The sequence below is a fragment of the Nitratireductor sp. B36 genome (genome assembly GCF_020833685.1).
Classification (GTDB): Bacteria; Pseudomonadota; Alphaproteobacteria; order Rhizobiales; family Rhizobiaceae; genus Nitratireductor.
In genome coordinates this window covers 881930-922770 of sequence record NZ_JACKZY010000003.1, presented here as the reverse complement: position 1 = coordinate 922770, position 40841 = coordinate 881930, and the positions used below count along the sequence as shown (strand labels likewise).

At 59.2% G+C, this 40841-nt stretch carries 38 protein-coding genes; 11 read left to right on the top strand and 27 right to left on the bottom strand.

What is annotated here, in order from left to right; genetic code table 11:
- Nucleotides 1–470 precede the first annotated feature (470 nt).
- Nucleotides 471–2408, top strand: a complete 1938-nt coding sequence (locus H7H48_RS16230; protein WP_229450063.1) for a M23 family metallopeptidase — start codon at nucleotides 471–473, stop codon at nucleotides 2406–2408.
- A gap of 144 nt (nucleotides 2409–2552) precedes the next feature.
- On the opposite strand, the gene H7H48_RS16225 is transcribed toward H7H48_RS16230, so the two are convergent.
- From H7H48_RS16225 to H7H48_RS16190, 8 genes are all read right to left on the bottom strand, one after another.
- Nucleotides 2553–4043, bottom strand: a complete 1491-nt coding sequence (locus H7H48_RS16225) for a L,D-transpeptidase (protein ID WP_229450062.1) — start codon at nucleotides 4041–4043, stop codon at nucleotides 2553–2555.
- 130 nt (nucleotides 4044–4173) lie between these two features.
- Nucleotides 4174–4539, bottom strand: a complete 366-nt coding sequence (locus H7H48_RS16220; protein ID WP_229450061.1) for an MmcQ/YjbR family DNA-binding protein — start codon at nucleotides 4537–4539, stop codon at nucleotides 4174–4176.
- A 24-nt stretch (nucleotides 4540–4563) separates the two neighbouring features.
- Complete coding sequence (gene clpB / locus H7H48_RS16215; RefSeq protein ID WP_229450060.1) at nucleotides 4564–7185, bottom strand: ATP-dependent chaperone ClpB; 2622 nt, start codon at nucleotides 7183–7185, stop codon at nucleotides 4564–4566.
- Nucleotides 7186–7398: 213 nt separating this feature from the next.
- Nucleotides 7399–8100: a DUF4167 domain-containing protein gene (locus H7H48_RS16210; RefSeq protein ID WP_229450059.1), complete on the bottom strand. Its 702-nt coding sequence runs from the start codon at nucleotides 8098–8100 to the stop codon at nucleotides 7399–7401.
- Nucleotides 8101–8419: 319 nt separating this feature from the next.
- Complete coding sequence (gene prmC, locus H7H48_RS16205; RefSeq protein WP_229450058.1) at nucleotides 8420–9304, bottom strand: peptide chain release factor N(5)-glutamine methyltransferase; 885 nt, start codon at nucleotides 9302–9304, stop codon at nucleotides 8420–8422.
- The gene (gene prfA / locus H7H48_RS16200) at nucleotides 9297–10376 is read right to left on the bottom strand and encodes a peptide chain release factor 1 (protein WP_229450057.1); all 1080 of its coding nucleotides are present in this window, start codon (nucleotides 10374–10376) and stop codon (nucleotides 9297–9299) included. Before prfA ends, prmC begins: the two co-directional genes overlap by 8 nt.
- A gap of 21 nt (nucleotides 10377–10397) precedes the next feature.
- Nucleotides 10398–12668: a phosphoenolpyruvate--protein phosphotransferase gene (gene ptsP / locus H7H48_RS16195; RefSeq protein ID WP_229450056.1), complete on the bottom strand. Its 2271-nt coding sequence runs from the start codon at nucleotides 12666–12668 to the stop codon at nucleotides 10398–10400.
- A 74-nt stretch (nucleotides 12669–12742) separates the two neighbouring features.
- A complete protein-coding gene (locus tag H7H48_RS16190) occupies nucleotides 12743–14017 on the bottom strand; it encodes an aspartate kinase (RefSeq protein ID WP_229450055.1) in 1275 nt (424 codons plus the stop codon).
- 290 nt (nucleotides 14018–14307) lie between these two features.
- Here H7H48_RS16190 and ubiG point away from each other — a divergent pair, with 290 nt between their 5' ends.
- Nucleotides 14308–15057, top strand: coding sequence for a bifunctional 2-polyprenyl-6-hydroxyphenol methylase/3-demethylubiquinol 3-O-methyltransferase UbiG (gene ubiG / locus H7H48_RS16185; RefSeq protein WP_229450054.1), 750 nt, complete (start codon nucleotides 14308–14310; stop codon nucleotides 15055–15057).
- 6 nt (nucleotides 15058–15063) lie between these two features.
- Here the strand turns inward: ubiG and H7H48_RS16180 are convergent, their stop codons facing one another.
- Genes H7H48_RS16180 through H7H48_RS16165 form a run of 4 tightly spaced genes read right to left on the bottom strand, consistent with a single transcriptional unit; the run spans nucleotide 15064 to nucleotide 17382 of the window.
- Entirely contained in the window at nucleotides 15064–15489 is a 426-nt protein-coding gene (locus H7H48_RS16180; protein WP_229450053.1) for a DUF1178 family protein, read from the bottom strand.
- A complete protein-coding gene (locus tag H7H48_RS16175) occupies nucleotides 15486–16349 on the bottom strand; it encodes a carbon-nitrogen hydrolase family protein (protein ID WP_229450052.1) in 864 nt (287 codons plus the stop codon). The genes H7H48_RS16180 and H7H48_RS16175 overlap by 4 nt, the downstream gene beginning before the upstream one ends.
- Nucleotides 16346–16612 carry a glutaredoxin 3 gene (gene grxC, locus H7H48_RS16170; protein ID WP_229450051.1) on the bottom strand — a complete coding sequence of 89 codons (267 nt, stop codon included), beginning with the start codon at nucleotides 16610–16612 and terminating at the stop codon, nucleotides 16346–16348. The genes H7H48_RS16175 and grxC overlap by 4 nt, the downstream gene beginning before the upstream one ends.
- A 26-nt stretch (nucleotides 16613–16638) precedes the next feature.
- On the bottom strand, nucleotides 16639–17382 hold the full coding sequence (locus H7H48_RS16165; protein ID WP_229450104.1) for a ComF family protein: 744 nt from the start codon (nucleotides 17380–17382) through the stop codon (nucleotides 16639–16641).
- 127 nt (nucleotides 17383–17509) lie between these two features.
- Here H7H48_RS16165 and H7H48_RS16160 point away from each other — a divergent pair, with 127 nt between their 5' ends.
- Nucleotides 17510–18379: a methyltransferase domain-containing protein gene (locus H7H48_RS16160; RefSeq protein ID WP_229450050.1), complete on the top strand. Its 870-nt coding sequence runs from the start codon at nucleotides 17510–17512 to the stop codon at nucleotides 18377–18379.
- 26 nt (nucleotides 18380–18405) lie between these two features.
- Here H7H48_RS16160 and H7H48_RS16155 read toward each other — a convergent pair whose 3' ends face one another.
- The 6 genes from H7H48_RS16155 to H7H48_RS16130 form a co-directional block, all read right to left on the bottom strand.
- On the bottom strand, nucleotides 18406–18570 hold the full coding sequence (locus tag H7H48_RS16155; protein WP_229450049.1) for a Flp family type IVb pilin: 165 nt from the start codon (nucleotides 18568–18570) through the stop codon (nucleotides 18406–18408).
- 76 nt (nucleotides 18571–18646) lie between these two features.
- On the bottom strand, nucleotides 18647–18967 hold the full coding sequence (locus H7H48_RS16150; RefSeq protein WP_229450048.1) for a hypothetical protein: 321 nt from the start codon (nucleotides 18965–18967) through the stop codon (nucleotides 18647–18649).
- A gap of 121 nt (nucleotides 18968–19088) precedes the next feature.
- Nucleotides 19089–19502: an 8-oxo-dGTP diphosphatase MutT gene (gene mutT / locus H7H48_RS16145; RefSeq protein WP_229450047.1), complete on the bottom strand. Its 414-nt coding sequence runs from the start codon at nucleotides 19500–19502 to the stop codon at nucleotides 19089–19091.
- A 32-nt stretch (nucleotides 19503–19534) separates the two neighbouring features.
- Nucleotides 19535–20314, bottom strand: a complete 780-nt coding sequence (locus H7H48_RS16140; protein WP_229450046.1) for a GNAT family N-acetyltransferase — start codon at nucleotides 20312–20314, stop codon at nucleotides 19535–19537.
- 3 nt (nucleotides 20315–20317) lie between these two features.
- Nucleotides 20318–21559 carry a bifunctional glutamate N-acetyltransferase/amino-acid acetyltransferase ArgJ gene (gene argJ / locus H7H48_RS16135; protein WP_229450045.1) on the bottom strand — a complete coding sequence of 414 codons (1242 nt, stop codon included), beginning with the start codon at nucleotides 21557–21559 and terminating at the stop codon, nucleotides 20318–20320.
- A gap of 173 nt (nucleotides 21560–21732) precedes the next feature.
- On the bottom strand, nucleotides 21733–22644 hold the full coding sequence (locus H7H48_RS16130; protein WP_229450044.1) for a peptidylprolyl isomerase: 912 nt from the start codon (nucleotides 22642–22644) through the stop codon (nucleotides 21733–21735).
- A 243-nt stretch (nucleotides 22645–22887) separates the two neighbouring features.
- Here H7H48_RS16130 and secA point away from each other — a divergent pair, with 243 nt between their 5' ends.
- The 4 genes from secA to H7H48_RS16110 all read left to right on the top strand — a co-directional run bounded on the left by secA (nucleotide 22888) and on the right by H7H48_RS16110 (nucleotide 30818).
- Complete coding sequence (secA, locus tag H7H48_RS16125; RefSeq protein WP_229450043.1) at nucleotides 22888–25617, top strand: preprotein translocase subunit SecA; 2730 nt, start codon at nucleotides 22888–22890, stop codon at nucleotides 25615–25617.
- A 152-nt stretch (nucleotides 25618–25769) separates the two neighbouring features.
- Nucleotides 25770–27182 carry a lipopolysaccharide biosynthesis protein gene (locus tag H7H48_RS16120; protein WP_229450042.1) on the top strand — a complete coding sequence of 471 codons (1413 nt, stop codon included), beginning with the start codon at nucleotides 25770–25772 and terminating at the stop codon, nucleotides 27180–27182.
- Nucleotides 27179–28444 carry a GNAT family N-acetyltransferase gene (locus tag H7H48_RS16115; RefSeq protein WP_229450041.1) on the top strand — a complete coding sequence of 422 codons (1266 nt, stop codon included), beginning with the start codon at nucleotides 27179–27181 and terminating at the stop codon, nucleotides 28442–28444. Before H7H48_RS16120 ends, H7H48_RS16115 begins: the two co-directional genes overlap by 4 nt.
- A gap of 88 nt (nucleotides 28445–28532) precedes the next feature.
- Nucleotides 28533–30818, top strand: coding sequence for an acyl-CoA dehydrogenase (locus H7H48_RS16110; protein ID WP_229450040.1), 2286 nt, complete (start codon nucleotides 28533–28535; stop codon nucleotides 30816–30818).
- Nucleotides 30819–30835: 17 nt separating this feature from the next.
- Here the strand turns inward: H7H48_RS16110 and H7H48_RS16105 are convergent, their stop codons facing one another.
- From H7H48_RS16105 to H7H48_RS16075, 7 genes are all read right to left on the bottom strand, one after another.
- A complete protein-coding gene (locus tag H7H48_RS16105) occupies nucleotides 30836–31717 on the bottom strand; it encodes a 3-hydroxybutyryl-CoA dehydrogenase (protein ID WP_229450039.1) in 882 nt (293 codons plus the stop codon).
- Nucleotides 31718–31920: 203 nt separating this feature from the next.
- Nucleotides 31921–32850, bottom strand: coding sequence for an electron transfer flavoprotein subunit alpha/FixB family protein (locus H7H48_RS16100; protein ID WP_229450038.1), 930 nt, complete (start codon nucleotides 32848–32850; stop codon nucleotides 31921–31923).
- A gap of 18 nt (nucleotides 32851–32868) precedes the next feature.
- Complete coding sequence (locus H7H48_RS16095; RefSeq protein WP_229450037.1) at nucleotides 32869–33618, bottom strand: electron transfer flavoprotein subunit beta/FixA family protein; 750 nt, start codon at nucleotides 33616–33618, stop codon at nucleotides 32869–32871.
- A gap of 189 nt (nucleotides 33619–33807) precedes the next feature.
- Complete coding sequence (locus H7H48_RS16090; RefSeq protein WP_229450036.1) at nucleotides 33808–34575, bottom strand: rhomboid family intramembrane serine protease; 768 nt, start codon at nucleotides 34573–34575, stop codon at nucleotides 33808–33810.
- Nucleotides 34576–34615: 40 nt separating this feature from the next.
- Complete coding sequence (locus H7H48_RS16085) at nucleotides 34616–35197, bottom strand: cob(I)yrinic acid a,c-diamide adenosyltransferase (RefSeq protein ID WP_229450035.1); 582 nt, start codon at nucleotides 35195–35197, stop codon at nucleotides 34616–34618.
- Nucleotides 35198–35205: 8 nt separating this feature from the next.
- Complete coding sequence (locus H7H48_RS16080; RefSeq protein WP_007008808.1) at nucleotides 35206–35406, bottom strand: twin transmembrane helix small protein; 201 nt, start codon at nucleotides 35404–35406, stop codon at nucleotides 35206–35208.
- Between the two features lie 18 nt (nucleotides 35407–35424).
- Nucleotides 35425–36258, bottom strand: coding sequence for an SDR family oxidoreductase (locus H7H48_RS16075; protein WP_229450034.1), 834 nt, complete (start codon nucleotides 36256–36258; stop codon nucleotides 35425–35427).
- A gap of 72 nt (nucleotides 36259–36330) precedes the next feature.
- Between H7H48_RS16075 and H7H48_RS16070 the strand changes: the two genes are divergently transcribed.
- Entirely contained in the window at nucleotides 36331–37212 is an 882-nt protein-coding gene (locus H7H48_RS16070) for a YihY/virulence factor BrkB family protein (protein ID WP_229450033.1), read from the top strand.
- Here H7H48_RS16070 and H7H48_RS16065 read toward each other — a convergent pair.
- Nucleotides 37176–38081: a DMT family transporter gene (locus H7H48_RS16065; protein ID WP_229450032.1), complete on the bottom strand. Its 906-nt coding sequence runs from the start codon at nucleotides 38079–38081 to the stop codon at nucleotides 37176–37178. The two genes, H7H48_RS16070 and H7H48_RS16065, sit on opposite strands and share 37 nt — an antisense overlap.
- A 130-nt stretch (nucleotides 38082–38211) precedes the next feature.
- Between H7H48_RS16065 and H7H48_RS16060 the strand changes: the two genes are divergently transcribed.
- Nucleotides 38212–38502 (top strand): hypothetical protein, encoded by a 291-nt coding sequence (locus H7H48_RS16060; RefSeq protein ID WP_229450031.1) that lies wholly within the window; start codon nucleotides 38212–38214, stop codon nucleotides 38500–38502.
- Here H7H48_RS16060 and gluQRS read toward each other — a convergent pair.
- Entirely contained in the window at nucleotides 38486–39376 is an 891-nt protein-coding gene (gluQRS, locus tag H7H48_RS16055; RefSeq protein ID WP_229450030.1) for a tRNA glutamyl-Q(34) synthetase GluQRS, read from the bottom strand. The two genes, H7H48_RS16060 and gluQRS, sit on opposite strands and share 17 nt — an antisense overlap.
- Nucleotides 39377–39464: 88 nt before the next feature.
- Between gluQRS and H7H48_RS16050 the strand changes: the two genes are divergently transcribed.
- Nucleotides 39465–40112 (top strand): DNA-3-methyladenine glycosylase, encoded by a 648-nt coding sequence (locus tag H7H48_RS16050; RefSeq protein ID WP_229450029.1) that lies wholly within the window; start codon nucleotides 39465–39467, stop codon nucleotides 40110–40112.
- 129 nt (nucleotides 40113–40241) lie between these two features.
- A complete protein-coding gene (locus H7H48_RS16045; RefSeq protein ID WP_223021645.1) occupies nucleotides 40242–40799 on the top strand; it encodes an HNH endonuclease in 558 nt (185 codons plus the stop codon).
- Nucleotides 40800–40841: the final 42 nt, after the last annotated feature.

The window sequence follows — 40841 nt, the reverse complement described above, 5'->3', positions numbered from 1 at the left end:
GATTTCTCCAACAAGGCCGAACCTCAGCGCCGCCAGCGGCGTGCCGCCCTCGTTGGTGAGGCGTATATAGGCCGGACAGCCGCAGAGTGTCAACGCCCGATTCCAACTTTTTTGAATTTTTTACGACACGCATTTCCCCGCCCGGAAATTCTCGTGACGCGGGCAGTTTCCGCTAACTGTTGCCATTCATCGCATCGTCACATTAGAGTCGAATTTGATAAATAGATGCGGGATGTGATTTCACTGAGCGGAAGCGTCCCGATCACGCATTTGGACGCTCATTATATTGATCAGGTATTCATGACTGAGAGGGTTGGGGAAGAGCCTCTTTCATCATCGTTCTCCGGCGCAGCGATGCGACGCAGTGTTTGCTTGTTCACCGAACCAGGGCGCGCCTTTTGTGTGTTTCGCACCGCTCCATGGGCACAAGACCATAAGAACAATGCCATGACATCAGGACGCTATCGGTAATGAGCAGCAACAGCCCGTTGGAACAGATCATCGGCGATGACGCCCCTTTGATAGCGGATGGACGCAGCGGTCCTCCCGATCGGCGCGAAATCTCCGCACGCTGGCTGATCGGCACATTCCTGACCGGTGTCACCTCAACGGTTCTCATGGGGGTTGCCCTGTCTGCCGCGCTCGACGGAAGGCAGCAACTTGCCACGCCTCCCGAGATCGCCCTGCTCGGCGAGATGTCTGATCCCGAGGGCGAAGCCGCCAAAACCGCCCGGCTTGTCACCCCACATACCATCAGCCGCGGCGAAGACCGCCGCATGATGGAAGTCTCCACGGTCATGCGCAGCGGTGACACCGATGTGATCCGCACACTGCCTTTCGTTTATGCCAAGATGGCACTCACGGCCAATCATCCGACGGAAAAGGATTACCCGCCTTTCGACCCGCTTGCGGTGTTCGCCGAGGATGGCGCAGCAAGCACCGCCCGGACCGGATTGATCTACGGCGCCAAGGTGGAAAGCGAAGTCAGCCTCAAAAGCCATGATTTCCCATTGCATTCTTCCGACTTCAGCACCGCCCGCAGCCTGAGCACGGAGGAGGTTGAGGTGGCAGTCCGCAACACGGGCGCGATCCTGACGGACGGCGACGTGCAGGTCGCAGCGCTGCATTACGTGGATCCGCAGCGTTTTGGAGACACGCTCTCAACGCAGGCGCTGGCAGCTTTCAGCGCCCGGATCATTCCAGAGAATGTATCGATTGCAGCCCGAACCGCACGTGAAACCGCACCCGAGTTCGCCGAGGACCTGATCCCGTTTCGAACCGAACGGGCGATCGCCGATGTTTTCGCCCAGTCCGGTTACAAGGGCACGGATGTGGACGGGATGGTCGAGGCGATCACCAAGCTTCTCAATGCTCCCGACCTGAAGGCGGGCACCTTGCTGCGTGTGGGCGTCGAGATGCGCGGAGAGAAAAGCCGGGTGGTTCGCACCAGCGTTTATGAAGGCCGCAAGCACATTGTCACCATCGCCCTGGATGACCGCGAACAATATGTGCCGGCGGAAGAACCGGAAATGAATCCGGTTTTGCTGGCAGCGCTTGACCACCCGACCGCGCCGCGCCGCATGCCACGATCCGATCTTCCGAGAGTGTATGACGGGATCTACCGCGCAGCTTACGCTTATGGATTGACGCCGGACATGACGAAGCGCCTGGTGAAACTCCTGTCAGCAGATGTGGATTTCCAGTCGCGCCTTGCGCCCACCGACAAGCTGGAGGTCTTCTTCTCCGCCCCTGACGCGGACAAGAATGCCACAGATCAGTCCGAGTTGCTTTATGTGAAGGCGAGTTTTGGCGGCACCACGCGCACCTTCTACCGCTTCCAGTTTGACGACGGGACCGTCGACTATTTCGACAAGGATGGCCGCAGCGCAAAGCGCTTCATGCTGAGAAATCCCGTCCCGAACGGTCGTTTCACATCAGGGTTTGGAATGCGGCGTCACCCGGTTCTTGGCTACAGCAAGATGCATACGGGTGTCGACTGGGCCGCGCCACGCGGCACTCCGATCATCGCTGCCGGCGATGGCGTGGTGGAAAAGGCAGGATGGGCCGGCGGATATGGTCGCCAGACCATTATTCGACACAATAACGGGTTCAAGACCTCCTACAACCACCAGAGCGGCATTGCCAAAGGTGTGACGGCGGGCGCGCGCGTGCGCCAGGGCCAGGTCATTGGCTATGTCGGCGCGACCGGCCTCGTGACAGGAAACCATCTTCACTACGAAATGATCGTCAACGGCACCAAGGTCGATCCGATGCGTGTGCGCCTGCCCGACAATCGCGGCCTCAAGGGTGAAGATCTGCTGGCTTTCGAACGCGAGCGCAGCCGCATTGATGAATTGTTGAAAGAGAACGAGGACGCCCCGCTTTCGGTGGCATCGAGCGGCAGTTAATTACAACGCCAGGCCTCGTCGAGCTTGAGCCGTCAGGCGAATGGACGATTATCTGCTGGATAAAGCGGGCGTCATGGAGCCAAGCAGGAGCCCTCGCGCTTGAGAGCTCCCTACGAACACAGCCCCTGACCGGCGGCTCCGTCATCATTCAACGAATGTGACGGTCACCCCTGGCTTGACGCGCTTTGCAAGCTCTTCGGCATCCCAATTGGTCAATCGGATACATCCATGGGAAGCAGTCTTGCCGATCTTTGATGGATCCGGTGTGCCGTGAATACCGTAAGTCGGCTTCGACAAGGCGATCCAGACAGACCCCACTGGCCCATTGGGACCCGGCGGAATGGTCAGCACCTTGTCATTGTTGCCCTGTTTGAAATTGATCTTCGGATTGTAAGTGTATTCCGGATTGAGCGCGATCCGGGTTACCGTGTGCGTACCCGTTGGTGAAGGCGTATCAGATGAACCGATGGTAGCGGGATAGGCGGCCACAAGCTGACCGTCCTCATTATAGGCCCGCAATTGCTTCGCACTTTTGTCTGCCACAATGCGGGTGACATTCGCTTTCATGGGCTTCCCGACATTGACCACTTTGACGATCGTGCCTGGCCGATTGAAATTGGCATCGGGATTGAGCGCGATGAGATACTTCTCATCCATGTGAAAGCGCTCTGCGAGCATCTCGGTGACGGACGTATAGGACAAGGCATCAAGCTGCGCCTTGTGGGCATAGTCTGCGGGAACGGACGCAATGTAAGGCCCGGCGGCGTCCTCGGCGGTGATGGTGTATTCCTCAAAGGCCGGGCCGCCTGTGCGTTCCAGCTCGGCCTCGATCCATTCCTTGTCGTAAGTTCTGAGCGTCTGTCCCGTGATCTCACGATAAGCCCGGATCGCCTTGTTTACATTGTCACCCGTGTGCCCATCGATCACGCCGGGTGAAGCACCGACCCGGTCGAGCAGCACCTGGAAGCGGGTCACATCTTCACTGACCCCGCGCGGCATTACCACCGCGTTGTCTTTTGGCAGAACCGGCGCACCGGAAGCATCACCCGATCCGGAATTATTGACCCCGGAACGCTCGTCGGGGATTGCAGCCATGTTGTCACGCGGGCTTGGCGCATCAAGCGGAGACCGCTCGATGGGTTCACGACCGTAGTTCGGGTTCTCCGGATAAACATCACGATCGTCATACCGAGGCGCGTTCGCATAGGGGTCCGAATAGCGATTGTCGGGTGCATTGCGCGCCCGGCCGCGGTCACGCCGATATCGATCGACCTCACGGGGATCAGAGAAATCATAAACCTGGCCGTCGAACTCGCGAGGGCGCGAGGGTCGACGATCATACTGCCTCCGGTCCGGCGCCGGTGGGCGGATTTCCACCACCTCGCCGGTAAAGGCGTCCACGATGATTTCACGACCATACTGATCTATATAGACGTCGAAATCGTAATTCTGAACGAGCTGGACGGGGGTTTCCAACGGCTCGGCATCAAGAATAGCCTGGCCGCCTGCACGCCCGTTGTTCGAGTGAAATGCCGCGCCATCGCGCCACAACTCGACTTCCGGCATCACGGCCCATGCTGAGGACGGCGCGGCAACCAGATACAAAGCGGTCAGCAAATTCAGTTTCACGTTCATCGCCCCTCGACTCATCCCACACGGACAGGCTGTTCGCCTCGCGAGCGATTCGCCCATTTGACGAATGATTTACCATAGGAGATGAACCGGACGTGAAGATGGCGAGGGTTGTGGCAATTTCGCGGCGCCGTCAAACCGGGTCCAATCCCAACTCCCGCCTGACCTTACGCGTCAGCCCCGACGCCACGATCCGATGGCTTTCAGCCAGATAATCCGCAAGGGCATCATCATCCATTGCTTCAACAGACTGTCTCTGGATCCATTTCATTCCACGCGAAGCCAGATAAGGTGCAGGACGCAGGCCCGGCTGTTCCCTCAAAACATCGAATGCGATTTCAGAACATTTGAAGGAGACAGCAAGCGTTCCATCGCCGGCATGGCTACCAATGGCAAACACTTTTCCGCCCACCTTCCAGACATGCGCGCCGCCCCACTGAACGACATGGGTCGTGTGAGGGAGGGCACCGCAAACCGCGTTGTATTGTTCGATCTGCATGGGCCGCCCTCCCCTACATTGTGCTTATGCAGCCTGACCGGCCTGCTCATCGACAGAGGCCTTGCCAGGCCGGAAAATAAGCCGGTCGGACCCTGCCGTGACCTTCACCGTGGTCCCGTCGAATATCTCTCCCTGCAGGATCTTTTCTGCCAGCGGGTCCTGAAGCTCCTTCTGGATCACGCGCTTTAGAGGGCGCGCGCCATAGGCAGGATCGTAGCCTTTGTTGGCCAGCCACTCGATTGCTTCGCTATCGAGATCGAGCGTGATCTTGCGATCCGCAAGCAGGCTTTCCAAACGCTGCAACTGGATCTCAACGATCTGTCCCATGTCCTGACGACGCAAACGATGGAAGAGAATTACCTCATCGATCCGGTTCAGGAATTCCGGCCGGAACGAGGCCTTGACCACATCCATCACCTCGCTGCGCACCTTGTCGACATCGTCGCCTTCACCAAGATTGACGAGGTACTCGGCACCAAGGTTGGATGTCATCACGATGAGGGCGTTGCGGAAATCCACCGTGCGGCCCTGGCCATCCGTGAGGCGTCCGTCGTCGAGCACCTGCAACAGCACGTTGAACACGTCTTGATGCGCCTTCTCGATCTCGTCGAAAAGGATGACCTGATAAGGCCGGCGTCTGACCGCCTCTGTCAGGACACCGCCTTCCTCATAGCCGACATAGCCGGGGGGAGCGCCGATAAGCCGGGCCACGGAGTGCTTCTCCATAAACTCCGACATGTCGATACGCACCATGGCCTGCTCGTCATCGAAGAGGAAACTGGCCAGCGCCTTTGTCAGCTCCGTCTTGCCGACGCCTGTCGGGCCGAGGAACATGAATGAGCCGATCGGCCGGTTGGGATCCTGAAGACCTGCACGGGCACGGCGGACAGCCTTGGAAACAGCCTGTACGGCCTCTCCCTGGCCAACGACGCGCCTGGCGAGTTCATCTTCCATGCGGAGAAGTTTTTCGCGTTCTCCTTCAAGCATCTTGTCAACAGGGATGCCGGTCCAGCGAGAAACGATGTGGGCGACGTGATCCGGTTTGACGGTCTCTTCGACCATGCCGGCGGCGCCTTCTTCCTCGCCCTGAGCCTCAGCCTCGGCCAGTTTCTTCTCGAGCTCCGGAATCTGTCCATAGGCCAGTTCACCGGCGCGCTGGAATTCACCCTTGCGCTGGGCAATGGCCAGTTCATTGCGCGCTTCATCGAGTTGCTTCTTCAGATCTGCAGCAAGGCCGAGCTTATCCTTTTCGGCAGCCCAACGGCTGGTCAGGCGCGCCGATTCTTCCTCCAGATCGGTCAGCTCGGTTTCGAGCTTGGCGAGGCGATCGCGCGAGGCCTCGTCCTTCTCCGCCTTCAGCGCTTCACGCTCGATCTTCAGCTGCATGATGCGCCGGTCAATCTCATCAAGCTCCTCCGGTTTTGAATCCACCTGCATGCGCAGTCGGGACGCTGCCTCGTCCACCAGATCGATGGCCTTATCGGGCAGAAACCTGTCGGTGATATAACGGTTGGAAAGCGTAGCGGCGGCAACCAAGGCAGAATCGGAAACCCGCACCTTGTGGTGCTGCTCATATTTCTCCTTCAAACCACGCAGGATCGAAACCGTGTCCTCAACAGTCGGCTCTTTCACGAAAACCGGCTGAAAACGGCGCGCAAGTGCTGCGTCCTTCTCTACATGCTTGCGATACTCATCGAGCGTCGTGGCGCCCACGCAATGCAGCTCACCCCGCGCAAGCGCAGGCTTGAGCAGGTTCGAAGCGTCCATGGCGCCATCGGCCTTGCCGGCACCGACAAGCGTGTGCATTTCGTCGATAAAGAGAATGATGTTGCCGTCGGCCGCCGTCACCTCCGAGAGAACGGCCTTCAGCCGCTCCTCAAATTCGCCGCGATATTTCGCGCCGGCAATGAGAGCGCCCATATCAAGCGCCATCAACTGCTTGTCCTTGAGAGATTCAGGCACATCGCCGTTCACGATACGCAAGGCGAGCCCTTCGGCAATGGCCGTCTTGCCAACGCCTGGCTCTCCGATCAGAACCGGGTTGTTCTTGGTACGACGGGAGAGAACCTGGATCGTGCGCCGAATTTCGTCATCGCGGCCAATGACAGGGTCGAGCCGACCGGCACGGGCGTCCGCAGTCAAATCACGCGCGTATTTCTTGAGCGCATCATATCCCTGTTCGGCGCTCGCCGAATCGGCAGTGCGGCCCTTGCGAATATCGTTGATAGCCTGATTGAGTGCCGTCGGGGTCACCCCTGCCCGTGCAAGGATATCAGCGGTCTTCGCTGATTTTTCGACCGCCAACGCGGTCAGCAAACGCTCGACCGTGACAAAGCTGTCACCGGCCTTCTTGGCCAGCTCCTCGGCAGTCGAAAAAACTTTCGCAAGCGGCTGAGCCATATAAAGCTGGCCGTTGCCGCCCTCCACCTGAGGCATAGCTTTCAGCGCCGCTTCGACGCCGAGGCGCACATCCTCAGCCCGCCCACCTGCACGCTCGATCAGCGATGCCGCAAGGCCTTCTTCATCATCAACAAGCACCTTGAGCAGGTGCTCCGGGGTAAATTGCTGATGGTTGCTGGTGAGCGCAAAGGTTTGTGCAGCCTGAACAAATCCGCGCACGCGCTCTGAGTATTTTTCAAAGTTCATAAGTGTCTCCATTTCCCTGCCAGCCTGCTTTGCAGCACCGGCAACGATTAATGCGACGGGCTCCCATAAACCGTGATGCGGTCAGATTATCACGGTCCGGTGTGGCAAGCCCAACTGATTGAGATATGGGAACATATCCCTATCGGCACAAGATGGAGACCAAATGAAAACGGCGGGGAAGCCCCGCCGTCATTATTTCAAAGAACGCTTTGTTCAGCCCTGAGCTGCAATCTCTTCCGGCACAGCGGCGGAAGGCGCTGTTTCATTGCCATCACCGCTGCCATCACCGCCGTCTGCATCCTCGCTCTTGCGGGCACGGGTCCGACGGGGGCGTTTGGCGGGCTTTTCGCCTTCCTGCGCCTCATCGCCATCTTCCGACTTGGCGGCTGCGGGTTTCCGGCTGCGACGCGCAGGCTTCGGCTTTTCATCGTCTGCGCTACCGTTCATGCCGCCAGACGCGTGACCATTGCCAGCGCCGCTCTCCTCGCCGTTCAGGGCCAGCTCGGCCGGCACACCCTGGATATCGGGCTGCGGGCCGGAACCGTCGTCGACGCGTTTCTGGCGCTGAGGCTTGTGGCCACCATTGTTGGCTTCGGCAGCATCCTGCTCGTCGCCATCATCAGCATCGTCACGATTTTCACGCGTCTGCTGCTGTTGCTGCAACTGTGCCTGGGCAGCGGCAATGATACGATTGTAGTGTTCCGCATGCTGCAGATAATTCTCGGCCATCACACGATCACCGGAACTTTGCGCATCGCGCGCCAGAGCAGCATACTTATCTGCCACCTGTTGTGCCGTTCCGCGGATTTTCACGTCCGGGCCATTGCTCTCATAGCTGCGCGCTAAAGGGTTTGGGCCTTTGCGGTTGTTGTTGCCGCGACCGCGCATGCGCCTGTTCTGCTGTTGTGGCCTCATTCGACTCTCTTGGTTTTTGAGACTGCTTGTTCGAGACAGATTTTTGAAACGATACTCTTTTCAGATGGCGGACGATGGCGGGAAGCCAGCAGTCTCACATCTCCCCTTGGCTCTATGCCGCACCGCATTCTGCGGGCGCCAACGCCATTGCTGTTCCGCTTCAAATCAGTTGCCGGACAATCCCCGCAAAGAAGCAGAGGCGATAAACGCCCTTCACGACAGCTGGTCCTCGGGAACCGAATCGATAACGGTGCTGTCTGCTTCGTCCCATCCGGTAGGCGGAACCTAGCGGCATTCTTTTGCAATGCCAAGCTTTTTTTCAACCTTGTTCACGAGGTGTTTCCTGAGCGAAAACCAGCACCCGGTCATGCCCGGCGAGGTCTTGACCGTGCGTTTTCAAACGGAAGCCGTGTTCCGTGAAAAGGCCAGCCACACTCTCCTTTTGGTTGTACCCGATCTCCACGGCGAGGAAGCCACCTGACGACAGAAATGCCGAGCTCTCGGCAGCAAGCCGCCTGTATGCATCCAGACCATCCCGACCGGCAACCAGCGCGCGTCGCGGATCATGTTCTCGGACCTCTATGGCAAGGTCGCACCAATCATCTTCACGAATATAGGGCGGATTTGAGACGATGATATCATACCGACCGTCAATATTGCCGAACCAGTCCGACAATCGCGCTTCAAACCGGTGCCCGAAACCATTCATATCGGCATTGGCTTGTGCAGTTGCAAGCGCACCGGCAGAAATATCTGCGCCTATAGCGCGGGCTTCAGGCAAGACACTGAGCAGAGCAAGGGCAATCGCCCCCGTGCCGGTCCCCAAATCGAGAATGCGCCACGGATGATCCTCACCGCCGAGACGGCGTACTTCTTCCAGCACCAGTTCAACGAGCGTTTCTGTGTCGGGACGAGGCTCCAGCGTTTCGTCGGAAAGCTTGAAATTGAGCCCGTAAAACTCCCTGAAGCCAAGGATCCGGTGCACGGGTTTGCCGGCGATGCGCTGATCGATGAGTTTTTGCGCGAGATCGCGCTCTGCCTCGCTGACCGGGCTCTCGGGGCGCGCGATGGCATCGAGCCGTGTGGTCTGCGTGACATGCTCGACCAGAAGACGCGCATCGAGTGCTGCCTCGGGAATACCGGCACGCGCCAGCTCACTTCGCGCCCATGACAGAAGCGCGCCAAGCGTCTCCGCGTCAGCCATCTGCCCCGGTTTCCGCGAGCAGCTTTGCCTGATGATCCGAGATCAGAGCATCAATCACTTCATCGAGATCGCCTTCGATCACCCGATCCAGCTTGTAGAGCGTGAGGTTGATACGATGATCCGTAAGCCGCCCCTGCGGAAAATTATAGGTGCGTATGCGCTCGGAACGATCGCCGGTACCAACCTGTAGACGTCGTGCCTCAGAGCGCTCGTCAGCCGCTTTCATGCGCTGCATGTCAAACAGCCGCGCGCGCAGGATCTGCATGGCCCGGGCCCGGTTCTGATGCTGAGACTTCTCTGCCTGCAACACGACGATCCCGGTCGGGATGTGTGTGATACGCACCGCCGAATCGGTGGTGTTGACGTGCTGGCCGCCGGCACCCGAGGCGCGCATCGTGTCAATGCGGATGTCGTCCGGCTTGATGTCCACGTCGATCTCTTCGGCCTCCGGCAATACGGCCACGGTGGCCGCGGACGTGTGGATACGCCCCTGCGCTTCCGTGGCCGGAACGCGCTGCACCCGGTGAACGCCGGATTCGAACTTCAGGCGGGAAAACACGCCGCGCCCCGAGACGGTGGCGATGATTTCCTTGTAACCACCCGCCTCTCCTTCGCTGGCGGACACCACCTCGACCCGCCAGCCCTTTTCCGAGGCATAACGTTCATACATGCGGAAGAGATCACCTGCGAAGAGCGCGGCCTCATCGCCGCCCGTGCCCGCTCGAATTTCCAGAATGGCGTTCTTGTCGTCGGCTTCGTCCTTCGGCAGGAGAAGGATCTGCATCTCTTCTTGCAACGCCTCGATGCGCTGCTCGACATCCTCGAGATCGGCTTCAGCGAGCTCGCGCATCTCCTTGTCGGTGGCCGGATCGGCGAGCATTGACTTGAGATCGTCGAGTTCTGATTCTGCCTGACGCAACTCCCGGATCTTGCCCGCAACCTCCTGCAGTTCCGAATACTCGGATGCGAGCTTCACATACACATCAGGCTCCGGGCCGGCCGCCATTTGCGTTTCGATAAGCTCGAAACGTTTCAATACCTGGTCCATGCGGTCGCGCGGCAAGTCGGTCATCGACGGGAAAGCCTGTCAGTTCTAGAGAGCAATTGAGTGCTTGTTCGCAAAATCGCGCAGCAACGCGCGAATATCTGTCGACGCGCTATGATTGGCAAGCGCTTCCTCCATGACGACCGAGAGGTCCGACAGGGGAAGTTCGCAAAGCATTGCCTTTACCGGGCCGATGGCCGCCGGCGCCATGGAGATGGAGCGGAAACCCACTCCGAGCAAGGCCATTGCCGAAATCGGCCGTCCCGCCAGTTCACCGCACAGTGTCACCGGCGTTCCCGATTTATCGCCAGCGCGCACGATCTGGCGCAGAATGCGCAGGAAGGGCACACTCAGAGGATCGAACCGGTCGGCGATGCGTGTGTTGCCACGGTCTGTTGCCGTAACGAATTGGAACAGATCGTTCGAGCCCACGGAAACGAAATCCACAGCCTGCATCAGCTCTTCAAGCTGCCACAGAAGCGAGGGCACCTCGATCATGGCACCGATCTTGAGCCGCGTCGGCAGGAGATAGCCGAAGCGTGAAAGATGGCGCACCTCCCGGTCAATGATGTCGCGGGCCTGACGCACTTCGCTCACTTCGGTGACCATCGGCAACATCATGCGCAGCTCACGCCCGCCTGCCGCTTTGAGAAGCGCACGGATCTGCGTACGCAGCAATCCGGGACGGTCCAGCGTCAGTCGGATGGCGCGCCAGCCCAGCGCCGGGTTTTCCTCATGCTGCGCGCCCTTGAAATAAGGAAGCACCTTGTCGCCGCCAATGTCGATGGTGCGGAACGTGACGGGCTTGCCATCGGCCGCTTCCAGCACTTCCCGGTAAAGTCGCTCCTGCGCCTCGACCCTTGGAAAAGCTGCCGCCACCATGAACTGAAGTTCAGTGCGAAAAAGCCCGATGCCGGCAGCGCCCGACTGTGCCAGTTGCGGCAGATCGACGGCGAGCCCTGCATTCATCATCAAGTCGACAGGAACTCCATCCTTCGTTTCTGTCGGGCGGTCGCGCAGCTCCTGATAAAGCTTTTGACGCCGGGCACGGAAACGCACTTTTTCGGCATAGGCTTCCTCGACGTCCGCCTGCGGGCGCAGATGCACCTGCCCGTCCTCGCCATCGACGATAATCGCATCACCATTCTCCGACATGGAGACGGCACCCTTTACCTGACCGACAGTCGGCAGGCCGATGGCGCGGGCAACGATAACAATGTGACTTGTGGGGGCGCCCTCTTCCAGAACGAGCCCGCGCAGCTTCTGACGGGGATAATCCAGCAGTTCGGCTGCCCCCATGGAACGAGCAACGATTATGGCGTCCTTTGGCAATATTTCCGCCAGCGCATCCGGACCCCGCCCCATGAGCTGGCGCAACAGGCGATTGGCGAGATCGTCGAAATCGCTCATTCGCTCGCGCAGATAGGGGTCGGTCATGTGCATCATGCGCGCGCGCATGTCACTCTGCACCTTTTCGACCGCGGCTTCCGCAGTAAGACCGTTGTTGATCGCCTCCTGCAGCCGCCGCACCCAGCCACGGTCATTGGCAAACATCCGGTAGGCTTCGAGAACCGCACGATGCTCGCCTTCGAAGGCAACATCGCGCCGAGAAAGCATGTCGTCGATGGAAAGTCTGAGCGAATCGAGTGCGGTTTCGAGCCTGCCAAGCTCGACGTCGCTGTCTTCATTGAACAGCGCAGTGACGACGATGCGTGGCTCGTGCAACACCACATGCCCCAGTCCGACCCCTTCATTGAAGGGCAGGCCAGTCATGCTCACGGGACGACTGAGATCCAATTCTATGCCGGGACGCGTCAGTCTTGCCAGATCGCCGGTCGCGATCATTTCGGCAATGACCATTGCCACCGTTTCCAGAGCCTCGATCTCGTCCTCGCGGTAATGCCGCATGGTGCGGTTCTGCACCACGAGAACACCAAGTGTGCGGCCAGCCCTGAGTACGGGCACCCCGAGGAACGAGTGATAAACCTCTTCACCCGTTTCCGGCAGATAGGTAAAAGCCGGGTGTTTTTGCGCGTCGGAGAGATTGAGCGGGCGTGCGCTGGCGGCGATCGTGCCGACAAGGCCCTGGCCCAGACGAAGCTGTGCCAAATGAACAGCGCCCGGGTTTAGACCCTCCGTCGCATAGAGCTCCAGCATCGAATCGGCGCGTAGCACATAGAGCGAGCACACCTCGGCGACCATGTTCTGTGCAATTTCGCGAACGATATGGTCGAGCCGCTCTTGTGGATCGAGCGCCTCGGCCATCAATTCCCGCAATCGCCTTAACAGCACCCTCGGGCCGCCGGCAGAATCTCGCATCGAACCCCTCTCCCTTGGCCAATGCCAGCCGCTTGCAGGAGCCAGGCAGAAGCCGGTTTTCGGGTTGTTGTTTTCTACTGCTTATCGAGACCGTAGACAGAATGCAAAGTGCGGACGGCCAATTCTGCATAAGGACCGTCAATCAGGATCGAAATCTTGATCTCGGACGTGGTGATCGCACGAATGTTGATACCCTTCTCGGCCAGGGCCTTGAAGGCGATTGCCGCGACGCCGGCATGGCTGCGCATCCCGATGCCTATCACTGAAACCTTGACCAGTCCCGCTTCCGACTGGATCGCGTCAAAGCCGATCGTTTCACGGACCTTGTCCAGAACAGCGACAGCCTTCTCCAGATCCCCTGAGGGTACAGTGAAGGTCATGTCCGTGCGCGAACCATCCTCGGAAATGTTCTGCACGATCATGTCGACATTGATATTGGCCTCGGCCAGCGGGCCAAAAATGCCGGCAGACACGCCTGGGCGATCCGCAACGCGACGAAGCGATATCTGCGCCTCGTCCTTGGCGTAGGCGATGCCGGTGACGACTTGCTGTTCCACGATTTCATCCTCATCGCAAATGAGCGTACCGGGCGGGTTGTCGAAATCACCCATACCCGGCGCATCCGGATCCTCGAAAGACGATCTGACAAAGGTTCTGACCTTGTGCACCATCGCCAGTTCCACCGACCGCACCTGCAGCACCTTGGCTCCAAGCGATGCCATTTCGAGCATTTCTTCAAACGAAATTTTCGGCAGGCGGCGCGCCTTTGGCTCGATGCGCGGATCAGTGGTGTAAACACCATCAACATCGGTATAGATATCGCATCGGTCAGCTTTCACCGCAGCAGCGACAGCAACGGCGCTGGTGTCGGAACCGCCCCGCCCAAGCGTTGCGATGCGATTGTCAGGACCGATGCCCTGGAAACCAGCGACGACGGCAACCTGGCCCATTCCCATGCGACGAACGATCTCGCTGCCGTCAATATCCTCGATGCGCGCTGCACCATGTGCGTTGTCGGTACGGATCGGAATCTGCCAACCCTGCCAGGAACGGGCGTCAACCCCCATGGACTGGAGAGCGATCGCCAGCAAGCCGCTGGTGACCTGCTCTCCCGATGCAACGATAGCGTCGTACTCGCGCGCGTCGAAAAATGGAGATTCAGCACCCGTCGCCTTGGGCATAGCCTGCGCCCAGCCAACCAGTTCATTGGTCTTGCCGGACATCGCCGAGACGACAACGGCGACCTCGTGCCCGGCATCCGTTTCGCGTTTGACATGGCGCGCCACATTATGGATGCGGTCGATATCGGCGACGGAGGTTCCGCCGAACTTCATCACGATGCGCGCCATGGGAACGGAGTGCCTTTGCTCGGAAATTCCAACCACCCAGAAGAAGTGGCCACAACACGACGCAGCAGCGGAGCCCCACCCTGCGCCGCGCACTCCATACCCAAAAGATCCATTATCTGCAAGCAATGTGAAACGGCGTTCGAAAGCCCGAAAAACCACGCGGTCGTGAACGGTGCCATTCTCGCAAACAGACCCACCGAGGATCGTGTGACAATTCCCGACTTGACAATCCGTCGCCACATCCCGACTTCATGGTCCAGGCTAGAGCAACACCCAGCGAGGGGCTTTCCATGTCCGAAGCGCAGCACACGACAATCGACAAACGAGAGATCGAGCATTTTTCGTCGCTTGCGGCTGAATGGTGGAATCCGGCCGGCAAGATGGGGGTCCTGCACAAGTTCAATCCTGTTCGCCTTGCTTACATACGCGACCATGTAGCGGCTCATTTCGGCCGCGATCCCCACGCGGCAAAGCCCTTTGCTGGCCTTCGCATGCTCGACATCGGGTGTGGCGGCGGGCTCTTGTGCGAACCCATGGCGCGTCTCGGTGCAGAGGTGGTCGGTGCAGACGCCTCCGAAACCAACATCGAAGTCGCAAAGATTCATGCCGAGCAGAGCAAGCTTTCCATAGATTATCGCGCCACCACCGCAGAGGCCCTGGCCGACGCCGGTGAAAGCTTCGATATCATTCTCAACATGGAAGTGGTCGAGCACGTTGCCGACGTGGATCTGTTCCTGGCCAAGTGCGGCGCCATGCTGAAGCCCGGCGGCTTGATGTTCGTTGCCACCATCAATCGCACGCTGAAAGCCTGGGGACTGGCAATCATAGGCGCGGAATACGTGCTCGGATGGCTGCCCCGCGGCACACACCAATACGAGAAGCTTGTACGTCCGAAGGAACTGGAAGAGGGTCTCGCCGGAGCGGGTATCAAGATCGTCGACCGCACCGGCGTTGTCTACAATCCGCTCGGCGACCGCTGGCAGCGGTCGCGCGATATGGATGTCAACTACATGGTCGCCGCGACAAAACCCCTCGCTTGAACGGCATCAGTTTTGATCGTCGGGGAACAGCGGCAACGGCATGAACTCGACGCCGTCTTCCAGTAGAGAAGCAGCTTCTTCGGATGTCGCCTCACCATAGATGCCACGCGCTTCGGTTTCGCCGAAGTGAATCTTGCGCGCTTCCTCGGCGAACCGGTCGCCGACATAATCCGCATTTTCACGCACCTTCTTCGACAGTTCCTTAAGCTGGGCAAGCGCTTTCTTCTGCTGCTCGCCCATGGCGAGCGCGATCTGCTCGCGTCGCTTGCCGGTCGAAACCGCCGGGGCCATCAGAGCTTTCTGCACACTGGAAGTGCCGCAATGCGGGCATGAAACGAGACCGCGTTCATTCTGCGCATCGAAATCCGCATTGTTGCGAAACCATGCTTCGAATGCGTGGTCGTGCTCGCAGATCAGGTTAAAACTGATCATGAAGCCTTCCTCTCAGTCGAAGCGCCGCCCGAAATACGCGCCACCGAGAAATCACGCGCGTTTTTCAAGTTTGGAATCTTCGCGCGCGCCGCGGCCACCCGATCGAGGTCCAGTTCGGCAATCGCAACACCCGGTGCGTCTCCACTCACCTCGGCCAGGATCCGTCCCCAGGGATCGACGATCAATGAATGGCCGTAGGTCTCGCGTCCGTCCTCGTGCAACCCGCCTTGAGCAGCACTGATCATGAAGGCACCATTCTCGATGGCACGAGATCGCACCAGAACATGCCAGTGCGCTTCACCAGTCTGGCGCGTGAAGGCGGCCGGTGCGGTCAGCACCTGGGCCTCAGCCCGTGCCAACGCCCGGAAAAGTTGCGGGAAGCGCAAATCGTAACAGATGGCAAAGCCAAGCCGACCGAAGGGAAGATCGGCCACAACAGCCCGATCCCCCGGGGCATAAGTGGCAGATTCGCGCCAGCTCTCGCCATTGTCGAGATCCACATCGAACATATGGAGCTTGTCGTAGGTGGTGATCAATCGACCTTCTGGTCCGAATAAAAAGGCTCGGTTAGCCACACGTCCATTATCGAGAGCTACGGCTGTGGAGCCAAGGTGCACATAGATCGACAATTCCTGCGCGAGAGCCTGTGCCCGATCGATCACCAGCGTCCCGCGCGGGCCGGCAATCCGCGACTTCAGATCTTCCCTGCTGCGCACAAGAACGCCCGTCATTTCAGGGCTTTGTACATATTCAGCGCCCTGCCCCGCCGCCTCCCGCACCAGAGCCTCGAATGCATCGGCATTCGCCTCCGGCTCCGTGCCGGAACGCATTTGAAGAGCTGCAGCGATGAGCTTGCTCATGCTTGTCCCTCCGCAAGCAAGGCATCGAGTTTTCCATCGCGCTCAAGCGCATGAAGTTCGTCGCAGCCGCCCACATGGGTATTGCCGATAAAAATCTGCGGAAAAGTCGAGCGACCATTCGCACGCTGGATCATCTCTTGCCGCAGTTCATCGGAAAAACTGGCATCGTGCTCCGTATAGGCAACCCCCTTGCTGTCGAGCAAGCGCTTGGCCGCACTACAGAAGCCACACATCATCCGGGTATAGATCGTCACATTAGCCATAGTCGGTCCCATACTCTTCACGGGGCTTATATAGGGCCTTGATCCTCGGCCCGGAAGTCCCCAGGCAGAACACGCGCAAAGGTCAACACATCGACCTGCCCGGCACCGGCCCTTTTCAATATGCGCGCTGCAGCCGCCACCGTCGCACCGGTCGTGTAGACATCGTCCACCAGAAGGATGCGTCGTGATTTGACGTGAGGCAGAGCCGCATCAGGAACATGAAAGGCGCCGCGCACATTCGCTTCGCGCTCTCGAGCGCCCAATCCGACCTGCTGGCGCGTTCGGCGTTTTCGGATCAGCGCTTCAGGTGCGTAGGAAAGCCCCGCACCACGCGCAACTGCACGCGCCAGTTCTGCCGATTGATTGAACCGTCGAGACAGGAAACGGGCACGATGCAAAGGAACCGGGACCACCAGATCGCACTCCGGCGTGAGTTCAGCACCGGCGCGGAGCATCCATCGTGCCATCCAGGGAGCGAGATCCGTTCGATCCCGAAACTTCAGCGCCTGCACCAGCCCCCGCGCCACTCCCTCATACACCACGGCTGATCGCGCCCGTGCGAAGGGTGGCGGAGATGCGATCGCTTCGGCAGAAAGTATGGCATAGCCGAGATCAAGAGAAAATGGCGTCCCCATCACCGGGCACCATGGTCTCTCCAGAAAACGCAACCGTCCCCAGCAGGACGGGCAAAGCGTCCCTGGTTCCGTGACCAGGCTCGAGCAACCAACGCACACAGGCGGGAAAAGCGCCCGTTGCAGCCAACCCGTCATCAAAACCGATAATCGCGAAACACCCGCAGCCACCACGATCCCCCCAAGTCAGCACGTCCCCGAGGCTTTGCGCTTTGCGAGCATAGCAATTTTATGCGATGGCGCATCCTCAAACGGAGAATGATCGATGGAACTACTCTTCGACAGCGAATTGGCCCTTCTGCGCAAGAAGCGCGCCTTGAAACAGGGCGACCCGGGCGCGCGCTTCCTGATGAACCGGGTCGCAGACGATCTGGAAGAGCGGCTATCGACCGTGGACCGGCAGTTCGATCAAGCCGCTGCCGTATTCTGCCTTACGAATGATGCGGCGCGCGCAATGCTTTCAGGCGGCAAGACAAAAATCGTCACCCGCATCGAAGCGGATCCCGCGTTTCTCGATGGCGACGGGCGGATCGCAAATGCTGAAACATTGCCAATGGAGCCAGCCAGTCTTGACCTCATCGTCTCGCTTCTTAATCTGCACGAGGTCAACGACGTCCCTGGCATGCTTGCGCAAATCCGGCGCGCGCTGAAACCGGACGGGCTGTTTCTGGGAGCCATGGCCGGCGCCGGCACACTCCAGGAATTGCGTGAGGTTTTGCTGGCTGCGGAGACCGAACTTTCTGCAGGCGCAGCACCGCGCGTGAGCCCCTTCGCGGATGTTCGTGATGTGGGCGGCCTTCTTCAACGGGCGGGCTTCGCGCTACCAGTGGCCGATCTGGAAACCGTCACGGTGCGCTATGCGACCATGTTCGATCTGATGCGCGATCTGCGATCCATGGGCGCGACCAGTATCCTCACTGCCCGATCCCGCAAGCCGGCGACACGCGCGCTTTTCATGCGCGCGGCGCAGCTTTATGCGGAGCGTTTCTCCGATCCCGACGGACGCATCAGGGCAAGCTTCAACATTGTCTGGATGTCCGGCTGGGCCCCGCATGAATCCCAGCAGAAGCCACTGGCTCCCGGAAGCGCCAAGATGTCTTTGAAGGACGCCTTGGAAAACAGCCAAAAGAAATAGCCCCGTTTCGGGAGGCCGGGACGGTGCTAGTCAGCGGGCTTAACCTGATCCGCTACGTGTTGATAGGTGGCCGAAAGCTGCTTGCCCGTCTGGGTTGCGCCGACAACAATAGCGAGCGAAATCAAACCCGCGATCAACGCATATTCAATCGCAGTCGCGCCTGATCTGTCCTTGAAAAACTGACATCCCATTTCCGGGTCTCCCCCTGAATAAAGGACGACATTAAGCGGAAAGACTTAAGAAACCCTGAGACCTCCAGGTGCCTCGTCAGCAGTCCCCGCTATGCAAGCCATCCTGATGGATAACGCATACAGAATTGCGGGATGGCTGCAGCACGCTTCTTCGGATCGTGTAGTTTCGGCCGTCACGTTTGGTGGAGGCGGTGGTGATCGGATCTATGCCGAACGGCGCTCCGATCTGCGCCACATGCGAACGGGTACGCTTTTCGGCGATCGGTGTCAGGATAAGCGCAAGCGCAACGCCTGCGGTGCCAAACAGCAATGCGACCCGAAGGGCACCCATCCCCATATGACCAGCCCGCGCGGTCCAGTCCGCGCGTTCCACATCACTTGCATCGCTGAATGTCATAACAACCCCTCACCGCAAGGTTAAACCCAGCCGCGAATGCGGCGCGCGCCCACAATCAACTTGTCACTGTTGCGTAAACGAAGGCTTAACCCTGACCGGGCGGAGAAACAGGCTGGACGATTTAGAGTAGATCGATGAGGAAAGGTATCAGCGGCGCATCCGCCGGCGGCATCGGATAATCGCGCATGTCGCGGGGCCGCACCCATTTCAGCTCCTGCCCCTCCTGGGCCCGTGGCGTGCCCCAGAAACGGCGGCAGACATAAAGAGGCATCAGCAGGTGGAAATCCTCATAGGTGTGACTGGCAAAGGTGAGCGGCGCCAGGCAGGCCACCTTGGTCTCAATCCCGAGTTCCTCCTGGAGCTCCCGAACGAGCGTGTTCTCCGGCGTCTCTCCTGCTTCAACTTTTCCGCCCGGAAACTCCCACAGCCCCGCCAGAGCCTTCCCTTCCGGCCGTTTGGCAAGAAGCACCCGCCCGTCGGGATCAACCAAAGCGCAGGCCGCCACAAGAAGAATACGTTTAGACTGGTCGTTCATGGAGTGCGTTTCCTCTCAGCCGGCGGCGACGGTCAGGTCCGGGGCTGACGATAATGGTACGAATAGATTTCCCGGAAACCGAGCGCGCGATAGAGACGCACAGCCACGTCATTTCCAGCTTCCACTTGTAGCCACGCGCGCTCAGCACCGTGCGTTTGCGCCCATTTAAGCGCTGAAAGCAGAACACGGCGCCCATAACCCTTCCTACGCCAGGAAGGTCTCGTCGCGATCTCGAACAGACCGGCCAGGTCGCTGTCATGCACGCAAATCGCGGTGGCCACCGGCTCCTCGCCTTTTTCCAGAACGAAAAGCCCGGTCTCAGGCCGGATCGCACCGATGACCCGGGAAAGACCGGCTCGGTGAAGCTCTTCATAGCCGTGCACCTTAAGCGTCGCGTTGACAAAACGCCGGCGGTCCTTGAGCGGAATCTGATCCATGGCTTCGGACAAGTCGGCATCCTGGAGATCGAGTGCCATCACAAGCGAATGCCCAAGGGTGTTCCACCCCTGTTGATCGAGATAGCTGGAGATCTCCGGAGCTGCGAGTGGAGATAGCCGAAAAGTCACCGGTCGCCCATAGGCGCTGAACTGCTCCCTCGCCCGTTCGATGCGTGTTTCGAGATTCCGATAATCCCCCGGATCAAGCGGATTGATGGAATTCAGACGCTTCGCGGGATGACCCGCCGTCAATCGCAGAACCCAGGTCCCGTCATAGGCTACGGTTTCTGCGGGCCATGCACGCAAACCTGCCGCTTCAAAGCGGCGAATGACGGCGAAATCCTTTTTGACGTCCTGCCTCACCTGGCCTGGCACACCCTAGCTCCGATAGTCGCCATTGATGGCAACGTATTCCTTGGTCAGGTCGCAGGTCCAGACGGTGGCCTTGCCGCGCCCGATGCCGAGATCCACGCGCAGCGCAATCTCATCCTTTTTCATATAGGCAGAGGTTGCCTCTTCGGAATAGTCGGGATCGCGTTCGCCCTCATGAGCCACACGAATATCCCCAAACCAGATCGACAAAAGATCACGTTCGGCTGGTTCGCCAGCCTTTCCAACGGCCATGACCACCCGCCCCCAATTCGCATCCTCACCAGCCACAGCTGTTTTCACCAGCGGCGAATTGGCGATGGATAGAGCGATCTTCTTAGCCGAACGAGATGATTTCGCGCCGGTAACCGTGATCTCGAGCTGCTTGCGTGCGCCCTCGCCATCGCGCACGACCTGGAGGGCAAGGGTCTTCAGAATGCGATTCAGCGCTCGGCGGAACCCCACAAGATTGGGATCCTTCGCATCCGTGATAGTCGGCGCACCGCGCCTGGCCGCGGCCCCCGTTGCAAACATCATCAATGTATCGCTGGTGGAGGTGTCGCTGTCGACCGTAACGGCATTGAACGTCTTGCCCGTTCCCTTTGAGAGAAGCTCCTGCAGCACAGGCGCTGCGATCGGCGCGTCAGTGGCCACAAAAGAAAGCATGGTCGCCATGTCCGGCGCGATCATGCCAGCACCCTTGGCGATACCGTTGATGACCACATCCACCTCGCCCATCCGAACAGTGGCGGTGGCGACTTTTGGATAGGTGTCCGTGGTCATAATGGCCTTAGCAGCCGCCAGCCAGCCCTCCGGCTTCGCATCGGCCACCATCGCGTTCAGGAATCCGGTAACACGCTCGGCAGGAAGCGGTTCTCCGATCACGCCGGTGGACGCCATGAACACCGTGTCTTTTCCCGCGCCGACCGCCTTGGCCGCAGCTTCTCCAACAGCCGCCGTCGTGGCACGGCCCTTTTTCCCGGTAAAAGCATTGGCGTTGCCAGAGTTTACCACCAGGATACGCGCGGTCCCGCCCGCCAGGTTATCACGACAGAATTCGACGGGAGCGGAGGGGCATTTGGAGCGGGTGAACACTCCGGCCACCGTTGTGCCCTCCTCGAAGACCATCGTCAGGAGGTCCGTTCGTCCCTTGTATTTCACACCGGCTTCGGCCGTTGCGATACGCACGCCTTCCACAACAGGCATGGTCGGATATTTTTTTGGAGCGAGGGGAGAAACTGCAGCGGACATGGCCAGACTTACCAAATTTGCGATTTGTGGTGCATGTCGGTCTGCCCGAGTTTTTTTTCCGACGCAAGCCGAATCCAGATCCGCGCTGGTGTGGCGGAGCGCCCACTATCGTAAATAGAAAAAGCGGCGGACGTCTAACGCCCGCCGCTTTCAGATTGCGCTATCGTCAGTCCCTATTCGGACTTCGCCGGCTCAGCAGCATCGCCATTCCCGGAGGCCGCCCCTTCACGCTGTTTCTCGATCCCGTCAATGAACTCCTTGAGAGCCGGATCCTTGACATCAACCTCGGCAGCATCACGAAGAGCAGAAACTTCTTCGACATATTTCTCACGCACCAGCAAAGACCGCACCCGATCCTTCACAGCATCGAATGCCGGCGGTTGCTTGGCGCGCTTGTCCTCGACCTTGATGACGTGGAAGCCAAATTGAGTTTCGACCGGTTCCTTCGAATGTTCACCCGGATTGAGCGCAAAGGCGGCCTTTTCAAACTCCGGCACCATTTGCCCAGAAGTGAAATAGCCGAGATCCCCGCCATTGGCCGCCGCACCGTCGGTGGACTTTTCCTTGGCGATTTCTTCGAAATTGCCGCCCTCTTCGAGCTGCTTGATGATCGCCTCGGCTTCTTCCTTGGTTTTTACGAGAATGTGGCGGGCCCGCACCTCGTTGACAGCCGGGGCTTCCGCGATCTGCTTGTCATAGCTGGCGCGCACCTGTTCCTCGGTTACCGCGCCATCGACAACCTTCTCAATAAAGGCTGCATGCAGCGCCTGCTGACGCAGGAACTCAAGACGCTTGGCAAAGGCCTCGCTATCCGCCAGACCTTTTTCCTCGGCTTGAGAGGCCAGAAGCCTGATCTCGATCAATGCGGAGAGCAGTGCTGCGCGACGCTGCGGTTCAGGCAGATTTCCGAACTGCGCGCCGTACTCCTCACCAGCGACGGCCAAATCGCCCTCCGTTATCTCCATACCGTTGACTGTGGCGACGACGTCGGCATCGGCAGCATAGGCAGGCATGAAGCCTACGGCGGCCAGCGTCAGACCGGCCCCAACCTGAACGGCCAGGAAACGGCGAAACGATTTCAGCATGAAACTCTCCGTTCGTGATTCAGAATTTGCCCAAACCGCCCAGGAATATGGCGGAATTTTGCGCAAGAGCGCATGTTTAACGCGGCGTTGACATCACTCTTGGCCCCTCTTATCTGTCCTGATGTCCTGCGTCCAGAACCGTTTTCCGGGCGCTGATCGTAAAATAATTGCTCTCGCTCGGCACGATCGGGGTTGATCCCTGCTTCACCTGTGCCGTCTGTCAGGAAGTGAAAGGACCACTGGATGGTCAGTCTCGGCGGTCTCGCCCGCAAGGTTTTCGGCTCCTCCAATGATCGTCGCGTCAAGGGTTTCCGCCCGCGTGTCGCCGCAATCAACGCGCTCGAAGACGAAATGAAGGCGCTGTCCGACGAGGCATTGCGCGGAAAAACGGAAGAGTTCCGCAAGGAGCTGGCCGCAGGCAAGTCGCTCGACGATATTCTTGTTCCGGCATTCGCCGTGGCCCGTGAAGCTTCGCGGCGGGCCCTCGGCATGCGGCCATTCGACGTGCAGCTCATTGGCGGCATGGTGCTGCATGAAGGCTGCATCGCCGAGATGAAGACTGGTGAAGGCAAGACGCTTGTCGCCACTCTTCCTGTCTACCTCAATGCTCTTTCGGGCAAGGGTGTGCATGTGGTCACGGTCAACGACTATCTGGCCACGCGCGACTCCGAGTGGATGTCCAGGCTCTATGGCTTCCTAGGCCTGACGACCGGCGTCATCGTACATGGCATGTCGGATGAGGAACGCCGCGCGGCCTACGCGTGTGACGTGACCTACGGCACCAACAACGAACTCGGCTTCGACTATCTGCGCGACAACATGAAATATGAGCGCGATCAGATGGTGCAGCGCGGGCATTCCTTCGCGATCGTGGATGAGGTCGATTCGATTCTTATCGACGAGGCTCGTACCCCGCTTATCATCTCTGGTCCGCTGGACGACCGCTCGGAACTCTATAACAAGATCGACACCTTCATTCCGCATCTGGTGGAAGAGGATTATGAAGTCGACGAGAAGCAGCGCACCGCGACCTTCACGGAAGAAGGTACGGAAAAAATAGAGAACATGCTGCGCGAAGCGGGCTTGTTCAAAGGTGATTCGCTTTACGACATCGAGAATGTCGCCATCGTTCACCACCTCAACAATGCCTTGAAAGCGCACAAGCTTTTCCAACGCGACAAGGATTACATCGTTCGCAACGGCGAAATCGTCATCATTGACGAGTTTACCGGGCGCATGATGCCGGGCCGCCGCTTCTCCGAAGGGCTCCACCAGTCTCTGGAAGCCAAAGAGAAGGTGGCAATCCAGCCTGAAAACCAGACGCTCGCCTCAATCACCTTCCAGAATTATTTCCGCATGTATGACAAGCTCGCCGGCATGACCGGCACGGCATCGACGGAAGCGGAGGAGTTTGGCAATATTTATGGTCTCGAAGTCATTGAGATCCCGACCAATCTGCCGATCCAGCGCCTTGACGAAGATGACGAGGTATACCGGACCGTCGAAGAGAAATACAAAGCCATTGTCCGGGAGATCAAGGAAGCCAGCGCCAAGGGGCAGCCAATCCTCGTCGGCACGACCTCGATTGAAAAATCCGAGTTTCTTGCTGAACGACTCCGGCAGGAAGGCATCAAGGATTTCGAAGTTCTGAACGCCCGCCACCATGAGCGCGAGGCCTTTATTGTCGCGCAGGCAGGCAAGCCCGGCGCCATCACGATCGCCACGAACATGGCTGGTCGCGGCACGGACATCCAGCTCGGTGGCAACCCGGAGATGCGAATTGCAGAAGAGCTGGGCGACATGGAACCCGGCCCCGAGCGCGATGCCAAGGAGCAGGCCATCCGCGAGGATGTGAAACGGCTGAAAGAGCAGGCGCTTGCTGCCGGCGGCCTCTACGTTCTGGCGACGGAGCGTCACGAAAGCCGGCGCATCGACAACCAGCTGCGCGGACGTTCCGGACGCCAGGGCGATCCCGGCCGCTCGAAGTTCTTCCTGTCGCTTCAGGACGATCTGATGCGCATCTTCGGTTCCGATCGGATGGACGGGATGCTGCAGAAGCTCGGCCTCAAGGAAGACGAAGCCATTGTCCATCCCTGGATCAACAAGGCGCTTGAAAAAGCGCAGAAGAAGGTCGAGGCCCGCAACTTCGACATCCGCAAGAATCTGCTCAAGTTCGACGATGTGATGAACGACCAGCGCAAGGTCGTTTTCGAACAACGTCTCGAACTCATGGACGGAGAAAATCTGTCAGAGACAGTCGCCGAAATGCGCCAGGACACGATCGACGATCTGGTTGCACGGCATATACCCGAGAAAGCCTATGCTGAGCAGTGGGAAACGAAGGAACTGCGCGAAGCAGTAAAAGCGTCGCTCAATCTGGATCTCCCCATCGATGAGTGGGCTCAGGAAGAAGGCATTGCCGAAGACGACATCCGCGAGCGGATCAGCGAGGCGACAGAGGCCGCGGCCAAGGACCGGGCCGAGCGCTTCGGCCCCGAGATCATGACCTATGTGGAGAAGTCCATTCTTCTGCAGACGCTCGACAGCCTGTGGCGCGAGCATCTGGTCAATCTCGATCATCTTCGCTCGGTTATCGGCTTCCGCGGCTACGCGCAGCGCGATCCGCTCAACGAGTACAAATCCGAGGCATTCGAGCTTTTTCAGGCGATGCTCAGCAATCTGCGCCAGGTGGTCACCTCGCAGCTCATGCGTGTGGAGTTGGTCAGGGAGGCTGCGGAGGCACCGCCACCGGAAACACCGGATATGCAGGCTCATCACATTGACGGCTCGACCGGAGAGGACGAGTTTGCAGATAGCGAGACGATAGCGCTCGCGCGCAGCGAAAACAGCGTCGTCCCTGCGGAGGAGCGCGACCCCAACGACCCCGCGACCTGGGGCAAGGTGGGCCGAAACGAAGCGTGCCCATGCGGCTCCGGAAAAAAGTACAAGCATTGCCACGGCGCTTTCGCCTGAGGCGTCTGCCCAGACCTGCATATAAAAGCCGGGGTAAACCCGGCTTTTTTGTTGGCTTTCCATCACCGGATCCGGTGCTGACCACCGCCTTTCATGATTCTTAAGCAGTTTGCACTAAAGCGTTGTGCACATGTCTTGAGAGGAGTGGGGTGGTGCGTTTTTCAGCCACGGGAACAGGTGATCGCTTGCTGCCGGCGCAGCTTGCTGAGCGCGTACGCCCGTGGCTCACCAAGGTCGACGGCCTGATCAACGCCCGAGACGCCCGCGGGGAGGCAGGCCGCAATGCACTCATCGCCTTCGCCATCCGCATCATCAACGCAGTGATCGCCTTTTTCAGCCAGGTTTTCCTTGCGCGTTGGATGGGCAGTTTCGAATACGGAATCTACGTGCTCGTCTGGGTGACAATGATCATCCTCGGCAACATTTCATGCCTCGGCTTTCATACGGCAATTATCCGCTTCATCCCGGAATACCGAACGAAAGGCGCGTTTGGGGAGCTGCGCGGCGTCAACATCGCCGGCCGGCTTTTCGTGCTGGCAACATCGACGATCTTCATGCTCGCGGGACTGTTGGGACTGTATTTTCTAACGCCGGTCATCGAGTCCTACTACATCGTTCCGTTCTACCTCGGCCTGATCTGCCTGCCGATGCTGGCGCTAAGTGACCTGCTGCAGGGTGTTTCTCGAGCCAATGCATGGGTGATCTGGGCCCTGCTTCCGGCCTATTTCATTCGCCCGTTGCTCATCCTGCTGTTCATGGCCGTCGCTGTGCTGAGCGGCTACGCACCTGACGCGACAACGGCGATCGTCACAGCCATCATTGCCACCTATGTGACGACACTGCTGCAGTTTGCGAGCATCACCACCCGCGTGGATCGCAACATGCCTTCCGGAAGGCCCCGCTATGAAATGAAGCACTGGGTCAGCGTCTCGCTGCCCATCTTTCTCGTCGAAAGTTTCTACTTTCTGCTCACCAACGCGGACGTGCTGATGGTGGGACGGTATATGGCTCCAACCGACGTCGCTGTCTATTTTGCCACCGTCAAGACGCTGGCCCTTGTGCATTTCGTCTATTTTGCGGTGAAGGCAAGCGTTGCTCAACGCTACTCCGCCTACATGCATGGCGGAGACCGGTCGGGGCTGGCAAGCTTTGCTGCGGAAACCGTCAGCTGGACCTTCTGGCCATCCCTCGCCATGGGCGTGATCGTGCTGATTATCGGCAAGCCGATGCTGATGCTTTTCGGCAGTGGTTTTACTGCCGGCTATCCTCTTCTGTTCCTGCTTGTCTCGTGTGTGGTCGCCCGAGCCGCCGTCGGACCTGCGGAAAGTCTGCTTACGATGAGCGGGTTTCAAAAAATCTGCGCCGCAATCTACGCCGTTACGCTCGGCATCAACATCGGTCTCAACATGATCCTGATACCACTCTACGGGCTGTGGGGAGCAGCGATCGCGACAGGTATTGCCATTCTCTTCGAGGCAGGCTCGCTATCCTTTATCGCTTGGCGGAAGCTTGGGATCCGCATGCTGGTCTTTCTCCCCCGCTTTCGAAAGGAGGCCAATCCGTGAGCATCCCCCCTCTCCTTGAAGAGACGAGCGGCGGCACGGGAGGGTCCGACAGTGATCTGGCCCGCGATGCCACGCTGGAACCCGATACCGATCGCCTCGCCTCGGTGACCACGGGCGACCAAAAGCGCAAACTCGCGGTTTATCCGGCGTCAGCCGGTTTCGAGCTGGTCGATGAACTGGATTATCTGGCAGCCCGTTCCATCGAGACAAACATATTTTTCAATCCGCGCTTTCTGGCTCCGGCCATGCCTCGATTGGAAGACCGGGAAGTGCGGTTGGCCGTGATCCGCGACGGAACGGAAGACCGCAGCCGATTGCGCCTTCTTGTTCCTTTTACGGTTGAACGTTCGCTCCTGCCCTTCAGCGTTCCGGTACTGCGAACCTGGGCAAATCCCTTCGGTCCGCTCGGCACCCCTCTAGTCGACTATGACGACCCGGCTGGCGTGATCGAGGATTTCTTCGCCATGCTCGCCCGGCCGCACCTTGATCTCCCGAAGGTTTTCGTCTTGCCGGATGTCGGCCTGGACGGCGCATTTGCCGCCATCCTGCGTACGGTGGTGGACGCGCGCAACCTGCCGTTCCAGATCACCAATCGGGTTGAGCGGCCGACACTCGAGAGCGCCCTGGATGGGGATACATATCTGCGAGATTCCTTGCGCTCACATCACTACCGCGAGTTCCGGCGCCTAAGAAGGCGCCTGGGAGAACTGGGCAACCTCGAATACCGCATTGCCCGCCACCCCGATGAAGTCAGGCACGGCGTCGAAGCCTTCCTCACCCTTGAAGCGTCCGGCTGGAAAGGACGGGAAAGAACCGCCATGGCGATCGATCGTTACCGTGCAGCCTTCGCACGGGAAGCGGTTCATCGCCTCTGCGAACGCGACATGTGCCGCATTCACATGCTGACGCTCGATGATGTGGTTATCGCCTGCCTAATTGTCTTCATTGAGAACGGCACGGCCTATACATGGAAAACGGCTTACGACGAAAGCTTCGCCACCTATTCTCCAGGCACGCTTCTCATGATCGAGGTCACGAAAACCCATCTCGATGACCCAAACATCATCATGACGGATTCCTGTGCGGTGCCAGATCACCCGGTGATGAGCCGCCTGTGGAGCGAGCGTCGTCCCCTGGGAACGATGGTCGTCGGGCTTACGCCCGATGCAGACCGCCACGTGCGTAAGGCAGCGGCCCAGCTTGGCCTGGCACGGCGTGTGCGCAATCGTCTGCGCATCATGCGCAATCGTCTGCGCGGCTGAGCACACGAGCGGGAACCATCCCTCCGCGAAGCCCGTTCGCCTCCCAGAGGCAAGCCTGTTATATTGGCGCAACACTGGAGGCCCGGTCATGCGTTTCAAAACCTTTCGCCGAGACCGCATCTCAAAGCCCATCTTCAACTGGGCCCGCAAGATCATGCCACCGATTTCCGAGACGGAACGGGAAGCGATCGATGCGGGGACGGTCTGGTGGGACGGCGAACTTTTCACCGGGGATCCTGACTGGGAACAGTTCCTGGCCATGCCGCCGGCGCGCCTTTCCGAAGAGGAGCAGGCCTTCATGGACGGCCCCGTGCGCGAGCTCTGCGCCATGGTCGATGATTGGACGCTCAAATGGCGCGATCGCGATCTCTCCCCCGCCGTTTGGAATTTCATGCGCAGGAACAAATTCTTCGGAATGATCATCCCGAAGGAGTTTGGTGGGCTCGGCTTCTCAAACACCGCCCATTCGGAGGTGGTGCGCACGCTCTCCTCTGCAAGCGTCGTCGCCGGCGTCACCGTAATGGTGCCCAACTCGCTTGGACCTGGCGAATTGCTCATGCATTTCGGCACCGACGAGCAGCGCAAATACTGGCTGCCGCGCTTGGCCGATGGGCGCGAAATACCGTGTTTCGGCCTTACCTCCCCGCACGCAGGCTCTGACGCCGCGGCGATGACGGACACGGGTGTGGTTGAATATGGGACCTGGAAGGGCAAGAAGGTCCTGGGCCTGCGGCTCAATTTTCACAAGCGTTATATCACGCTTGGGCCCGTAGCCACCGTAATGGGCCTCGCCTTCAAGATGCGAGACCCGGAAAATCACCTCGGCCGCAGAGAGGATCTGGGCATCACCGTCGCGCTGCTGCCGACCAGCACAAAGGGTGTGCGCCACGGCGACCGGCATATTCCGCAGTTCACCTTCTTCCAGAACGGACCGCTCTATGGGGAGGATGTCTTCGTGCCGCTCGACCACATTCTCGGTGGCGAGAATCAGATCGGTCAGGGCTGGACCATGCTGATGACGGCGCTCGCTGCCGGGCGCAGCATCTCGCTTCCCTCGCAGTCGGCCGCATCCGCCGCAATGTGCGCACGCGCCACCGGCGCCTATGCGCGGGTGCGCACGCAGTTCAACGTGCCAATCGGCTATTTCGAGGGCATTCAGGAGCCGCTGGCCGAGCTCTGCGGCAACGCCTATCTGATCGATGCGGCGCGGCGGGCAACACTTGCGGCGCTCGATGAAGGGCACAAGCCTTCGGTTATTTCCGCCATCATGAAATATCACGCCACAGAGCGCATGCGCCGTTCCGTCGAGCACGCGATGGATATTCACGGCGGCAAGGCAATCATAGACGGCCCGAGCAACTACATGGGAGCGGCCTATCGGGCGGTGCCGGTCGGCATCACCGTGGAGGGCGCCAACATCCTCACCCGAAATCTGATGATTTTCGGCCAGGGTGCCATTCGCTCCCACCCCTATATGCTCGAAGAATTGCTGGCGCTATCGCACGAGAACAGGGAGGAAGGGCTCGATCTTTTCGACAAGGCCTTCTGGAAGCATGTCGGCCATGCTTTCAAGACCGCCGGTCGCGCCTTCCTGCGTGGCTGGACCGGTGGCTTTCTGAGCCCTGCTCCGAAGGGAGCGGCAATGCCGCGTCACTGGAAAACCCTTTCGCGTCATTCCGCAGCCTTCGCTCTCCTGTCCGATTTCGCATTGCTCACACTCGGCGGATCGCTCAAACGCCGGGAGATGATTTCAGCCCGTCTGGGAGACATCCTTGCAGAACTCTATCTGCTGGGTGCCGTTCTGAAACGCTACGAAAGCGAAGGACGCTTCGCCGAAGACAAGCCAATCGTCGACTATCTCATGCAAGCGGGCGAGGCGCGGATGGGCATTGCTTTCCGTGGCGTTCTCGACAATTTGCCATCGCGGCCCGCCGCTTGGCTGGTGCGTTTGATCGCTTTCCCGTGGGGCGTTCCCAACCCGGTTCCTTCGGATCGTCTCATCACCAAGCTTGCCGAAATCCTTCTGAAACCCTCTCAGCAGCGGGACAGGCTGACGCCCGACCTGTATCTCGGTCAGGGGCACGATGCGCATCCCCTCAAGGATCTGGAACGTGCGTTCCGGCTCGTCGTCGATGCGGCCCCCATCGAGAAAAAGATGCGTGCCAAAAAGATCAGCGACGCACAGGAGGCCCACGATATGGATCTCATCAGCGATGCCGAATTCACGCAGCTGCGCGAAGCGCGGGACGCTGTCGAGAAGGTTATCGCTGTCGACGCCTTCCCCATGGAAGAGATTTCGGCAACAGCTGCACAGCATAAGACGAAAAAGCCCGCCGCCCGGCGCAAAACGCCGCAGCGGCAGGCTGCTGAATAGAGAGCTGCGAGCCGGAATTATCGTGTCGGGACCGGTGTCTCACCGCGGTAGTCATAAAAGCCGCGGCCGGTCTTGCGGCCAAGCCAGCCGGCTTCAACGTATTTTACCAGCAGCGGGCATGGACGGTATTTGGAATCGGCCAATCCCTCGTAAAGCACCTGCATGATCGACAGGCAGGTGTCGAGGCCAATGAAATCGGCAAGTTGCAATGGGCCCATCGGATGGTTGGCGCCGAGTTTCATCGCCGTGTCGATGGCTTCAACCGTCCCCACGCCTTCGTAGAGCGTGTAAATTGCTTCATTGATCATCGGCAACAGGATGCGGTTCACGATGAACGCGGGGAAATCCTCCGCCACCGTAATCGTCTTCTCGAGGCTTTCGACAAAGCCGCGTGCCTTCTCAAACGTGTCATCTTCCGTGGCGATGCCGCGCACGAGTTCCACCAGCTTCATCACCGGAACGGGATTCATGAAGTGAATGCCGATGAAGCGCTCGGCCCGATCAGTCTGTGCGGCAAGGCGCGTGATGGAGATCGATGAGGTGTTGGTGGCGACGATGGCCTCCGGATTCAGCACAGGGCAAAGCTGCGCGAAAATCTTGCGCTTGACGGTTTCATCTTCGGTCGCCGCCTCGATCACGAGGTCCATATCGGCGAGTGCTTCCATGGTGGTGGCCGGAGCAATGCGCGCCAAGGCGTCCTGACGAACCTTGTCTTCGAGTTTTCCCGATGAAACCTGCCGCGCCATATTGCCGGAAATCGTCGCTATACCCGCCTCGATCCGCTCGGCGGAAAGATCGTAGAGCTTCACGTTATAGCCCGCCAGCGCGGCGACATGGGCAATACCGCTACCCATTTGGCCCGCGCCAATCACACCCACTTTCTCAATCTTTCCAGTCATGTCGAAAACCCCGTGAGATGCGACCTGCACCCTTCGTCAGTGTTGTTGCGCTGCAAACTAAATGGGAGGCGCAATGGCGTCTACCCCCGCGCGGAAAATCCTTCCGTGATGTCCGTGCGGTGTTCGCTTTGGTGCCGCAAACAAAAAAGACCCCGCTCGAAAGCGGGGCCGTTGCCTGAGATTCCGGTGTTCTTGTTACAGGCTCAGAGCGCCTTCTCGAGCTCCGGCAGCACATCGAAAAGGTCTGCAACCAGGCCATAATCGGCGACCTGGAAGATCGGGGCTTCTTCATCCTTGTTGATCGCTACGATCACCTTGGAATCCTTCATACCGGCCAGATGCTGGATCGCACCGGAAATGCCGCAGGCGATGTAGAGATCGGGCGCAACCACCTTACCCGTCTGCCCCACCTGCCAGTCGTTCGGGGCATAGCCCGCATCGACAGCTGCGCGCGAAGCGCCAACAGCAGCTCCCAGCTTGTCCGCAACAGGCAGGATGACTTCGTTGAACTTCTCTTCCGAGCCCAGCGCACGACCGCCCGAAATGATGATCTTGGCAGAAGTCAGTTCAGGCCGGTCGCTTTCTGCGATGCGGTTTTCCACGAATGCCGAAAGGCCGGCATCAGCCGGCGCGTCAACGCTGTCCACCGCGGCAGAGCCCCCTTCGCCTGCCGCCTGGAAGGACGATGTGCGCACCGTAAGCACCCGCTTGGCGTCGGTTGCCTCGACGGTCTGGATCGCGTTGCCGGCATAAATGGGGCGCTTGAACGTCTTGGCATCCACCACTTCGATTACGTCGGACACCTGCATGACATCGAGCAGGGCCGCGACACGCGGCATGACATTCTTGCCCGTTGTCGTCGCCGGCGCGACAAGCGTGTCGTATCCGTCAGCCAGAGAAATCACGAGGTCGGCGAGCGGCTCGGCAAGTCGCTCCGCAAGCGCATCGCTTTCTGCGAGCAGAACCTTGCGCACACCCGAAAGCTTCGCCGCTGCGTCGGCGGCGGCCTTCGCGTCTTTGCCAGCTACAAGCACATCCACATCAGAGCCGATCTGGCTCGCTGCGGCGAGCGCCTTGGCGGTCTGATCGGAAAGGGTTTCGTTATCGTGTTCGGCAATCAGAAGAATAGCCATTTTGTCTCTCCCTCTCCGTTAAAGCACGCCGGCTTCGTTTTTCAGCTTGTCGACAAGCTCGGCCACCGAGCCCACCTTGATGCCCGCCTTGCGGCCGGCCGGTTCCTCGGTCTTGAGCACCTTCAGGCGCGCCTTCACCTCGACGCCGAAATCGCCGGGCTCCTTGGTGTCGAGCGGCTTCTTTTTGGCTTTCATGATGTTCGGCAGAGAAGCATAGCGCGGCTCGTTCAGGCGCAGGTCCGTTGTCACGATGGCCGGCAGTTTGAGCTCGACCACCTGGAGACCGCCATCCACCTCACGCGTCACCTTGGCCTTGCCGTCTGAAAGCTCCACATCCGAAGCAAATGTTCCCTGGCTCCAGCCAAGCAGCGCGGCCAACATCTGGCCGGTCTGGTTGGAATCGTCATCGATGGCCTGTTTGCCGAGGATCACGATTTCCGGCTTCTCCTCCTCGACAACGCCCTTGAGGATCTTCGCCACGTCAAGCGGCTCGACCGCCTCGTCGGTCTTGACGAGGATCGCGCGGTCAGCGCCCATGGCGAGCGCGGTGCGCAGCGTTTCCTGAGCTTTCTCCGGGCCAATCGAAACGGCGACAATTTCCTCAACCTTGCCGGCTTCCTTCATGCGGATCGCTTCTTCAACCGCGATTTCACAAAACGGGTTCATCGCCATTTTGACATTCGTCAGCTCGACACCGGAGCCATCCGCCTTCACGCGGGGCTTCACATTGGCGTCAATGACCCGCTTGACCGGAACAAGGACTTTCATGCGCAATCACCTTCCATGGTGGACTTCGGTTCTGATGCTGGATACCAGCAGATGGACGCGCCGGATGGCTGAATGCCGACATGTGCAGGGAAATTCAGAACACTCCTCCTCCCCCCTTCATGCGGCATGCCGCCGGAGTTGGCGGGACCGTAGAGAGGCCTGACGTTCACGTCAATATGCAGAAATGTCCTATTGCCGCCCCCAGCGCGGCTGCTCGGTTTCCAGAGGGCGCGCAACATCCGGCTTTTCAAGCTCCACCGCCCGCGGTTTCTCCAAACGCTTGTCAAACAGGGGCACATCCCTGCGCCGCAGGATGACCACGAGGGCCGCCCCGGCGAGAATGCCTCCCGCATGAGCCGCCCAGGAAATCTGGTTTTCCGTATCAATCATCAACATCAAGAACTGGAAACCGATCCACAACGCGAGAAGGATGAAGGCCGGAACGCGAATGGGAATGCGCGCGAAAGCCAGCACCCAGACTTTCACCCGAGGATGCAGGATCAGATAGGCAGCGACAATACCGGCAATGGAACCGGAAGCGCCAATGAGCGGCGCATTGGAATCCGGCGCTATGAAGCCGTGCATATAAGCTCCCGCAACCGCACAGGCGAGGTAGAAAATCAGATACCGGAAATGCCCCAGCGCATCCTCGACATTGTCGCCAAACACCCACAAAAACAGCATATTGCCGCCCAGATGCAGCAAGTCGCCATGCAGGAATGAATAGGTGATGTAGGTGAGCGGTTCCGGAACCAGATCAAGCTCTGGCGGAAGGATCGCCAGATCATTGGAAACGGACGGGATATAGCCCAGCCCAAGCGCAGCGGCAAAGGCGAAATCCGTGCCTCCCACCGCCGTCACCAGATAGGCGATCACGTTGACCGCTATGATTGCCAGCGTGACATATTGCCGTTTGATGTGCCGCAGGCTGTTGGCATCGTGCAACGGTATGAACATCGGAGCCCTCTTTGCGGGCCCCGATCCCGGCCCGAATATCTCAGCGGTTTTGCCCGGGCACCCATAGCACGTCTAGCGCACCATTGTCATTGACGGCGCGTGAAGCAACGAACAGGAAATCGGAGAGGCGGTTGATGTAGCGCATGGCCGCATCACTGACGATCTCACCTTCGACTGTGCGCAACTCCACCATCAGCCTCTCGGCACGTCGCGAGACAGTGCGCGCGAGATGGAGTGCAGCAGCAGCGGGCTTGCCACCGGGCAGCACGAAAGAGCGCAACGGCGCCAGCTCGGCATTCAGGGCATCAATATCGGCTTCCAGCCGGTCCACCTGGCTCTGCACGATCCGCAAAGGCTCGTATTCCAGCGCCTCGCCGGTATCGGGCGTCGAAAGATCAGCTCCCAGATCGAAGAGATCATTCTGGATGCGCGCCAGCATCGCGTCGATGCGCGGCTCCGATTCTGCCAGATGGACACGTGCCATGCCGATACAGGCATTTGCCTCATCGACGGTGCCATAGGACGCAACCCTGAGATCGGATTTCAGGCGGCGCTCACGCGAGCCGAGACCCGTTGTCCCGTCATCGCCCGTGCGCGTGTAAATCTTGTTCAGCTTGACCACGGAGCGCCTCAGCCACCCTTGGAACGCGCGTAGTAAAGCGCAAGTACGACAAAGACGATGGCAACAGCCTGCAGGATAACGCGAGCCTGCATAAGCTTGTTCGACGTGTTGGCCGAGCCGCCGCGCATCATGTTCATGAGACCGCGAATGAGGACGATAACGACCGCCATCATCACAAGGATGGAGAGAATATTGAAGACTGTGGACATCGCGGCTTTCTTTTTGTTTCAGCCCTGGTTCGACAGGAAGCGATACAACATGCGCGCCGGAAGCAGCCGTTTCAATGCGACACCGATACGCGCCGGCGTGGTTACCACATAGTGCGGCCTTGGGCGCGGGGAAAGGAGCGCGTGAGAAAGTCGCGCATAGACCGCGTCGGGCCCGAGCTTGAACCGCGACTTCACCCCGCCTTGTCTCAAACGTGCAAGCTGACCTTCATAGGCTTCCCGATGCGCGGAGTTTTCGTGATCGATATAACGCTCGAACCACGGGAGTCCGTTGCTTGCAATTCTGGACTCGATGGGCCCCGGTTCAATCAGGGAAACGTGAATGCCCGACCCTTCAAGCTCCGCGCGCTGGCACAGCATCAATCCTTCGAGTGCATGCTTGGAGGCAGCGTAAGCACCACGGTACTTTATAGGAATGAGCCCCAGGATCGACGAGCAATGAACAATGCGACCATGCCCCTGCCGCCGCATCGCGGGAACGAGGCGCTGCGTAAGATCGTGCCAGCCGAAAACATTGACCTCGAACTGGTGACGCAGCGCTTCCACAGGAAGATCTTCCACGGCCCCAGCCTGGGCATAGGCTCCGTTGTTGAAAAGCGCATCGAGTGAACCGCCGGTGCGATCGAGCACATCATCCACGAGCGCTATGATCGATTCAGGCTCCGAGTAATCGAGGTAGAAGGCGTCTATCCCCATCTTTTCAAGGGCTTGACGATCTTTCGGCCTACGCGCCGTCGCAAAAACGCGCCAGCCATCTCTGCGCAGGGCCTCGGCACACCATGCGCCTATGCCGGAAGAGGTTCCGGTAATCAGGATCGTCCGGTTGCTACCCATGAAATTCCTGTCAGCACTTGTCTATAAGTGTCCCGGTTTCACATATTGGCCTGAGCGAAACAACCAAAAGCAATGTCGACAGCCACGAAGGGAAGTGCCGTGCGCGGATTGAAAGCCACCAGACGTATCATCGGTGATGCGCTTGGCCACTTCAACACGGATGACGGCTGGGCCATGTCCAGTCACGTTGCCATCTCGGCGCTGATGGCGCTGTTCCCGTTTCTGATATTTGCCACTGCCCTGGCGAGTTTCCTTGGCGCAGACTCTTTTTCGCAACAGGCGGTCGATCTGATTTTCGATACCTGGCCCAAGGAAGTTGCCGAGCCGATTGCAAGAGAAGTTCACAATGTGCTCGGTGTGCGCCGCAGCGATGTGCTGACCTTCGGTGTCGTATTGGCTGGTGTTTTTGCCTCCAATGGGGTGGAGGCGCTGCGCCTTTCTCTCAATCGCGCCTACCGGGTCAGCGAAAAACGCTCGATCTTCCGCCTGCGCGCGCAAAGCCTGTTTTTCGTGCTCGTTGCAACGGTCGGCTTTCTTGCCATCAGCATCCTGCTCGTCATCGCGCCGATCGCCCTGCGCATCGCCGCCAACAATTTGGAGTGGATTGCCCCTTATGTCGGCACCATCACGTTCTGGCGCTATGTGATCGCGCTGACCGTGCTCATTCTTGCGCTGATATCAGTACATCTTTGGCTGCCAGCCGGTCGGCGCAGCCTGTGGGACGTGCTGCCCGGTGTTGCGTTCACACTCCTGGGATCCTTTGTCGGATCAAGCCTTTTCGCAGCCTATCTCGGGCGCTTCGGCAGCTACGCCAGCACCTATGCCGGTCTCGCATCCATCATGATCGCCGTGGTGTTTCTCTACATCATTTCCGCCGTGTTCATTCTCGGCGGAGAATTGAACGCCTCGATCAAACGCTACCGCGAAGCGCGAGCGGTCGCCGCGGCCGGCTGACGCACTGAACGCCGCGTCGCAAGCGCCACGCCAAAGGTCGTGATCGCCATACCTACAAGCTGCACAGGCGTCAGTGTCTCGTCAAACAGGAACCATGCCATCAGCGCCGTGACAGCGGGCACGAGATAGAAGAGCGATGCGACGCGCGCCACCTCGCCTTCTCGAATGAGGATCATCAGAAGGAAGATCGCGCCCAGCGACAGCACGAAAACCAGCCACGCCATGGCAAAGACCAGTTCACCGTTGAGCACGAAGTGCTGCGTTTCGAACAATAGCGAGACCAGAAACGTGACAGCCCAACCGCCGACATATTGATAAAGCGTGACTGTCACCAGATCAGCAGTCGCCACGAAACGCTTCTGCCAGACGGTGCCCACGCTCATGGCGATCACCGCCACAACGGCCGCACCAATGGTCGCGACCGTCACACCGCCACTGATCGAGCCGAATTTTGGGGAAAGGACTGTCACCACACCGACCAGCCCCACCACAAGGCCAAGCCAGTGCTTTCCTGTCACCTTCTCGCCGAGAAACAGACCTGCAATGACCGCAGTCAGCATCGGCTGAAGCCCAACGATGAGGCCGGCGAAACCGGCCGGGAGACCGTTGCGCACTGCCCAGAAGACGCCTCCGAGATAAACGCCATGCATCAGAACGCCTGCTATTGAGGCGTGAAATGCATTGCGTGGGCCAATCGCCTTTGCCTTCACAAGGGGAATGATCAACAGAAGAACGCCAAAGGTCAGAGCAAACCGGATCCACAGAAATGTGAAGGGTTCCGCCCATGGCATCGCATAACGCGCCCCGATGAAACCTGTCGCCCAGAGGACGACGAACAAGGCCGGGATCGCCCTCGTAAGATCTTTCATCGGATGTGTCCCTGAATGCGAAAGCTCGAATCAACCGCGGCTTTAACAGCCCCCATGCCAGCAAGGAAAGCGAAACATTTCCATCTTAGGATCAATAGAAGTGATCCATGGCGCCGCCGGGAGTACGCAAATGTTGATGAAACTGGACACCAGCTGGCTGATCTTTGCCCTCGTGGCTGTCACGATGATCGCCTACCTTCTGTCGCTCGGTCTCAACGCGGCTCTGAAAGATGACGGGTTCGGTGCGATGGGCACCGCCATGATTATAGCCACCGCATTCTTCGGAACCGTCTATCTGGCCAACCGGAACGGGATTCGTTTCTCAAGTCTCACCGAAGGTGCACTCGCCGGTCTGGGTGGTGCTTTCGCGGTGCTTCTGATCCTGGTCGTGGCCAAGGCGCTTCTTAGGCGGCTGAGCTAGGCACCCCGATCATCCGCGCAATGTCATCCGGCGTCGCGCCGCTGTCGCGCAATGCGGCAAGGCTGGTGTCGCCACGGCTCTTCGAGAGCTTGCGACCGTCATCGTCAAGAATGAGGTCATGGTGGTGGTAGCGCGGCACCGGCAGACCCAAAAGTTCCTGAAGCACACGATGCACGCCAGTTGCGTGGAACAGATCGCGCCCACGCACCACATGTGTGATGCCCTGCAGCGCATCGTCGACCACCACCGATAGATGATAACTTGCCGGGATTTCCTTTCGCGCAACCACCACATCGCCCCATGTCTCGGGCCTTGCATGTATCAGGCCTGTCTCCCCTTCGGGTCCCTGACCCGTCTCCTCCCAACAAAGCGTGGTTCCGACATGCGCGATGGCCGCTGCCATATCGAGCCGCCATGCAAAAGGCGCGCCCTCGTCAATCAGAGCCTGACGCTCCCGTAAGCTCATATGGCGGTCCTCTCCAGGATAGACCGGCGCTCCGTCCGGATCGCGCGGCCAACGCTCGCCAATAGCTTCGTGCTCGGCGATGCGCGCCCGCACCTCTCCCCGGGTCATGAACGCCGGATAGACGAGCTCTGCATCGATCAGTCGATCAAGCGCGGCACGATAATCGTCAAAATGATCTGATTGTCGGCGCACCGGCACCTCCCAGTGAAGTCCCAACCAGGCCAGATCACGCAACACGCCATGCTCCAATTCGGGTGTGCAGCGGGTCACGTCGATATCTTCCATTCGCAGAAGAAAGCGTCCGCCCGCCTCCCGAGCCATGTCCCGGTTCAGGAGTGCCGAATAGGCATGACCAAGATGGAGTTGACCATTTGGGCTCGGTGCGAACCGAAAGACCGGTCGTGTCATGAGTGATGCTTGAATCGGGTTGCGGTCAGCATGTGACGATTGCTACGGCTTTCTTTCGCGCGCGGCAAGGACAGGCCACACCAATACGATGAAACGCATAGAGACTGATGCGGATATCTTGCGAGCCGTTGAGAGCCTTGTCGCACTCGACCCCCGCCTTCAGCCCGTGCGCGACCGTGCTGGTGATATTCCTCTGCGGCGCACGGAGCCCGGCTTTGCGAGTCTTGTTTCCATTGTCATATCCCAACAGGTTTCGCGTGCCAGCGCCGACGCCATCGAGGCGCGACTACACGGTTTGATCGACCCGCTCACGCCAGCCTCGATTGCCGCAGCAGGCGAAGCGCCCCTGATCGTCGCCGGTCTTTCCCGCGCCAAGCAGCGTACCATTGTGGCTCTCGCGCGGGCTGTTCTGGAGCATGGTCTCGATCTTGAAACACTCTGCGCACTTGAAGCCGAGGAAGCTGTCGACCGCCTCACGGCGATCCATGGAATTGGCCCATGGACAGCTCAGGTCTATCTTCTTGTCTGCGCTGGTCATCCTGATGTGTTTCCGGCTGGCGACGTGGCTTTGCAGGCTGCCGTGGCCGATGCCTTGTCTCTGCCGGATCGGCCCGATGCGAAAGGCCTGGCGAGGCTTGCCGAATCATGGGCGCCGCTTCGCGCCGTCGCCGCCCGCCTGTTTTGGGCCTATTATCGCCAGATGAAGGGGCAGGAAGCAGCGCCCTTGCCGCGTTAGAGGAAAAAAACTGCGAAAATCCAGATGTTTGACGTGTCATAAAGCAAAATATGCGCTTCACATTCCTGTCACGGCAGGCTTACAGTATCCGCATCGATCGACTTGGCCAGTTGAAGGAGCTTCAAGGACGTGACGATCGCGGCTTCGCCAGACAGCATGCCTGCTCTGGTGCTGAATGCGGACTACAGACCGCTCAGTTACTATCCCCTGTCACTGTGGTCGTGGCAGGATGCCATCAAGGCAGTCTTCCTCGACCGGGTCAACATTGTTGCCGAATACGACCAGCAGGTTTCATCCCCATCTTTCAAGATGCGGCTGCCGAGCGTGATCAGCCTCAAAACCTATGTAAAACCGTCGCGTTACCCTGCGTTTACGCGTTTCAACGTGTTTCTGCGCGACCGTTTTCAGTGCCAGTATTGCGGCACCCGTGAAGACCTGACCTTCGACCATGTCATTCCCCGCCGCCTCGGTGGCGTCACATCCTGGGAAAATGTCGTCGCGGCCTGTTCGCCCTGCAATCTAAAAAAGGGTGGCGTCATGCCCTCCCGTGCAAAGATGTGGCCGCAGCAAAAGCCCTTCCGGCCCACCGTGCAGGACCTGCACAACAATGGCCGACTTTTCCCGCCCAACTATCTGCATGAAAGCTGGATGGATTATCTCTACTGGGATGTCGAGCTCGAGCCCTGATAGAGAGCGAGCCACCTAAAACCTTCCAGGAAGAATGAAGCA

What these genes read in the sequence shown, in the direction of transcription:
- H7H48_RS16230 (WP_229450063.1), top strand. Translation starts at nt 471, where the DNA reads ATGAGCAGCAACAGCCCGTTGGAACAGATCATCGGCGATGACGCCCCT.
- H7H48_RS16225 (WP_229450062.1), bottom strand. Translation starts at nt 4,043, where the DNA reads ATGAACGTGAAACTGAATTTGCTGACCGCTTTGTATCTGGTTGCCGCG.
- H7H48_RS16220 (WP_229450061.1), bottom strand. Translation starts at nt 4,539, where the DNA reads ATGCAGATCGAACAATACAACGCGGTTTGCGGTGCCCTCCCTCACACG.
- clpB (WP_229450060.1), bottom strand. Translation starts at nt 7,185, where the DNA reads ATGAACTTTGAAAAATACTCAGAGCGCGTGCGCGGATTTGTTCAGGCT.
- H7H48_RS16210 (WP_229450059.1), bottom strand. Translation starts at nt 8,100, where the DNA reads ATGAGGCCACAACAGCAGAACAGGCGCATGCGCGGTCGCGGCAACAAC.
- prmC (WP_229450058.1), bottom strand. Translation starts at nt 9,304, where the DNA reads ATGGCTGACGCGGAGACGCTTGGCGCGCTTCTGTCATGGGCGCGAAGT.
- prfA (WP_229450057.1), bottom strand. Translation starts at nt 10,376, where the DNA reads ATGACCGACTTGCCGCGCGACCGCATGGACCAGGTATTGAAACGTTTC.
- ptsP (WP_229450056.1), bottom strand. Translation starts at nt 12,668, where the DNA reads ATGCGAGATTCTGCCGGCGGCCCGAGGGTGCTGTTAAGGCGATTGCGG.
- H7H48_RS16190 (WP_229450055.1), bottom strand. Translation starts at nt 14,017, where the DNA reads ATGGCGCGCATCGTGATGAAGTTCGGCGGAACCTCCGTCGCCGATATC.
- ubiG (WP_229450054.1), top strand. Translation starts at nt 14,308, where the DNA reads ATGTCCGAAGCGCAGCACACGACAATCGACAAACGAGAGATCGAGCAT.
- H7H48_RS16180 (WP_229450053.1), bottom strand. Translation starts at nt 15,489, where the DNA reads ATGATCAGTTTTAACCTGATCTGCGAGCACGACCACGCATTCGAAGCA.
- H7H48_RS16175 (WP_229450052.1), bottom strand. Translation starts at nt 16,349, where the DNA reads ATGAGCAAGCTCATCGCTGCAGCTCTTCAAATGCGTTCCGGCACGGAG.
- grxC (WP_229450051.1), bottom strand. Translation starts at nt 16,612, where the DNA reads ATGGCTAATGTGACGATCTATACCCGGATGATGTGTGGCTTCTGTAGT.
- H7H48_RS16165 (WP_229450104.1), bottom strand. Translation starts at nt 17,382, where the DNA reads ATGACGGGTTGGCTGCAACGGGCGCTTTTCCCGCCTGTGTGCGTTGGT.
- H7H48_RS16160 (WP_229450050.1), top strand. Translation starts at nt 17,510, where the DNA reads ATGGAACTACTCTTCGACAGCGAATTGGCCCTTCTGCGCAAGAAGCGC.
- H7H48_RS16155 (WP_229450049.1), bottom strand. Translation starts at nt 18,570, where the DNA reads ATGGGATGTCAGTTTTTCAAGGACAGATCAGGCGCGACTGCGATTGAA.
- H7H48_RS16150 (WP_229450048.1), bottom strand. Translation starts at nt 18,967, where the DNA reads ATGACATTCAGCGATGCAAGTGATGTGGAACGCGCGGACTGGACCGCG.
- mutT (WP_229450047.1), bottom strand. Translation starts at nt 19,502, where the DNA reads ATGAACGACCAGTCTAAACGTATTCTTCTTGTGGCGGCCTGCGCTTTG.
- argJ (WP_229450045.1), bottom strand. Translation starts at nt 21,559, where the DNA reads ATGTCCGCTGCAGTTTCTCCCCTCGCTCCAAAAAAATATCCGACCATG.
- H7H48_RS16130 (WP_229450044.1), bottom strand. Translation starts at nt 22,644, where the DNA reads ATGCTGAAATCGTTTCGCCGTTTCCTGGCCGTTCAGGTTGGGGCCGGT.
- secA (WP_229450043.1), top strand. Translation starts at nt 22,888, where the DNA reads ATGGTCAGTCTCGGCGGTCTCGCCCGCAAGGTTTTCGGCTCCTCCAAT.
- H7H48_RS16110 (WP_229450040.1), top strand. Translation starts at nt 28,533, where the DNA reads ATGCGTTTCAAAACCTTTCGCCGAGACCGCATCTCAAAGCCCATCTTC.
- H7H48_RS16105 (WP_229450039.1), bottom strand. Translation starts at nt 31,717, where the DNA reads ATGACTGGAAAGATTGAGAAAGTGGGTGTGATTGGCGCGGGCCAAATG.
- H7H48_RS16100 (WP_229450038.1), bottom strand. Translation starts at nt 32,850, where the DNA reads ATGGCTATTCTTCTGATTGCCGAACACGATAACGAAACCCTTTCCGAT.
- H7H48_RS16095 (WP_229450037.1), bottom strand. Translation starts at nt 33,618, where the DNA reads ATGAAAGTCCTTGTTCCGGTCAAGCGGGTCATTGACGCCAATGTGAAG.
- H7H48_RS16090 (WP_229450036.1), bottom strand. Translation starts at nt 34,575, where the DNA reads ATGTTCATACCGTTGCACGATGCCAACAGCCTGCGGCACATCAAACGG.
- H7H48_RS16080 (WP_007008808.1), bottom strand. Translation starts at nt 35,406, where the DNA reads ATGTCCACAGTCTTCAATATTCTCTCCATCCTTGTGATGATGGCGGTC.
- H7H48_RS16075 (WP_229450034.1), bottom strand. Translation starts at nt 36,258, where the DNA reads ATGGGTAGCAACCGGACGATCCTGATTACCGGAACCTCTTCCGGCATA.
- H7H48_RS16070 (WP_229450033.1), top strand. Translation starts at nt 36,331, where the DNA reads ATGTCGACAGCCACGAAGGGAAGTGCCGTGCGCGGATTGAAAGCCACC.
- H7H48_RS16065 (WP_229450032.1), bottom strand. Translation starts at nt 38,081, where the DNA reads ATGAAAGATCTTACGAGGGCGATCCCGGCCTTGTTCGTCGTCCTCTGG.
- H7H48_RS16060 (WP_229450031.1), top strand. Translation starts at nt 38,212, where the DNA reads ATGTTGATGAAACTGGACACCAGCTGGCTGATCTTTGCCCTCGTGGCT.
- gluQRS (WP_229450030.1), bottom strand. Translation starts at nt 39,376, where the DNA reads ATGACACGACCGGTCTTTCGGTTCGCACCGAGCCCAAATGGTCAACTC.
- H7H48_RS16050 (WP_229450029.1), top strand. Translation starts at nt 39,465, where the DNA reads ATGAAACGCATAGAGACTGATGCGGATATCTTGCGAGCCGTTGAGAGC.